Source organism: Pseudomonas sp. NPDC089569 (assembly GCF_050280625.1).
GTDB lineage: Bacteria > Pseudomonadota > Gammaproteobacteria > Pseudomonadales > Pseudomonadaceae > Aquipseudomonas.
This window is the reverse complement of record NZ_JBNNVQ010000007.1, coordinates 1-57,671: the sequence shown is the minus strand read 5'-3', so window position 1 is coordinate 57,671 and position 57,671 is coordinate 1. Positions and strand designations below refer to the sequence as shown.

The window sequence follows — 57,671 nt, the reverse complement described above, 5'->3', positions numbered from 1 at the left end:
AGAAATGGCTCCGGCGGATTTCGGTTCGGCCCATCGCCGGCGAGCAAGAAGTCGATAAGCTCATGTCGCTTACCCGCCAACCAGTCGGCCAAAAGCGTTCCCGCTCCAGTACCGCGAGTTATGCCCAAACCATTGCAACCCAGTGCGCCATAGACGTTGCGACCTAGCTCTCCGAAGTGACCAGAGTGGTTGCGAGTCATGCACATGGCACCGCCCCAGGTGTAGTCGAACTTCACACCCGGCAACATGGGAAAACGGTTTTCGAATGAGCGGCGTTGAGTAGCCTCAGCACGCGCGAGCAGACTCGCGTCGATCTTGCCGTTCGGATTGAAGCTGAAGCTGTTGCGCACCAGCAAGCGCTGATCTGGAGTACGCCGCAGCGTGCTCCCAAATGGGTCAGCAGGGATCACACCCCAGACGGGTTTTCCACCTAGCCTGGCTTGCTCCTCTGCGCTGAGCGGTCGAGTAATGCTGGCATAGGTGAAGACGGGCAGCAGGCGCCCTTTGAGGAAGCCAAACTGTGTAGCAAAGGCGTTATTGCTGAGGATAAGTTTGTCGACAGCGACGGTGCCGTTTGCGTGAGTCAACACAATCGGATTGTCGTAGTCGACAGCAGTGACCGCGCAATTTTCAAACAGAGATACGTTGGTCGGCAGGCTCTCGGCCAAACCCTTAACCAGACTAGCGGGCTGGATCAGCATCGTCCCAGGAGTAAACAGCGCCCTCCGGTAGAAGGAAGTTCCCAAGTGTGAGGGAAGTTCCTCAGACTCAATGATTTCATAAGGCTGGTCGAGTTTATCCAGACCGCTCTTGTAAGCCTCAAGTACTCGCAGACCTTTCTCTTCTATTGCCGCCTGGTATTTGCCGGCGAGTTTTATCTGGCAATCGAAGCCATGCTTGGCGACCAGAGAAGTGATGATGTTCTGAGCGAAGAGATTTAGCTTCAAATTCATTTTCGCGGTCGCAGGATCACCAATGTAATCCGGCGCACCGATGTCATGGGGTAAGTCGATGGCAAACCCCGAATTGCGACCTGACGCGCCAAAACCCACTTCCTGAGCCTCTAACAAAACGATCTCATCGTCAGGAAAGTTCAGCGCCAGCTGGCGTGCCACTGCAAGTCCGGTAAGCCCTGCGCCGACGACTCCCCACCGTGCGCGGACGTGTCCTTGGCGAGCAACACGAGCAATTCGGGGCGGGCTGAGATGGAACCAGCCACAGCCATTATCGTCAGCAGGGGTCTCTTTTATTTTCATGTTTTTCGGCTCTCACAACTGTGCGCCGATTCTGGTATGCACTGCTCTCTTGCGCCTATAACGATACGGACGATTGACAGCAGGTTTTCCCCTCAACACCCACAACGCCCCTTCAAGCTTCCATTTCTCACTGCCCAATCCCGAAATCGAGGCTCTGAGTCAGCGGCCCGTTGAAGCAACTCACTCAGAACGTCCTATGACTTGTCCCCCCCGTTATATGGCTGAGCAATGTGCGGGTGAGATAGTTGAATGATCGCAAGTCATGTCCATCACGAGCCTCGTATACAAGTGAAAATGACTTGCCAGCCATCGAGTCGCCATTTCCTGAAAAGGCGGCAGCGAAAGGAGGTACTCATGCAGAACCTTGGAATACTGGGTGTTGGCGACATAACAGAAAAAACCGTTCGTGGTTTGCGACGTAGCGGGTTCGACAAAAGCATCCTTCTATCCCCGCGCAATCACGAACGCGCGGCGCAACTGGCTGCTGATTGCGACTGCCAAGTCATGGCCAACAACCAGAAGGTAGTGGACAGTGCGGACTGGTTGATCATCGGTGTGCGCCCCGGCGACTTACCGGGGCTGGCAGCCGAGTTGGTCATCCCGGCAGGAAAGACGATCGTTTCACTCGCTGCCGGCGTCAGTCTCGACGCACTACAACGCCACTTCCCGACTGCCCGCTGTATTCGCGCAATGCTTTCTGGTGCGGCGCAATTCAACCAATCAACGGTGGTGATCTGCCCACCTGATAGTACTTGCGAACAGTTACTCCTCGCCCTTGGAAAAATCGTGGTTTTCCAGGATGAACCGGACTTTGAGCTTGCCACCGTTGCCGCCTGCATGAACGGCTGGTTCTACTTTTTTCTGTATGACCTGCAGCAATGGCTAGTGGAAAAAGGGCTGCCTTCAGACAGTGCGCGTGGTCTTGTGCTGGGCAACATGCAGGACTGCATCGCCACCGCTCGGCACCATCCAGCAATTGATCTCAAAACCCTAGGACAGGCAATTGCCACGCCGGGCACCTACACAGCCGATGGACTCGAAATGCTCAACCACTTACAAGCGAACGCTCATTGGGGCGCCGCTTGTGAAATCGTGCTGGAAGCATTGATGACGAACTCAATTTCACCAAGCAATTTCTGATAACCGACGATTCACACCCTTCGCCGAGATTGCAAATCGGTCGAAGCGAAGGGTTGCGCGTCACCAAACCGTTTGAGGTAACAAGCAAGATGACCAAGGCCGCCGATCTAGTTGTGCAATGCCTGGAAAATGAGGGTGTCGAGTATGTGTTCGGCATTCCTGGTGAGGAGAATCTCGACCTGCTCGAATCCCTGCGAAAATCGCATATCAAGCTGGTGCTGACTCGCCATGAACAATCAGCAGGCTTCATGGCCGCGACCTATGGTCGTCTCACAGGTAAAACGGGGGTTAGCCTTTCTACCCTTGGCCCGGGTGCAACCAATCTGGTTACTGCAGGAGCCTACGCTTACCTCGGCGGGATGCCGATGCTGATGATCACCGGTCAGAAGCCCATCAAGAAATCCAAACAGGGCAGGTTCCAGATCCTGGACGTGGTTGGCATGATGCAGCCGCTAACCAAGTACACCCACCAGCTTGCTTCGGCGGACAATATTCCATCGCGCGTGCGTGAGGCCTTCCGACTGGCCGAGGAGGAAAAGCCCGGAGCCGTGCATCTGGAGCTGCCGGAGGACATCGCCGCCGAGCAAACCGATAGCCTGCCAATCCCGCGTAGCGTGTCACGTCGACCGCTGGCTGAACACAAGTCTATTGAGGCAGCAGTCAAGAAATTGCAGAACGCCCGCAGTCCAATCCTGGTGATTGGCGCCGGCGCCAATCGCAAGATGACCGCCAAGGTTCTGAAGCAGTTGATCGACAAGACCGGCATCCCATTTGTCACCACTCAGATGGGCAAAGGCGTCGTCGACGAGCGCCATCCTCGCTTTCTGGGCAACGCTGCACTGTCGTCTGGTGACTTTGTTCACCGCGCGGTGGAAGCGGCAGACTTGATCGTGAACATCGGCCACGACGTCATCGAGAAACCACCATTTTTTATGGTTCGCGGCGGGACTGAGGTAATCCACGTGAACTTCCGCTCAGCCGAAGTTGACTCGGTGTACTTCCCGCAGATCGAAGTGATTGGTGATATCGCCAACGCTGTCTGGCAGATCGGTGAGGCTCTGAGCGATACCTCGCACTGGGATTTCACTCGCCTGATGACCATCCGCGAAGCCAACGAGGCGCAAGTTGTCGAAGGGAGTGACGACGCGCGATTCCCGGTCTATCCGCAGCGCCTGGTTGCAGACGTGCGTAAAGCGATGCCTTCAAACGGGATCGTCGCGCTGGATAACGGTATCTACAAGATTTGGTTCGCACGGAACTATAAGGCACACATGCCTAACACAGTTCTTCTGGACAACGCTCTGGCCACCATGGGCGCAGGCCTGCCCTCTGCAATGGCAGCTCACCTCGTTCACCCTGACCGGCCAGTTCTTTCGGTATGCGGCGACGGCGGCTTCATGATGAACAGCCAGGAACTGGAAACTGCCGTGCGCCTGAAGATGAACCTGACCATCGTGATCTTGCGCGATGACGGTTACGGGATGATTCGCTGGAAGCAGGCCAACATGGGATTCACTGACTACGGCCTGGACTACGGCAACCCTGACTTCGTCCAGTACGCACAATCCTACGGTGCCAACGGCCACCGAGTCGAAAGCACAGAAAGCTTCCTGCCCTTGCTGGAACGCTGCCTGAGTACGCCGGGCGTACACCTCATTGATTGTCCGGTGGACTACTCCGAGAACGACCAAATCTTGAACACCGAGCTCCGAAGCCGCAGCTCAAAAGTTTAAAGAAACCAACACCGCAACCCTGCACCGCAATGCGGTGCAGCTTTCGCACCATCCTGAAATGCACAGGAGCTCCCATGCAACTTAAAGACACTTCGCTGTTCCGCCAACAGGCCTACATAGACGGTGTTTGGCTGGACGCCGATAGCGGCCAAACGCTCAAGGTCAACAACCCGGCCACCAATGAAATCATCGGCACTGTGCCGAAAATGGGCGCAGCTGAAACTCGGCGCGCAATTGAGGCAGCTGACAAGGCACTTCCTGCATGGCGTGCATTGACCGCCAAAGAGCGCGCGAGCAAGTTGCGCCGGTGGTATGAGTTGATGCTTGAAAACCAGGACGACCTCGCACGCTTGATGACGATTGAACAGGGCAAGCCCCTGACGGAGTCCAAAGGTGAAATCGTCTACGCTGCCGCCTTCTTCGAATGGTTCGCCGAAGAAGCCAAGCGCGTCTACGGCGATGTCATCCCTGGGCATCAGCCTGACAAACGACTGCTGGTTATCAAGCAGCCGATTGGCGTCACAGCGGCCATCACTCCCTGGAATTTCCCATGCGCCATGATTACTCGCAAGGCCGGGCCTGCATTGGCCGCCGGTTGCACCATGGTGCTCAAACCAGCCTCACAGACTCCCTACTCCGCCTTGGCGCTCGCTGAGCTTGCAGAACGTGCGGGTATTCCAAAGGGCGTGTTCAGCGTCGTGACAGGCAGCGCCGGAGACGTCGGCGGCGAACTGACCAGCAATCCGATTGTTCGCAAACTCAGCTTCACCGGTTCTACCGATATCGGTCGCCAACTGATGGCCGAATGCGCCAAGGACATCAAGAAAGTATCTTTGGAGCTGGGCGGCAATGCCCCCTTCATCGTCTTTGATGATGCCGATCTAGATGCAGCGGTCGAAGGCGCATTGATTTCCAAGTACCGCAACAATGGCCAGACCTGCGTCTGCGCTAATCGCCTGTATGTTCAGGACGGTGTGTACGACGCCTTTGTCGAAAAGCTCAAGACAGCAGTAAATCGACTGAGCATCGGCAACGGCTTGGAACAAGGTATTACCACCGGGCCGCTGATCGACACGAAGGCGGTTGCCAAAGTCGAAGAACATATCGCGGATGCAGTGAGCAAGGGCGCCAGGGTCATTGCCGGGGGCAAGCCGCACACCTTGGGTGGTTCCTTCTTCGAACCGACCATCCTGATCGACGTTCCTCGAAACGCTCTGGTTTCCAAGGACGAAACTTTCGGCCCGTTGGCACCTGTGTTTCGTTTCAAGGATGAGGCAGAGGTCATTGAACTCTCCAACGACACGGAGTTCGGCCTCGCCTCCTACTTCTACGCCAAAGACATGAGCCGCGTTTTCCGCGTGGCTGAAGCTTTGGAATACGGCATGGTCGGGGTCAACACCGGCCTGATCTCGAACGAGCTTGCCCCGTTCGGAGGCGTCAAAGCTTCTGGACTAGGCCGCGAAGGCTCCAAATACGGCATCGAGGACTATCTGGAAATCAAATACCTCTGCCTGGCCATCCAGTAATAAGCAACACCCCATCGATATGATGGATTTTGCTGATGGCGGTAGCACCGCCATCAGCGTTTTGTTCGTTTAAAAGACTGCCGCCTGTATTAGCGCCAAGCAAATCATGATCTTCCGCTCGCAGCCCATCTCAGAAGGCCAATCACTGCCGCCTCTAAACCGACGATTCCAAGCCAAGGCTTCAGCAGTTCCAGACCTGCAAATCGCCTGAAAAAGAATCTCCTATAAGTAGTCAGGCCTGTTATATGGCTGCCAAAGGAACGATGAGATAGTGCTGACCAAGGAGTAGTGCGCTTCTGTTTATCGCACATAAATGGATGAGGCGACGGGTACTGCTTGCGAGCTGGCGGTAAGGCTAGCAAGCACTTTGCCCGGGCCGACTGCTCAGTAAACTCTATGCAGGTGAATCACCCTCACGTGCAACAACGATGACACCTTTATAACAATTCTAAAAACTCAGTCGCTTGGCGGTAGTACGTATTGTCCGGCGTTGGCCGGCAAACAAGCTAAGTACTGATGGAGGCACGATGTCCAGCAATCAAAAAATCTCACTAGAAGACGCTCCGCTGAACGCTTTTCACAAGAAACTAGCGGTTTACTCTTCTGGTGCTCCCTTCCTCGACGGCTACATCCTGAGCATAATCGGCGTCGTCATGGTTCAGCTCAGTCAAGCACTGCAACTGACCACGCTGCAAGAAGGCTTAGTCGCAGCAGCTTCGTTGATAGGCATGTTCTTCGGCGGCTTTGTCGGTGGTCTCTTCACTGACCGCTTAGGCCGCAAGACGCTGTACGTACTCGTACTTGTAGTCCTTGCTCTGTTCTCTCTTTGCCAATTCTGGGTCGCGTCGGCTTGGTCGCTGATCGTGCTGCGCCTGATGCTCGGCGTTGCAATCGGTGCCGACCATCCACTGGCCACATCACTGCTCGCAGAGTTCCTACCAAAGAAACAACGAGGGTCGATCCTGGCAGCACTGGTGATGATGTGGTTCGTGGGTGCCGCAGTCGCCTACGTTGCTGGTGAGGTCATTCTTCGAATGGCTGGCCCTGAAGCGTGGCGTTGGGCGTTGGCCAGTGCCGCAGCCCCTGCCTTTTTGTTCCTGGTGATGCGTGCTGGTACCCCGGAGTCTGCTCGGTGGCTCTTGAGCAAAGGCCGAGTCAAAGAAGCCGATCAGGTAATTAAAAAAGTCTACGGCAACCAGTGGTCTGTTCAAAACCTGCCTGAGAAAACAACAGAGCAAAATGTCTCGGTGTGGTCGCTGTTCCACTCCAATTATGGACGACGCATTTTCTTCGTCAGCATCTTCTGGACGTGCTCGATCATCCCGCAATTCGCGATCTACGCCTTTGCTCCCAAAATTCTGAGCACCATGGGCCTGACCGGCGAACTGGCAGCCTGGGGTGCAGTCGCAATCACTGTGATGTTCGTCTTTGGTTGTCTACTCGGTGTGAAGCTGATCAATCCACTGGGTCGTCGCAACATGTTGATGCATAGCTTCCTGTGGTCGGGTCTAGCTCTCCTGCTGCTCGGTGTGTATCCGGACGGCGCAAGCGTTGTAACGCTGGCTCTTTTCGGCAGCTACGCTTTGTTCATTGGGGGCGCTCAAGTGCTCCAGTATGTCTACCCTAACGAGCTTTTCCCGACTTCGGTTCGTGGTTCCGCTGTTGGCTTGGCCACCTCCCTCTCGCGAATTGGCGCTGCCGTCGGTACCTACCTTGTTCCGCTTTCCCTGGACAGCATTGGGATCGGCAACACCATGTACGTGGCTTTCGGTATCTCCATGGTAGGGCTGTTCTTCACTTGGCTGATGGCTCCGGAAACGCGCTCTCTGGATCTGCATCAGGCAAGTTCGGTTCGCTGCTGAACCCATCCAATCGGTAGTAGGCTCGCGCTCCGCGAGCCTACTGCTTTGTGAGCCAAGCTTCTTCACGGGCCAACCCCGTATTACGACAGGTAAAGAAAATGGCATTCAAAAGAACAATTCATGCTGTAGACACCCACGCCGGCACCCCGATGCGTGTCATCACCGGTGGCGTTCCGCACATTCCAGGCAATAGCGTCTACGAGAAGATGAAATGGCTTGAGAAAAACGATGATCAGCTGCGCAAGTTGATGCTGCGAGAGCCGCGTGGTTATCCAGCGCATTGCTGCAACATCATCGTGCCGCCGAACCACCCGGAAGCCGATGCTGGCTACATCATCATGGAGCAGATCGAATATCCCGTGATGTCGGGAGGCAATACCATCTCTGTGGTAACCGTTCTTCTCGAAATGGGCATGCTGCCCATGAAAGAACCTGTCACCGAGTTGACTCTTGAAGCACCTGCCGGATTGATCCGTATCAAAGCGGAGTGCAAGGATGGCAAGGTAAAAGGCGTGACTTTCCAGAACGTGCCAGCCTTCGCCGCTCACCTTGACGCAGTTATTGACGTGCCTTTCCTGGGCAAGGTCAGAGTAGACGTGGGCTGGGGCGGTATGTTCTATGTCATCGCAGACGTTCGCCAGTTCAAAGATCTACAGCTGATCCCACAGCACGGCGCAGAAATCGCACGTATTTCCTCCATGATTCGCCAAGCTGCCATCGAACAGTTGCCTGTTGCGCACCCGGACTACCCTGGCGTCGGCATTACCATTTCGCAGCTGTCGGGCCCGTCCGACGATCCGAATGCCGATTGGAAAAATACCGTGACAATGGCCTCTGGAGAGTTCTCTTGGGACGATGAGACAACCTGGACTGGCGCCTTGGATCGCTGCCCATGCGGCACGGGCACCTGCGCGAAGATGGCCACGCTCCACGCCAAGGGTGAGCTTTCACTGAATCAAGACTTCCGCCATCAAAGCATTATTGGAAACATCTACACGGGCCGTCTTATCGAGGAAACTCGTATTGGCGACCACAAGGCAGTAGTCCCTACCATTACTGGCAAGAGCTGGATCTACGGTCTGAACACCCTTGTTCTCGATCACGACGATCCATTCACAGAAGGTTTCACCATCGGTGACATCTGGGCGTGATCTAACCAGGGCACCTTCGAAGGAAGGTGCCCTTCTGTGATTCTGTTTTATACGCAGCATGCAATTGCAGCAGACGGTTCGCTTTACGCATCGGTGGCCACATCGCCAATTTCACGGCTGGCCAGATAGCTAAGGAAACTCTGAAGAAGACTTCCTGTTTCTAGTGAAATACGCCGATCCCGTTGCCCGAGTTTCCTGATGAAACAGATGACCTTCGCAGACGCCGAGCCTCCCTATGGATCTCGCTCCTGAAACTGTCGCGAGGCTGAATATGCTGGGTAGTTTCCCCTTCCAAAATTCGCAACGCCGCTATGGTTTCCGCCGTTCCAACAACTATAAATACCTGCGGGAGAAGTCATGAATATCAAACAGAAGCTGACATGGGCGTTCGCGGCAATCGCCTGCCTCCCCGTTATCCTGGTGGCGGTGCTTGTCGTGTTGAATCTGCGAAACGCAGCACATGCCAACTTCCTGGATAGCAGCGGCCGTGAAATTCGCCAGATTGACAATGGCATGAAGCAATTCTTCGACGGCATCAGTCAGAACGTCGAATACTTCGCCACGGATCCGCGAGTCGCCACGGCCAAAGGTTTGAAGAGTTATGTCGGCACTGACGCCGCACAAACGCCGTCTCCTGAGATCAATCAACAGCTTTTGGAGATCTTCGACAGGTTCGCCAAGAGCCATCCGACTACTGCTTATCTTTCCGTGGGTACGAATGACGGCGGCTACGCCAGTTGGCCTGACGACCCGAAAATGGCCAACTATGATCCACGCGCGCGTCCATGGTACAAGGCCGCCATGGCCGCACCTGGCACTACCCTGCGCACAGATGCCTACTACTGGGCGCCGGACGATGTGACGCTGATTTGTACCGTGCGCACCATCACTGATGACAATGGCAATCCGGTCGGCGTCGTAGGTCTCGATGTGTCGCTCAACAATCTGACCGAACTGGTCAAAAAGCTCAAGTTGGGTGAAAGCGGCTATCTGATGCTGGTCGAGGCCAACGGCAACGTGCTGGTGGATGCCAGCGATCCCAAGCACAACTTCAAGCCTCTAGCCGACCTTGGGCCTAACTATGCCGACCTGGCCAAAAGCAGCGACGGCGTGACTCAGATCGAGATCGACGGTGTGCCCTACATGGCCAACGTGATCAGTTCCAAGGGACTAGGCTGGCGCTTCATCGGCCTGATCAAACGCGACGAAGTGATGGCCCACGCCTCAAGTCTAACCTGGTTGATCGCAACCATTGCTGCCGCTCTGACTGTGCTCTTCGCCATCGTGGGCGCCAGTTTCGCCAGCGTGATCGTGCGACCGATTCGTGGCGTTGCAAATGGCCTGCAGGAAATCGCCGAGGGTGAAGGTGACCTCACTCGTAAACTCACGGTGCAGGGGAAGGATGAAACCGCCACCCTGGCAATCTGGTTCAATCAGTTCCTTGGAATGATCGCTCAATTGGTGCAGCGTATCGGCAGCGCCTCTTCCGACCTGCAAAACGTGGCGGCGGACACCAGCGAAGTGGCCCAGAACATGAACGAAGCCGCCGGGCGCCAACGTCAGGCAGTGGAACTGGTGAGTACCGCATTCAACGAGATGGTCGCAACGGCCAACGAAGTAGCCCGCTCCTGCAGCCAGGCTGCCTCTAGCGCGGACGCGGGTCACCGCGACGTGTACGACGGACAACAGCATATCGGCGAAGCCACGGGAAGTGTGCTGAGACTGAGCAAGGACTTACAACAATCGACCCAGACCATGCAGGCGCTGGAACAGGACAGCAAGAACATCAACACCATCCTCGATACCATTCGCTCGATTGCCGAACAGACCAACCTGCTGGCCCTCAACGCCGCCATCGAAGCGGCGCGCGCCGGCGATCAGGGTCGCGGGTTTGCCGTGGTGGCCGACGAAGTCCGCGCCCTGGCTCGGCGTACAGCCGACTCCACTGGCGAGATCGATAGCCTGCTCGGCAACCTCGCCCGGCGTACGCAGGAAGTCACCCAGCAGATGCAAGGCAGCCTGCAAGTGTCGCAAACCAGCGTTGAGCGCATCCAACAAGCCCGCGACAGCTTCGACAAGATCCGAACCTCGGTGGACTCGATTCGCGACCAGAACACTCAGATCGCTACAGCCGCAGAGGAACAGCATCAGGTGGCCGAAAACATCAACCTGCACATCGTGCAGATCCATTCCGATGCGCAGTTGGTCGAGGAGTTTGCTCACTCGGCGCAGACCGGTTCGGGGCGTTTGACGGATATCTCCGGACAGCTCAAAGGCTTGGTTGGACGCTTCAAGTTCTAGTTCTGTATTGCTAGAGAGAGCCAGGGATGGCTCGAGGTTTAAAATTGAAGGATTACCAAGTACTGCTAACAGTGCCTTCGACGTCAGGAAGCTTGTCGCAAGAAAGTTTGCTTCGCACGCCCTAAGCCGCGCACCATCACCATTGAACAGAAGATCAAACTTCTGCTTCGCGTAGAATCTTGATCGCTTTCTCACTAATGCCGATGCACTGAAGCCTGGGCTGCAGACGGGCGCCTGAGATGATGGCTCACCCTTCCTTCCTCGCAATAATTTCGAACAGCCAATTACGAAAAGCATTCATCTTCGGCAAGCTCGCGCATTGATGGCGATAAACAACATAGTAGGCCAGTGCCGACTCAAATTTTATCTGCGGAAACAACCTGACCAAGCGCCCAGCGGTGACATCATCACGAGCCATAACACTCCTTGCCAATGCGACACCCTGTCCGTCAATCGCAGCTTGCAGAACTGCAGCCGAGTTGTTGATCTTCATGCCACGCGAAGTGAGCAAGCCAGTCAGACCAGCGCTTTGCCCCCATGTCGCCCAAGAGGGAAAGTCAGAATGACTGTCCATCGACAAGTCATGGATTAGGGTTTCCCGGGTGAGGTCCTCCGGCTTCCGTAACCGCGTTGCGTCAATCAGGAGATTGGGTGAGCAGACCGGATAGACCTCTTCCTCCATCAACTTTTCCGCTACCAGCCCCGGCCAGCTACCCGCCCCGTAGCGCACGCCGATGTCGATCCTGTGGGCGACGAAGTCGACCGCCCGCAGGTTGGTGTCCAGGCGTACGTCCATCTCCGGCCAGGCCGCATGAAAGCTCTCGATACGGGGCAACAACCACTTCGCGGCGAACGCGGGGCTAACCGTTACCGTCAGCACCCCGCCGCTCGCCTCCTCCTTCAGCTTTTCCATTCCCAACGTGAGCCTGTCAAAGCCGGCCCGAATGTCGGGCAGTGCATGTTCGGCAGCCTCGGTTGCAACCAATCTTGATCGGCCAGTGGATGCACGATGAAAGAGCGGCGTACCCAGCCAATCTTCCAGGGAACGCACCATTTGGCCCACGGCGGCAGGCGTGACATTGAGCTCGGCTGCGGCAGCGGAAAAGCTTTGATGGCGGGCGCTGGCTTCAAAGGCGCGCAAAGCATTGAGATGGATAGGTAGCTTCATAACGATAAACTTTTTCTTTCCATAATTGACATTTTATATGGTTTGTCGATGCAGCCAAACACGGCGAATAATCGGCCTCAATGTAGAAACAGTGTCATATGCAAGCCTGGAAATCAAAGCCTGGCTTGATTGAAAAACTTTCCCGCTCGGTCTGAACCAGGCTGAGTGCTCCAGTGACTCTGACACACCTGCATTAACCATCCCTTGATAAATCATAGGCTGCGAAAAGGTCCGATATGAGCAATCGATTCGAAGGTAAAAAACTGTTGGTCGTCGGTGGCACCAGTGGCATGGGCCTGGAGTCCGCCCGTTTGGTATTGGCCGAAGGTGGCAGTGCGGTCATCGTCGGTAATCGCCCTGAAAAGACCGAGGAGGCTCGCAAAGCGCTTTCAAACCTGGGACAGGTCACCGCGCTGATCGCCGATCTGACCAGCGAAGTAGGTCTGGCCAATCTGATCAAGACTCTCGATGAGCAACACGCGGACATCGACCTGCTGGTTAACGCTGCCGGCGTGTTCTTTCCCAAGCCGTTCCTGGAACACCAGGGTGCTGATTACGACCAATACATGAAGCTGAACAAAGCGTTCTTTTTCATCACTCAGAAGGTCGCGGCAAACATGGTTGCTCAAGATCGCCCGGGGGCCATCGTCAACATCGGTTCGATGTGGGCCAGGCAAGCAATCGCTGCAACGCCCTCCTCGGCCTACTCAATGGCCAAAGCCGGCTTGCACTCACTGACCCAGCACCTGGCGATGGAACTCGCGCCCAAGCACATCCGCGTAAATGCCGTTTCGCCAGCGGTCGTGGCGACACCGATCTACGAAGGTTTCATCCCGAAAGACGAAGTGCATGGTGCCTTGCAGGGCTTCAATGACTTCCATCCGATCGGTCGCGTTGGCACACCTCTGGAAGTCGCGCAAGTCGTTGCCTTCCTGCTGTCGGACAAGGCCGCCTGGGTCACCGGCGCGATCTGGGATGTCGACGGCGGCGTGATGGCCGGCCGCAACTGATACAGGGCGCAAGCCATTTTTTGTACCGAGATCCGACCCCCGTTGGATGTTTCACCTGACTAACCTGGAGATACGAAAATGGTTTATCTGCAAATCACATTGAAGATCGCCGAAGCCAATCGTTCTGCTGCGGCAGGCGTCTACGAGAAGTACAAGGCTGCGTTCCTGAACACTGCCTCGGGTGCGAAATCGAAAACACTGCTCGTGCGCAACGAAGATGTCCAAGTCCTGCACGGCTTCGACAACGTTCAAAACGCCAGCGCCTATCTTCAGAGCAATCTTTTTACCGAGGACGTGGTCAGCGGCCTGCAGCCCTTGTTGGACGCAGCCCCTGAAGTCCGCATTTACCAAGTTGCCTGACCCCTTCTGCCGGGCACCAAACGGAGCCCGGCAACTCATTCTGTAAGGTAATCTCCCATGATGAACGACTGGAATGCCTATCGCACCGCCTTGCTGGAGCGTATCGGCGATGTCGCCAGGAAAAGCCCGGATATCGTCCGGGGTCTGAACACCATTGATGGTGCTGCCGCAAAAACCGGACACCTGGAACCGAAGATTCACGAGCTGATCGCGCTGGCTGTAGCCGTGACCACGCGCTGCGACGGTTGTATTACCGTACATACGAAAAAGGCTGTTGAGTTGGGTGCCTCCAAGGAAGAAATCACCGAAGCGTTAGGTGTTGCAATCGCCCTGAACGCGGGCGCTGCACTTGTCTACTCGGCTCGTGTGCTCGACGCGCACGCTCAACTCTCCGACGCTTGAGTTACAGAAGGGGACGACAATGGCCCCCTTCATCAACTTCTGGAGTGACGTTTATGTATGTCAACGCAGACTTTTCCCAGCCGGTCGTCATCGGACCAGACGACTACCAATGGGTGCCTTCACCGCAAAGCGGCGTCGAACGCGTCATGCTGGATCGGCTCGGTGGCGAAAAAGCCCGCGCGACCAGCATTGTACGCTATGCCCCGAAGTCCATTTTTCCGCAGCATTCGCACCCCGGAGGTGAGGAGATCTACGTGCTGTCCGGAACGTTCTCGGAAGGTGATCGGCACTATTCTGCCGGATCGTATCTGCGTAACCCGCCCGGGTCGTTTCACCAACCCTCCAGCCACGAAGGCGCGGTCATCTTCGTCAAGCTCTGGCAAATGAAGCCCGACGAAAAACAGCGAGTCCATATCAATACTCAAGTCCCATCAAACTGGCAGCAGCACGGAGGCCGAGACATTTGCCCGCTGTTTTCCGACGGCATCGAGACGGTCATTCTGCAACGCATGCAACCCGGAGAATCACTGTTTACCGCGAGCGTCAGCAGTGCTGAATGGTTGTTGATATCAGGGCAGTTGAAAACCCCGGATCAGTCATTCGAGCCCGGCACCTGGATGCGCTTGCCAGCGGGTTTCTATCTCGACATCACCGCCGGTAGCCAAGGTGCGGTGGTTTATCTCAAGACCGGACATCTGCCGGATATGCCCGAAGAGGCCTGATCAATGCAAAAAGCGCAAATCGCGATCATCGGAGCTGGCCTGAGTGGACTGTTTGCAGCCTATATGCTGCAAAAAAGAGGCGTAATGGACTATGTAATTCTCGAAGCGCGGGATGCTCCGGGCGGACGCATCGTATCTGCTCCACTTCTTTGCGAAACCCCGGATACGAGCTGCGAGCAATCGAACATCACGGACCGCTTCGACCTTGGCCCCTCGTGGTTCTGGCCCGGTTACCAACGACAGCTGGACCAACTCGTCGAGGAACTGGGCCTGCGCCGATTCGAGCAATACGAGACAGGTGAAATGCTGGTCGAACGGTCAGCCGACTCGGCTGTAATGCGCATGCGCGGTTACGTGAACTCGCCGCCGTCCATGCGCCTTGTGGGCGGGATGGGCGCACTAACCGATTCCCTGTATGCCCATCTGGACCCGAAGCGAGTCCTGACCGGGCAAGTTGTGCGATATGTGTGCCGCAAAGCGCAGAGCGTGGAAGTGCAAAGCACCGACTCTAAAGGCCAGGTCAGTACATGGAGCGTTGAGAAGGTTTTCCTGGCAATGCCACCGCGCCTGGTGCACGCCTCCATCGAATTCTCCCCCGCCCTGCCATCAAAGTTGTCGCAAAGCTGGAAAGCGACCGCAACCTGGATGGCGCCCCACGCCAAATATTTCGCCATCTTCGATAAACCTTTCTGGCGCGAGCAGGGGCTGTCTGGCGAGGGCCGCAGCAGCGTTGGTCCTTTGGTGGAAATCCACGACGCCACGACTGCACATGGTAGCGCTGCACTGTTTGGTTTCGTGGGTATACCGGCGACGCTTCGCAGAGCGCTGCCTGAAAGCGATCTACGAGCACTTTGCCGTGCTCAACTGGTCCGGATGTTCGGTTCCCAGGCCCGCAGGCCGAAAGCCGAATTGTTGAAGGATTGGGCAGCGCAGCCATTCACCGCCATTGAGGCCGACCTGAAGGGCGCGAATCATCATGCAGCGGCACCTGCGGCCACGGCAGACAGCGGACCGTGGAGAGACTGTCTCATCGGAATAGCAAGTGAATGGTCCCCGGAGTTTCCAGGATATGTTGCAGGCGCGATTGATGCCGTCAGTCGCGGGATGCGGTTGTTCAGTACCTCTGCGTAAGTGTCACAACTGAGCTGCCTGGCTGGCGACCTGTGTATCCTGCAAGGCGTTATGGGTGGCTGCGGTCACCTCCAACTTTCCCGTCCCGGCCCCCACGCCGAACAACTTCTTCGTTGAAAGAAATCAGACCTGAAACTTCCCCAGCAACAGCGTGAGGTCGGACACTTGCCGCTGCAACTCAGAACATGCTTGCACAGTCGTGCGCATCTGTTTTGCACCTGACTGGTTGAGCAGGTCGATTTCGCTGATGTCCTGGTTAATTGTTTCTACCACAGCACTCTGTTCCTCGGTCGCCGCTGCAACCGATTGGTTCATCCCATCCATCTGCTCGATACCGTCGGTGACTCCGGTCAGACGATGGCCTACCTGGCACGCGACTTCGACGCTCTGGCCACTCTGTCGCTGGCTCTCCTGCATGGAGCCCACCACCATCGCGGATTCTGCCTGAAGCTCTTCGATCAGTTGCTGAACCTCAAGCGCCGATTGCTGGGTCCGATGGGCAAGGTTACGCACTTCATCGGCAACAACCGCAAAGCCCCGGCCCGCCTCCCCTGCCCTGGCTGCCTCGATAGCAGCATTGAGGGCTAACAGATTTGTCTGCTGGGAGATGCTGCTGATTACCTCGAGTATCTGGCCGATATCCTCGGTCTTCCCGTTGAGCTGGCTGATGTGTGAGCTGGATGTTTGTATCAATGAAGAGAGTTGCGTCATCGTGTCGATATTGCGTTCAACCACCTCGCGGCCCTCATGTGCCTGTATCAGTGCGGTACTGGCACGTTGCGAGGCCATCGCGGCATTGCCCGCGATCTCCAGCGCTGCCGCGCCAAGCTGATTGATCGCGGCGGCTACATTGCCCGTGCGACTCGCCTGGACCTGTGTGTTGTCGAGAGTGATCGTGGTCGATGAAATCACCTGCCTGGCGACTTGGTCGACTTTTCCCATAGCCTTGTTCACTTCGCGAATCGAGTCGTGAATGCGCTCGACGAAGCCGTTGAACGCCTTGGCCAACAGTCCAAATTCATCCTTGCTATTGACGGGCAGACGCCGGGTCAGATCGCCGTGTCCCTGGGCGATGTCTTCCATCGCGTTTGTCAGCGCATGCAGCGGGCGCAATAACAAACGAATCAGCATCCCCATCAAGATCAATAAACCACTGACTGCGACGGAGGTTGCCGTCAGTGCGGACGATCTGAAGTCTTGCTGAACAGCGAATGCTTTGTTCTTGTCCAGAGAGATGCCCAGATACCAGTTCACACCCGGTAAGCCCTGTACTGGCATGAACGTGACAATCCGCTCACCTTCCTGACTCTGCACCTGGCTGAGTTTTCCGCCCTCAAGCGGGGGCATCCCGGCAGCGAAAAGATTCTGTGCCGGCTGCATCATGAATTGGCGATCCGGATGTACCAAAACCTTGCCATCGCCACTGACCAGAAATGCATACCCCATCCCATCGAAGTTGAGGGCATCGATCAGCGTCACCAGCCCCTGCAGTTCGAGATCAGCGCCCACCACACCAACGCCGGTAACCGGCGTGGCGATGGTCATGGTCAGTTGGTTGGTGTTGGCGTCCAGATAAGGTTCAGTCAGTTGACTGCCAGCTGCCTGTCGCGCCTGCTGAAACCAGGGGCGGGAACGCGGGTCGTAATCTTTCGGCATTGGCGTTTCAGGAAACACATGGAAACTGCCCTGGTCTGTGCCGAGATACACGAAGGCCAGGGACTCTTTCAAAGTCTGCTGCCGTAGCCACTGCTCGCGCCCCTTTTCATCAGCATGGGCCAATACCTCAGCCAGACTTTCCAGCAGCAGACGCCTGCCACCCAACCAGTTGCGGATGTTATCCGCCGTGACTTCCGCGATACCGCGCAAATTGCGTTGCAGGTCCCTACTGATCGCGTTGCTCTGCTGGTAATCGTTGTACAGGGCGAACAGCCCGAAGGTTGACACTACCAGCAATGAAGCCGCCAACAGGATCTTGTGGCTGAATCCGAGTCGCTTGATCACTTCAAGTCCACCTTATGTCCAGTTCCGTCTACAGACTCTTGGTCAGACCAAGGATCACAAAACCCACGAGCGCAATACCTGCAGCCGTCAAGCAATAGGGAAGTTGGGTTTTGATGTGGTCCATGAGGTTGTTACCCGTTGCAGTCGCTGTGACGATTCCGGTGTCGCTGATCGGCGAGGTGGTATCACCGAATATCGCGCCCGAGATAGCGGCGCCGATCACCAGGTAAGGGTCCGCACCGGACGACACGGCCAGCTGGATGCCGATGGGAATCATGATGGAGAAGGTCCCCCACGAAGTACCGGTGGACAGGGATATCAGCGCAGCGACCAGAAATACGAAAGCAGCCACGAGGCTTACGGGCATCAGTACGCTGAAATGTTGTGCCAGGAACTGGCCAATCTGCAGTTGGCTGGACAGGTCACCGATCAGGAATGCCAGGGTGAGCACAACCACCAACGGCAACATGGCCTGGTAGCCTTCGACCAGGCGGTTGAAATAGGTTTCGATGTTCATGACCCGCTTGATCAGCACGTAATGCACAAAGCCGACGCACTGTCCGAAGAGTACGGCCCAGAGAATGGCGGTCGAGGCTGATCCATTGCCAATCTCGCCGCCACCGGTGATGTACAGTCCGACCGGCACAAACAGGAAAATCGACAGCAGCGGTACCAGCAGGTTGGAAACACTGGCGCTTGAGATCTGTTCCTCCTCGCCCAGGGCAGTAAGCGGCACGGCGCCTTCTCTGAGTTCCGTGCCGGTTGCCGCGCGCTGTTTGGCACGGCGCATGCCCGGAAAAGAGAAACGGGTGAAGATGCTCACCAGCACCATGGCAATGCTGGCCCAGGCGAACAGGTTGTAGACAATGGAGTGAGCAAGGATATTGAACGGATTGCCCTGGATACTGCCGTTTTCCACCTGGACGGCGATAATGCCCAGCATCATTGCACCCCAGCCATTGAATATCGCTGATGACCATGCGCTGATGCCGACATTCTTGAGCACATAGGCTACCTGCTCACGTGCTACGCCATGGCGGCGTACCAGTTCAGAAGTGGCCGCACCCGAGGTGAGCATCGCCAGGTAGCTGTCGATGAACACCACTGACGCCAATGCACCGGCCAGTAACTGGATACTGATCGGCCCCTTGACGATACGCAGGCGTCCGGAAATCTGGTTGACTAAACCCTTCATGCCGCCAGTGAGCCTTGCGAGGTGAATCACACCGCTGATCATTACGGTGAAGATCAAGGTCCGCACGACTCCGTCGGACTTGAACACATCGACCACACCTTGCACTGCACTTTGCAATCCATGGCCTACGTGGAAATTTGAAAGGACCATGAACCCCGCTACACAGCCCACCACCAATGACAAAATCACCTGACGGGTAAAGATCGCCAGGCATATCGTTACCGCCGGGGACAGCAGCCCCCAGACACCCACTTCGTGCATCGCAAAGACCTCGAGTTTTGTTTTTATTCGAAAAGTGCTGTTGCAGCGATCGGTCGATCGCTTGCGCGCCTGGTTATCAGGCGTAAATGTCAGGTATCAGCGCTCCGGTATGAAAGGAGGTATCCGGCAAGACCGAGCACCGGCCCGGGGACGAGCAGCCATAGCGCATCGATGCCCACGCGCTCGAACAGCCAGGTGGTGCCGGCAATTGACACAACCGTGATCGCGAAACCGATGCTGTTCTGAATGGCCAGCGCACTGCCTACTGCGTCACGCGGACAGGCCTTGGCCGCGAGTGCGGAAAATTGCGGAGAATCGGCAACAACGGACGCCCCCCAAACAGCCAGTAAAAAAAGCAGCGCCCATGCCGGCAATACTCCAGCGACCAGCACGAAGAGCAGCCCGCAAAGGCCGGACAAGCCCAGCGAACCGAGGGCCACGCGCGCACTGCCCAGACGCTGCGAAAGCAGACCGCCAACCAGAGAGCCCAAAGCGCCAATGGCCATCACGCCGAATGACAACCCTGCGACACCCGCTGTGGGGTAAGCAGAAGCCAGGGACGTGCGACTGATGATTAGCGGGACAACGGTCCAGAACGCGTAGAGCTCCCACATATGGCCAAAATAGCCGAGCGCTGCCGCCCGGAAGCGGCTGATCCTGAAGGCGTCGAGGATGGGTCCGACCCGCTTGGTCGGGACGCTGACATTTCCATTGCGTGCGTGCGGACCATCACCGAGCATGCCGATCAGCAGGGCCCCCGCCAACGCAAGAGCCGAAGAGGCAGTGATGATCACCTGCCAGGGCAAATTGGCACCCACGAGCCTGAGGGCATGGGGCAACGCGGTACCCAGGGTCAGCATCGCCACCAGTTGCGCCAGCGCCAGCCCCGTGCGTTCAGGCGCCCAGCCGACAATCAACTTCATCCCCATGGGATAGATCCCCGCGAGCGTGACGCCGACACAAAAGCGCAGCACGGCACCGCTGACTAGCCCATCAGCCAGCCAGGCGAAGCCCAGATTGAACAGACCGCCAGCGATCGCGCTATAGACAAACAGCGTACTGGCGCGAAAGCGGTCAGCTGCGCCGCTGAGCGACAAGCTCAAGGTTCCCAGAATGAAACCCAACTGCACGGCATTGGTCAGCCAGCCGATATCGGCGGTGGAGGCATGCCAGGTGGTCATCAACGAGTCGGCGGCGCCGTTCGCGCTGAACCACAACGAGGTGCCGAACAATTGCGCGATGGCAATGATCGCCACTGGGCTCATCAGACGCAGAAGTAAACCTCGTAAACCTGCCGGGCTGGCAGTCAGGGCAAGACGCATTTCAGATATCCCCTTCCTGGCATTGCATGAAGGTGCAGGCGAGCCGGCCGACCTGTCGCCAAGTCAGCCAGTCTCGATAGGCACCGGAGGAATTTTCTGAATGTCAGCCTGCGGCGAGGCCGGTCAGCCAGCGAGTGTCGCGTGGCGAGGGACGACGGTGCAGTCTGCGGTCGAGCAGTGCCCTGGCCTTTTCCGCCTCGCCGGCACGCATCAGCGACACTAACAAAGTGTCCTGGACGATTTCACGCTGGGCACCGCTGCCGCCGATGCGTACCACTTCGTGAGCGACAGGTTCGAGAATCCGCGCACAATCCGCATAGTTGCCATTGGCAAAGGCCTGCAGTGCGTGGCAAACCGCAGGAACAACAGACCCCGCGCGCAGACTGCCATCGCTGACCAGAGTGCTCAACGCATTCGCTCGTTGTTCGAGTGCGAGCTGGTCCCCGGTAGCGGCAGCCAGCATGGCCATGTGAACGTCCGCGAAGGGGAAGCCCGGCTGTTGGAAGTAGTCGGCAGCGTAACGCGCAGCCTCATTCCACAGGCCCGCTGGTACTTCATGACCGTAAGCCTGCATACGCCACAGGAAGGAGGCGCTGTCACTGATGACGTTGATCGGCACGCCCATGGAAACTGGCGGCGCTACCTGCCCGGCGTAGATGCCCAGTGCCGTTTCCAGATCACCGCGTTCCAGCGCCACCAGCGCGCCGTGCCAGGCGATGTGGCCGTGCAATGTGCCGCTGCGATCATAACCCGGCAACCAGTCCTTGATGATTTCAGCCGCCTCGTCGTTGGCGCCGGCTTCATAGAGCACATGGGCCACCGCATGGACCGCGTTGACGTTATTGCGCCGCAGCTCCAGCGAGCGCTGAGTCATTGCTCGGCCGAGCTCAACGTTGCCGTTTTCGCCGTGGGCCCAACCTCGATAGTTGAGGAACCACCAGTCATCCTCGGGGAAGTGACGAGCGTGGCGTTCGCACAATTCGACACGTGCCTGGTCATGGTCGGCCATGCCGGAAAACGCGAACAGGCCAAACGCCCCCAGCGGCATCGACAGGATCACGATATCCAGCGGCCAGCGATCGGTATGCTCAAGTGCGCCGGCCAGCGCCATGGCCGCTTGCCCGTTGATTGCCAGGGACAGCACTTGCACGTGGCTGCGCTCACGCTCGGTGCCATTGATCTGCACCAGCTCCATGGCCTTGGCAATCTTGGCCTTCGCCTGAGTCGCCTCGGCACGTACAGCATGGAAGCGGGCACGCGCAGCAAGTGGTAGAGCAAAGTCCGGGTCGGCGGCTATCGCTTCATCGAGGGTTTGCGCGACACCCGGCCAGAGCGAGAGCAGCAGATCCACACCCGTCCGGTAGCGCTCGGCGGCAACTTCGGAAGAGGTCGAAAGGGGTAGGCTGTAACGGTCAAGACAGGCCATGTTGCGGGCAACTCCTATGTAGTTCCAAGCAGAAATGGTACGAGGTGACCGCTTTATAAAGATGCCCAGTGCGCGGTCGGGTGGGCCACCTCGTACTCACATTAGAACCCAATCAGTCTTGGCCAACTCTCGACTATCAGTCATATGATGTAGAGCACAAGCCATCCACCCGAACAACATGAATAAAGCGGCGACACGCATGAAATCGGCTCCGGTTGCCAGGCCTGATGTTTTGTCATCATGCACTTCAAAACCACTGTTTGCTCGGATCGTCAGATGAACTGGGACATCATCGAAGCGCCTCACGGCATTGCTTCGCCTCAACCGTTGAAAGTCCGTGCCCAATCCATTCCGGCTCGGCACAGCTTTCCCGAACATGCCCATGACTGGCACCAAATGGTCTATGCGATATCCGGTGTACTGACGGTCAACACCCAGACGGGTTCTTTCGTGATCTCGCCAGAACAAGCGGCCTGGCTACCCACCGGACTGAGTCACAAGGTCGGTTCGATGTACGGCGCCGAGTTTCGCAGCCTGTGGATCAGCGACCGAATCCCCTCGGGCTTGCCAGCGGATCAAGCGACGCTGTTTGGTGTTTCCCCCCTGCTCAAGGCGCTCATCATCGAAGCGACGCGTATCGAAGATGAACAGGAAGAAGCCGGATACGCAAGCCGCATCACTCAATTGATTCTGGACCAGTTGCGTCGTGCCACGCCCATTTCTACCGCCTTGCCCTGGCCGCGAAGCCAGGGCCTCATGAGGTTGTGCGAAACGCTGTACGCCGACCCGGCGGATACGACAGAGATGGAAACCTGGGCGAAAACGCTGGGCATGTCGGAGCGAACACTGGCCCGTCGTTTCCTCAATGAGACCGGATTCAGCCTGCGTACCTGGCGCAGACGCCTGCGATTGTTCCGCGCGATTGAACTCCTCGGAGGTGGGCTGGATGTCACCCGCACTGCGCTGGAACTGGGCTACGGTTCGACCTCGGCGTTCATTTATGCATTCCGCCAGGAATTGGGCAGCAGCCCGCAGGCCTATATGCGCGGTGATACTTCGAGCGCCCCGGGCAACTGAAAAGGAAAAAGTTTTTCTTTGTCGACTGCAAATCAATCCTGCGTTGCCGCCACCTTTCGAGGGGCAAACAATGTAGGAAGTGCGCGCTTCAAAACCTGCGGAACCCCAATGAAAACTTTCAGAATCGATTCGAACGTGGCGCGCCTGGCAATCGCCCAGGCGCTGGCCGGTGCCAACTCGACTGTGGTCTACGCCACCGGAGCAATCATCGGCAACATGCTTGCCCCCCACCCTTCCCTCGCAACCTTGCCCATCTCGGTGTTCGTCATCGGCATGGCGCTGGCTACTTTGCCCATTGGCTACGTCGGCCGCCGTTTCGGACGCCGCGTCGCGTTCCTGATCGGCAATACCTGCGGTGTCATTGTCAGTTTACTTGCCGCCTATGCACTATGGACGACTTCATTTGTGCTGTTCTGCATTGCCATGCTGTTTGGCGGTGCCTACGCCGCTGTTGTGTTGACCTTTCGTTTTGCCGCTGCCGAATGCGTCGATGAGCAAAACCGCGCAAGAGCGCTGTCCATGGTGCTGGCCGGTGGCGTGGCCGCCGGTGTTTTGGGGCCGCAACTGGTGAACGCTACCATGGACGTTTCGACCCACACCTTTGCCATCACCTACATCGCAGCCGCAGGATTTGCGCTGCTTTCAGCGTGGGTGTTGATGGGCGTGCGCTTCATCCAGCCGGCACCGGCGTCCATATCACAGCAACCGCGTCCGGTTGGCGCGGTGCTTCGTCAGCCGCGCTTCATCGTCGCGATGCTGTGTGGCGTGGTCAGCTACATGATGATGAATTTCATGATGACGTCTGCACCGCTGGCCATGGATCTGTGCGGCATCACCAGGGTGAACTCCAATTTCGGTATAGAAATGCACGTGATCGCCATGTATGCACCGAGCTTCTTCACTGGGCGGCTGATCAATAGATTCGGCGCGCCCTTCATCATCCAGTGCGGATTGATCCTGATCGGTGCTGCAGCGCTGGCGGGTATGGCCGGCGTGAGTGTCAGTCATTTCTGGCTGGCACTGGTACTGCTAGGTATCGGCTGGAACTTCGGCTTCCTCGGTGCCTCCGCTTTGGTCCTGACCTGTCACGCCCGCAAAGATGGTCCGCGGATCCAGGCCATCAATGACTTCGTGGTGTTTGGCACCATGGTGGTTGGTTCCTTCCTGTCAGGCGGCCTGCTCGACAGTTTTGGCTGGTCGACTGTTTCCGGAATGATTTTGCCGCCGGTCCTGATCGCCATGGCCGGCTTGTTCTGGCTGCAAAGCCGGCAACGGGATATGACCTGCGAGCCTCGGACCTGACTCTCGAAGTGAAGCGTTCGTCCCGGTAGCCCGGGGCGAATTCAGAAAATCAACACCTTATCCGCTTGCATTGTCCAGTCAGCCAGCTCTCCCGGTGCGGCACGCCGCACCCCGTCAACCAGCTCGGCGTCCTTCATCCCACGCGCATCCATGCCGTCACCACACAGTGCCACTTCACCCTTGCGCAGGACCTTTGCCAGGACCAGTTCGAGGTTGTAGTGCCCGGTCGGCACCCTCTGCCCTGCCCTGGCACAACCCACTGCATCGGACTGAAGAAAAACACGGACCTGCGCGTGTTTCTGTGCCGACAACGAGCCGGCCAAACGCAATGCATTGAAGGCACGCTCAGACCCGTAACAGCCATCGTTGATGATGAATAGAAATGCGCCCACAGCGACTCCTCATACGCCATAAACATAAAAAAGAGGAGAGGGTCTGGCCCACCTCCTCAAAGGTCCCGCAAGAGATTCAGGACTTTCAGTGACGCAGAATCTGACTCAGGAACGTCTTCGATCGCTCGGACTGCGGGTTGCTGAAGAACGCAGTCGGTTCGTTCTGTTCGACGATTTGCCCTTGGTCCATGAAGATCACGCGGTTCGCTACCGCCTGGGCAAAGCCCATTTCATGGGTAACACAAAGCATGGTCATCCCCTCCTCGGCCAGCTGGATCATGGTATCGAGGACTTCCTTGATCATTTCCGGGTCCAGCGCCGAGGTCGGCTCGTCGAACAACATGACCCGTGGATTCATGCACAGCGCCCGGGCGATTGCCACGCGTTGCTGCTGGCCGCCGGACAGCTGGCCGGGAAACTTGTGCGCATGCTCGGGAATCCTGACCTTGGTCAGGTAATGCATTGCCATTTCCTCAGCCTGTCGCCGAGGTACCTGACGCACCCAGATCGGCGCCAGGGTGCAGTTCTCCAGGATGGTCAAATGCGGGAACAGGTTGAAGTGCTGGAACACCATGCCGACTTCCTGACGGACTTCATCGATCTTGCGCAGATCGCTGGTCAGTTCGGTGCCGTCAACGACAATCCGGCCTTGCTGGAACTCCTCCAATCGGTTGATGCAACGGATCATCGTCGATTTCCCCGACCCGGAAGGACCGCAGATGACGATTCGTTCACCCCGGGTAACGGTCAGGTTGATATCGCGCAGCGCGTGGTAATTTCCATACCACTTGTTGACGCCAGTGATCTGTATCGCGACTTCCTGGACAGGCGCCGGGGAGACGTTTGAATGCTCGCTTTTCATTGTTTTTGACTCCTAGCGGTGATCGGTTTTGAGCCTGCGCTCCAGGTGGATCGAGTAACGCGACATGCCAAAGCAGAAGAGGAAGAACACGCCGCCGATGAACAGGAACAGCTCCCAGTAGATGCCCTGCCACTCGGTGCTCGCGCGAATCGCGGTGGACAGCGCAATGGGATCGAGCAGGCCGATGAACACCACCAGCGTGGTGTCCTTGAACAGGCCGATAAAGGTGCTGACGATCATCGGGATCGAAATTTTCAGGGCCTGGGGCATGATGACCAGGCGCTGCGCCTTCCAGTAGTTCAGACCCAAGGCTTGTGCCGCCTCCGTCTGGCCACTGGGCAACGCCGCCAGCCCGCCCCTGATCACCTCGGCCATGTAGGCGGTGGAGAAGATCGTCACCATGATGATCACGCGCAGGATCAGGTCGAACGACGTGCCGGGCGGCAAGAAGTAGTTGAGCAGCAGCGAGGCGGTGAACAACAGGGTAATCAGCGGCACACCACGAACGAATTCGATGAAGGTCACGCTCATCAACCGGATCAGTGGCATCGACGAACGTCGGCCCAAGGCAAGCAGAATGCCTAGTGGCAGGGACATGGCGATACCACTCACGCCGACCACAAAGGACAGCAGGAACCCACCCAGGTCACGGGATGCCACTGGTTCTAGCACCAACGGGAGCACACCCTGAAGATGCGTAGCTATCGGCTCCACAGCTCGCACCCACCAGAGTATCGAGACACCCACCGCACCGATCAGAGCGAGACCGGTTCCAAAGCGCCGCCCCAGGGAAAACACCCATGCAGCCATTGCCAGTCCGGCATAGACCATGCCCGGCGTCCACAGCGAACCACCCCAGATCAGCCAGAACGCCAGACCGGGATAGACAGCGCTGAACCAGAGCATTTTTGCCGGCATGCGTTTGAACAGGATCGGCCCAAGCGCGACGAACAGCAGCATGAAGGCAGCCAGCGGGCGCCAATAAGACACTGGTGGATAGAAGCCGAACACCAACTGTGGCCAGCGCTCGCGAATCACGCCCCAACAGGCGCCCGGCTCGCCGGCCAGCATGCGCCGACATTCACCCAGGGAATCAGCCTGCCACACCGAATTCGCCAGCCAAGGGAACACAGCCTGTACCAGCGCTGCGATCGTCAGGAGTGCAGCAACCGTGAGCAGACTGCTCCACCAGCCGTTGAACAACTTCGAGCGCATCCAATGAACTATGCCCCCCTGCCCTGCAGGCGGCTCGGCCTGCGCAAGCAATTGCTTGCGGGTCCAGGCGATGGATTGTTGTGTCATGTCAGCGCCCCTGCAATTTCACGCGGTTGTTGTACAGATTCATCAGGCCGGAGATCACCAGGCTGATAGTCAGGTAGATGATCATCATCAGCAGGATGCCCTCCAGCTCCCTACCGGTCTGGTTGATCGTGATCCCGCCCAGTGTCGAGCGCAGGTCCATGTAACCGACTGCCAGGCCGAGCGAGGTGTGCTTGGTGATGTCCAGGTATTGCGAGGTCAGCGGCGGCACGATCACCCGCAGCGCCTGGGGCAGGATGACCAGACGCATGGTGCGACCCGGACGCAGGCCCAAGGCATGTGCCGCCTCGGTTTGCCCCCGGCTGATGGACTGGATGCCACTGCGCACGATCTCCGCGATGAAGGCGCCGGTGTAAATGCTCAGCCCGATCCACATCGCAATCAGTGCGTTGCCGAGTTGCAAGCCTCCCTGGAAGTTGAAGCCGCGCAGCTGCGGATACCCCAGGTGAAAGCCGAGGACATACAACAAAGCCAGCATCGGCAATATCAGCACTGCAAGTCGCTTCCACCAGAGCACAGGGCGCTTGCCGGTGCGGCCTTGTACGCTATCGGCATGGCGACGCAGCAGGCAATCGAGCAACAGGCAGACAATCAACAGACCAATGATTGCCAACGTGTTGAGACCAGGCTGCACTACACCCAGATTCAGTACGCCCATATCGTGGGAAAACAGCGGCTCGGGAACGTAAATACCTCGGTTCGTGACGGCAATCGCCGTTTCGCTGATCCCCGCGCTTCGATAACTGCTCGGCGTCGGCATCGCTTGCGCCATCACTGCACCGATGATCAGGATGCACAACAGTGCAGGCACGTTACGGAACAGCTCGATGTACCAGCCCATCAGGCGCGAGACGATCCAGTTATCCGACAGGCGCAGTACGCCGGCCAGGACACCGATCACTGTCGCTGTCACGCAGGCCAGCACAGCCAGGATCAAAGTATTGAGCAAACCGACCAACGCCGCCCGGCCGTGTGTCATCTGACTGTCGTAGGCAATGGGTTGCTGATTGATGTCGTAGCCGGCGGCACTCCACAGGAAGCTGAAGGAAAAGTCTTTGCCCAGTACCGCGAGGTTGCGCACGGTGTTGTCCAGCAGCCAAGCCACGGCGAGCATCAGGCACATTAGGGCGATGATCTGGATGGTGTAGGAACGGTAACGTTTGTCATGCAACAGCATGCCCAGCGAGAAGGACGTCTGTTCGTCATTCTTGCGGGTCATCGTGAGGGTGGACATCGCGAATCTCTCCCAAAGGGTTGGGCAGACTACGGGCTCTTGATAGCCGTCAGCCTGCCCTTTGCGGCAAGGGTCGAACGACGCGCCGGAGGGCGCGTTGACTCAGCGGAACGGCTCGGCGTACAGCAAACCGCCCTGATTCCACTGGGCGTTCAGGCCTCGTTCAAGGCCGATGGGCGTGAGCTTGCCCAAGGAGTTGTCGAAGATCTCGCCATAGTTGCCGCCAGCGGCGATCGCGCGGCTGGCCCACTTGTCATCCAGCCCCAGCTGTTGGCCGAAGTTGCCCTCCTTGCCCAGCAGCCGGTTGACCTCGGGGTTGCCCGAGCTGCTGGCCATTTGCGCAAGATTGCCGGAGGTCACGCCCAGCTCTTCGGCAGCGATCAGGGCATTGAGTGTCCAGTGGACCACATCCGCCCACTGGTCATCACCCTGGCGAACCATTGGCCCCAAGGGTTCCTTGGAGATGAGTTCGCCTAGGACCATATGTTCATCCGGAGTTGCGAAGCTGGCCTTGGAGGCCGCGAGCCCGGAGACATCATTGGTGAACACGTCACAGGCGCCGGCCAGGTACTTCTGTTCGCCTTCGGCGGTGGAGTCGATCGGCACCGGTTCGTACTTCATGCCGTGGTTACGCGAGTACTCCGCCAGATTCAGTTCATGGGTGGATCCGGTCTGCACGCAGATCGAGGCGCCGTCCAGATCCTTGACCGATTTCGCTCCGAGCGACTTGCGCACCAGGAAGCCCTGGCCATCGTAGTAGTTGATACCGGCGAAGGTCAGCTTCAGATCCACGTCGCGGGTGAAAGTCCAGGAGCTGTTGCGGATCAGCAGGTCGACTTCGCCCGAGGCCAAGGCGGTAAAGCGAGTCTGGCCAGTAGTGGGTACAAAGTTGACCGCGTTGGCGTTACCCAATACTGCGGCTGCGACGGACCTGCACAATGCAACGTCCAGACCTTGCCAGGCGCCCTTTGCGTCTGGGGCAGACAACCCGGTGTTGCCGGTCGACACGCCGCAGTTGAGTTTTCCACGAGCTTGCACATCTTTCAGCGTACCGGCGCTGGCGAAGCCGGACACCAGGGCAGCAGCAAGACAGACCAGCGGAACGAGGGGGGACTTTCTCATCATGTTCACCTTTGTTGTTGTGATGTTTTCAAGGCGGCAGTACAGGGCACAGGTGCAGCAAAGGGCTCACGTTCGTCGCGCGAGCGCCTGTTGTCATGGGTAAGTCGGGTGGAGCTGCTCAGCGTTGCTGCACAGCTCGGGTGATGCGCTGGATCGCTTCGTCGATCGTCACGCGGCTGCAACCCAGGTTGGCCCGCATGAAGCCGCGGCCTTCCTGGCCAAACTTCTGGCCCTTGTCGAGCCAGACGCGTGCCTGGGTCAGCATGAATCTGTCGAGCGCTTCGGCGTCCATACCCAGGCCGCGACAGTCCATCCAGGCCAGGTACAGCGAATCCGTCGGCACCACCTTGATCTGTGGCGTCGCCGCGTGGATGGCTTCGGCAAAGTGAGCCTGGTTGCCGCGCACGTAGCCGAGCATCTGCTCCAGCCATGGCTCGCCGTGGGTATAGGCCGCCTCGGCCGCCACCATGCCGAGGGCATTGACGTAGCGATAAAGGTTGCGATCGTACTGACGGACCAGCTCTTCGCGGATCCGCTTGTTGGGGATGAAGATGTTCGCGGTCTGCAGCCCGGGCATGTTGAAGGTCTTGCTCGGTGCCGTGCAGGTGATGCTGTTCTGGGCGAACTGTTCGCCCAGCGAAGCGAACGGAATGTGCTTCTTGCGCGGATTGAGGATGATGTCCTGATGAATTTCATCAGAGAGCACCAGTACATTGTGGCGGGCACAGATCTCGCCCATTGCTCGCAGTTCTGCCTCCGACCACACATTGCCCGTCGGGTTATGCGGATGGCTCAAAATGAACAAACGAGTGTGCGGCTCAATCGCGGCTTCGAACTTGCGTTCGTCGAAGTGATAACGCTCGCCGTCGAAATCCAGTGGTGCCAGGGCCAAGCGCCGGCCATTGATTTGCGCATCATCGTGAAAGTGTACGTACACCGGCGGCTGGATCAGCACCGAATCGCCCGGCTTGGTAAACGCCTGGATGGCCGTCTTCATGGTGGTGATGATGCCGGAGGCCTGCATCAGCCAGTCCCGGGACACGTCCCAGCCGAAGCGTCGCCCTTGCCAACCGATCACCGCATCCACATAGGACTTGCGCGGACCGCCAGCGTAGCCAAATACGCCAAACTGCACGGCCTCGCTCAGTGCGTCGATGACTGCTTGGGGCGAACGGAAATCCATGTCCGCCACCCACATTGGAAGTGGATCAGAGGCACATTCTTGGGGTGTCAGGAAGTTGTGGCCATAGTCCCACTTCATGGAATTGGTGTGCCTGCGGTCGATGACTTCATCGAAGAGACAGGTGGCTTCGTTGCTGAGTTGCGATGTGAGTACCTGGGTATTCATCGTTCTTGGTATCCAGTCTGTTCACGAAAGATGAAGGCTCTCTTGCCTTGCAGTATTAGTAACAACATCGGATCATGAACAGAAATGGTATTACTTCATCAATCCATGAACTGGGTACATGAATGATCGACTTCCAGCACCTTTCGATCCTGCGTGAGGTTTCACGCACCGGCAGCGTTACGGCTGCCGCCGAGCGGCTGAACACCAGCCAGTCCGCCCTCTCCCACGCCATTGCCAAATTCGAGGAACGACATGGCATCAAAGTCTGGATGAAGGACGGTCGCAGCCTGCGTTTTACCCAGGCAGGCAGCTACCTGCTAAGCCTTGCCGAGCGGCTGCTGCCACAGGTGGAGCATGCTCAACGGGTGCTCTCGGATTTCGCTGATGGGCGGCGTGGTGCATTGCGCGCCGGCATGGAGTGTCATCCGTGCCAGAAGTGGCTGATGGGCGTCACAGGCCCTTATCTGCGGCGCTGGCCGGACGTCGACTTCGAGGTGTGCACAGCCTTTCGCTTCGATGGCGTGGCCGCGCTTACGGGCTTCGAGATCGACCTGCTGATAACCCCGGACCCGATCGATCAACCCGAACTGTTATTCACCCCGGTATTCGATTACGAACTGGTGCTAGTGCTGCACGAAGATCACGCGCTTGCGACAAAGCCGTGGGCTGATCCCCACGACCTGATCCAGGAAACACTGATCACCGTGCCAGTCAGCCTGGAGCGGCTGGACATCTACAGCCGATTCCTGGTGCCCGCCAATTGCCGTCCGCATCACCGGGTTACGGCGGAAACCACCGAACTGATGCTGCAACTGACGGCGGCCGGACGCGGGATCAGTGTGCTGCCGGAATGGCTGCTACATGAGGAAGGTCTGGGCCTGCCCTTGAAGGCCCTGCGCATCGGACCACATGGTCTGCACAAGAGCATTCACCTGGGCGTACGCAAGGCCGAAGCGCAGATCGACTACATTGCTGGCTTCCTCGACATCGCCCGTGAGCGGCAACCGGTGTAGGACGGGCGGTTATTCGTTGCCCATAGTCAGCACCATCCGAAACTTAACGGCACCAGACCTCACGCGCTGATAAGCCTCCCATGCGCTTGCCAGCGGCAAAGTCTCGATTTGCGCACGAACGTCCGTCATCAGGCTGAAATCTAGGGTTTTCTCCGACTCAAAGGGTGTCCCGGTAATGCTGCCCTGAACACTACGCTCACCACCCACCAGTGTGCCGGGCATGATACTCAGCGGCTGTCGGCCGACACCGACCACCAGCAAGCGTCCCTGAGGGGCGAGCGCCGGCATCAGTGCAGAGACCGCGTCGCTGTCGGTGATGGTGGTAAGAATGGCATCGGCACCACCCATATTCCGCAGTCGTGAAACTGCATCTTCAACCTGGGTGTCGATGTAGTGATGAGCACCTAGTTGCAGCGCGTGCTCGGCGATATCAGCACCCCGCCCGACTGCCACAACCCTGAACCCCATCCTGCGGGCATATTGCAGTGCCAAATGCCCCAGCCCGCCGATCCCCTGGATCGCCACCAGATCGCCCGCCAGAGCCCCAGACTTGCGCATGGCATTGAAGGTCGCAATGCCCGCGCATAACAACGGAGCGGCCTCCACGGAGCCAAGTGCGTCGGGAATCGCCACTAGCCCAGTTGCCCGTGCGAGCATCATTTGCGCGTAGCCGCCGTCCCGCGAACTGCCAGTCACAGGCTGGTCTTTACATAGATTGAAATACCCACGTCGACATTGTTCACACTCCTGACAATGACCACCCAAACGGCCGATACCAACGCGCTGCCCTACATGCCACGCCTTGGGAATGCCCGCACCGAGTTTCATCAGTCGCCCAACAACTTCATGGCCCGGCACCCTGGGCAATTGCACATCTGACTCCAATCCGTCGATCACACCCGCATCGGCGCCGCAGATGCCACAGGCGTGAACTTCGATCAGTACCTCACCGAGACCCGGTTCCGGAACTTCCCGCTCAACCAGTTCAAGCACACCTGGCCGACTGACCTGCATTGCCTTGTACGTATTACGAGTCATAACGAAGTCACCTGCGATTGATGAACTGTCTTTACTGTTCGCGGAAGCGTCACTCTGATACTGCCCTTGTAGGATTTCTCATGTCCCCATGGGCACTTAAGAACTGCCTCCGAGTTACAGAAGCAGTTCTTAATTCAGTGTCAGGAGGCTAGATCCAGCCCTCGCTGAGTGCAAAGCATTAAATTTTGTGCACGTAGACAGATTTCTTGCGTTGACTGAAACGTTGTCATGTGAACGGAGCTTTCGAAGTTCCAGCGCAATTATGACGAGCGGTGATTGCTTGCAACTGCCTGCCCAACGCCAGTGGTCCGATGCGGCGACGGATGGGGCTAGCCCTGCCACAGACGGTTAAGGCCGCTGCGCAGATCGCGTTTGAGATCGTCCATATCCTCCAGGCCGATTTGCAGGCGCAACGCCATGCCATTCGGCGCCCAGCGGGTGGCCGTGCGATAGTCAGCGCAATTGAACGGAATGATCAGACTTTCAAAGCCGCCCCAGGAATAGCCCATGCCGAAGATCGACAGGTTATCCAGCATCGCCGCGAGGTTTTGCTTCGTATAACCCGGCTTGAGAATCACCGAAAACAAACCCGTGGACCCGGTAAAGTCGCGTTTCCAGATCTCGTGGCCAGGGCAGCTCTCGAAGGCCGGGTGCAATACGGTTTCGACTTCCGGCTGCATGGCCATCCAGCGCGCCATCTCCAGTCCACGGTGCTGCGCTTCCTTCAAGCGCAGGTGCAGTGTGCGCAACCCGCGCAGGGCCAGGAAACAGTCCTCCGCGCCCGGCAGCATCGCCATCGAATCGTAGGTCTTGCGCAGCTCCGGCCAGGTGGCTTCGTTCGCCGTCACCAGTCCCATCAGCAGGTCCGAATGCCCACCCAGGTACTTGGTGCCGGCCTCCACCGCCAGATCGCAACCATGATCGTGGGCGCGGAAGAACATCGGCGTGGCCCAGGTATTGTCGATGATGGTCTTGATATTGCGCTGCCGTGCCACACGAGTAATTGCCGGCACATCCTGCACTTCCAAAGTCTGCGAGCCGGGCGACTCAAGGAAGATGGTCGAGGTGTTGGGCCGCAGCAGGTCGACGATGCCGTCGCCGATCAGCGGGTCGTAATAGCTGATCTCTACTCCGAACTTGTGCACCAGGTGGTCGCACAGTACGCGGGTGGGCCGGTAGACGGTGTCCGGCATCAACAGGTGGTCGCCGCTCTTGAGCGTGGTGAACAGCGCCAGGGCCAGTGCACCCAGACCCGACGGCGAAATGACCGTGCCGGCGGCACCGGAAATCTCGCTCCAGGCAGTTTCCAGGCTTTCAATGGTCGGGGTGCCCAGGGTGCCGTAGGCAAAACGTGCCCGGGAATGCTCGAGGTCTTCCATCGTCTTGAAGACTACGGTCGAACCGCGATACACCGGCATGTTGACGAAGCCTAACTGCAGGTCATGGTCGCGCCCCAGCCGGGTCAACCGGGTGGCCATCGAGAATTCGTGCGAGGTATCTTTCATGTCTTGCTCATTCATCGATGCGCCCGCCTGTTCCGTGGCACAGGCAAGCGCCGTTAACGGAAGGTTGGCTTACTCGAAAAACTTGAAGAACGGCGACGCCATCAGCAGTACGCCGTATAGCGCGACGTAGTACACGGCCTTGCCGCGCAAGTTGCGCAAGGCTTCGACTTTCCATACCAGGTAGCACGGTACCAGGCAGGTAGTAATACCGAAGATCGGCCCCACCAACTGGAGGATCAGCATGGTCGAGAAGTTGCCCAGCACCCACAGCCAGAGGAATACGACAATCGCCAACGTCAGCACCAGGCCGAGCTTGCGCTGGTTGATGGCGCACTGCTCGGCGCGGCGGCTCAGCAGGTTCATGACAATTCCCTTGAGGGCTTCATGGAAGCCCAGGTAGATACCGAAGAACGCGCTCATGATGGCGAAGACATTAAGCATCACCGACATGATCTTCACCCACGCCCCCGGCATCACCTTGGCGGCGATCGCCAGGGCCGAGATGTTCTGCGCCAGGGCCTGCTCGGCATCGGCCTTGCTCACCGAGAAGGCGAACGAGAATGCGAAGAACAGCACCGCGACCACAAGAATGATGTAGGCGATCCGATTGACCCGTACGCTGCGGTAGGCCGCCACGTAGCGGTCGCTCTCGAGCTTGCGGTAAGCGATGTTCATCGGGTTGAGGATTTGCACGTACAGGATAGAGAACAGTGCGAACGGCAAGGTGAGGAACACATCGCGCAGAAACGTTGCGAAATCGCCCAGCGGCATGACATTGCTGAAATCCCAGTAAGGCACCATGACCACCGCTAGCAAGACGATGATGCCGAACTTGACCATGATCATCGGTCCGGCCACCTTGAACAGCAGACGCTCACCCTGGGCCGAGATCAACACCAGCAGGGCGATCACCAACAGCCCGTACCAGCCTTGCTTGGCCAGCGACTGCTCGGTCAGGCCGAAGGTCTGGAAGTAAGAGGCGCTGTCGTAGGTGATTGAACTGGCATAGGTGAGGATGCCACCCAGCAGCATCACGAAATATATGCTGCCCAGCGCCACCCCCCAGTTCTTGCCCAGATAATGGCTGATCGCTCCGGCATAGTCTTCGCACTGTTCGGATTGAATCAGGGTGCGCAGGAACAGGTTCTGCAAGTGGTAGACCGCCGGGTACGACAACAGCACCGCCGTGAGAAACGCATACAACCCCTTGAGCCCTATCTGCACCGGCATGAATACGATGCCTGAGCCGATTGCCATCCCCACACAGAGGACAACCCAGCCGAAGTCGTAACCAGTAAATGGGATTCTTGCGGACGAGCGAATGCCGTCACCGAGAACGAGGCTCGACGTTTTCATGATTACACCTTTGATTGTTGGACTTATTGGCAGGTTTGAAACGTGTTGCTGTTGGACGCGCTGGCCCGGACCCTGTGGCAACGCGCTTATTGGCACGAGCGCCAAGGCGCTCTGGTTATCCGCTCAGAGCGTCATGACCATTTCATGCCAAGCCATTCCACCGTGGTCCGATGGCGAAGGCCGCAAGTACTGGTAGCCCATCTTGCGGTACAGCTCTACATGCTGTTCCTTGCACATCAAGTGGATGGTCTGCTTATCCAGAGCCTTCATCTGTTGAATGAACTTGTTCATCAACAGCTTCGAATAGCCCTTGCCCTGGTAGTCTGGGTCCACCACCACCGACATGATCACGACGTTAGGGGCCACCGGGTCATGGCCGACCAGTTCCTTGAACGCTTCGTCGGACATCACCACCTCGTGGGCGCAACCACTGTTGATGAAGCCAACGACCTTGCCCTCCACTTCGAGAATCAGAAAGCCTTCCGGATACTGCTCAATACGGGTGCGGATCTTTTCCAGAGTGGCGGCTTCGTCACCTTCATACGCACCGATTTCAATCTCGTAACAACGTTCAGCGTCATCGGGGACAGGCTGGTGAAAACGTGGGGTGTTCATGGATATGCTCCTGAATGTGAACGAACAACAACGGCATGGTAAATGAACCGATAGCTGTATACGCTGCATTCTTTTCAGCACAAGATGCAGCTTATGCACTCAGAATTGCGCAATCTCGATCTGAACCTGTTACTGGTATTCGATGCCATCTATCGACACCAGAGCGTGGTGCTGGCCGCGGACGAACTCTCCCTGAGCCCCTCGGCCTGTAGCCATGCCCTGACACGCCTGCGCCAAGCGCTCTCCGATGATCTGTTCGTGCGCTACGGCAGTTCGATGCATCCGAGCCTCCTGGCCGAACAGATTGCCGACGATGTGTCGGCGGCCCTGAGCATCCTCGGTACACGCCTGAGCGCGCGTCGGCATTTCAAACCCGCCGAAAGTAACGAAACGTTCATTCTCGCCGCCACCGACTTCACCGCGTTCGCCATCCTGCCGTTACTGATGCGGCAACTGAGCAAACAGGCGCCGCACATCAAGGTGCAAGTGGTCTATTCGGCGCACCGGGACGCCCTGGACGATCTGGCCGCCGGGCGAGTGCATTTCTCGCTCGGGTTCACCAACCATGCCGAGGAACATTTCGAGGGGGTCGAGGCCATCAACTGCTTTGCCGATGACTACGTGGTGCTGGCCAGTGCCAGCCATCCGCGTCTGTGCGATACATTGAGCATCGAGCAGTATCTGGCGGAGCGCCATGTAGTGGTGCTGCCCTGGTCGGATTCGGACAGTGTCATCGACAATGCCCTGCGACAGCAGGGTATGCAGCGCAATGTCTGTGTGCAGTTGCCCAGCATGATGGCTGCCCCATTCATTGTCGGGCACTCGGAATACCTGGCCACCTTGCCCCGGCGCGCGGCGCATCACTTCATGGACACCGCATCACTTCGAGTGCTTGAAGCCCCTTTCCCCTCCCCGACCTATTACCTCAAGGCTTTCTTTCATCCGCGCTATGCCGCTGGCGCAAGCCATCGCTGGTTGAGGGAGCAAATTGAGTGGACATTCGCCAAGCAGGCTGCCAAGCCATGAATCCGCGGCAGATCAACTCGATGATCCTGAATCGGCACGGGCGCCAAATCGAAGGTGCGTGCAACAAGGAGGTGAATCGCCCCCGGTTTTGTCGACAGTGAGTGGCCGCTCTCTGCCAATCATGACAGGCGGAAACCGGCCAAAAGCGGACGGTTTAAACGTCTACAAGCCGTTCTGTGCCGCGTCGTTTTTAGTCGTAGAGCTGGTCGAAGTCCAAGCATTTCTACTGATATCTAAGTCGCTCACCTGCGGCCAAAACGAAACCGAGCGGAAAATCGTAATTGCAGGGTTCGTCTTCGGGTGGTGACCGACCTATTTGATAGAACCTAACTGTCCAAAGGGTAACTGACGCAGGGCATGCAAAATAACGCCTCGGCACCATTCGCACTGATCATGTTTCGACCATTCACCGGTGTAGCCGCAGACGTGGCTGGTGTTTGACCAATTGTTGAGTGTTATTGACGAGTTGTTTACACAATGACGGAGCGGTCCAACTTTAAGTTAACGCCAGGGACTGTCCACCAGACTGGACGTTCGTGAGCACGCTGCGCAATCACTCAAATTATCGAGCGTATGGTCCCGCCTTCCATGCGCATCGCCATGCCATTGAGCGCAGGTGACGCGGCCAGGTGCAACACGCTGTTGGCCACTTCCTCGGGTTCAATCAAGCGACGGATCAGTGATGTCGGCTCGGTATCATCGAAGTAATCCTGAACCACTTGCTGCGTACTGACGCCTTTTTGCTCGGCGATTTCCCGATGATATCGCTTCACAGCATCGGTAGAGGTGGGGCCTGGCAATATTGAGTTGACCCTCACAGCCGTGCCTTTGGTCAGCTCTGCCAACGCTCTGGAAACACCCAGCAGGCAGGTTTTCATCGCGCCGTAGTGAACCATCCAGGGCTGTGGCTTGACCGCCGACTCACTGCTGATGAACACGATGGAACCCTGACCGCGATCAAGCATCGCTTTCATCACCAGCCGAGTCATGCGCACGCCACTCATGACATTGACGTTGAAATAGTGAAACCACTGAGCATCATCGGTTTCAAAAAAGTCGCGCACCTCAAAGATGCCGACGTTGTTGATCAGAAAGTCGATGGGACCGGCCTCGATGGCAAGGACCACCAGACGCTCGGCCGCGCCTTCCTCGGTCAAATCGGCGACCATCCCCCATGCGTGATCCCCCAATTCCGCGACCGCCTCTGCAACCTCCTTTTCATGAAGTCCGCTGATGACTACGCGAGCGCCCTCCAAAATGAAGCGCTGAGCAATGGCCTTGCCGATGCCCGTTGCGCCGCCGGTGATCAGCGCGGTTTTTCCAGCCAGTTGGTAATCCATGGGAGCTGCCTTCTATTGTCGTTATGCGCACCATCATGCCCCAGCCCCTAGACGAGAATAATCAAAGGTTGCTGAAAACTGATTTCACGAACGACTGAAAGAATCACGGCTATCCAGCCACTAACTGCGGCGCCAGCTTATCCAGCAGGAAGTCGATAAATACGCGTACACGCTGGGGCAGTTGCTGCCCTGGGCCTATGAAAACGGCATGAATCGCTTCGGTTTCACCGCAATCGTAGTCCTCCAGAATCGGCACCAGGCGCCCTGCTTCCAGATCTTCATGGATATGAAAATTCGCCAGCCGGGCTATTCCCAACCCCGCCAGCGCCGAACGACGCATGCTTTCGCCATCGCTCAGGAGCACATTGCCCTTTGGCTCGATCTCGATGCGTTGGCCATCTAACCCACGAAACGCCCAGGCCTGAGAATGCCGATGAAAACCGAAGCCCAGTCGATTGTGCCGTTGCAACTCTTCGAGATTTTCCGGCCGTCCGAAACGCGCGATGTAACCCGGTGAAGCCACCGTAATCATGCGGCTCTCACCCAAGCGCCGCTGAACAAGGCTCGATTCCTTCATCGGACCGGTACGGATAGCGATGTCAGCACGTCTTTCCATCAAATCGACGACTGTGTCGGTCAGCTCCACATTGAGCGTGATGTCCGGATAGGCCAGGAAAAACTCGGGTAACAATGGCAGCAGGCAATGCAGGCCAAAAGGCAGATTGGCGTTGACCTGGATCAGTCCGCTGGGTTTGCTGACGTTACCGATATCGCGCTCGGCAGAGTCGATCAGTTCGAGAATGCGCAGGCATTCGCTGTTGAATCGCTCGCCCTCTGCAGTGAGTTCCAGGCGTCGTGTTGAACGATGCAACAGCCGCGCCCCCAGGCGGACTTCCATGCGACTGATCAATTTGCTGACGGCCGATGGCGACATGTCCAGTTGCCGTGCAGCCTCGGAAAAAGTCCCGGCATTGACAACCCGAGTGAAGACTTCCATTTCACCGGATCGATTGATGTCTTTAATATTGATCACGAACTAAATTCACAGATGATTGTCTTTAAAACAGTCTAGCTCATAAATAGTGCCGATCGTATGGTGAGGTGTTCCTGAAACTGGAATATCTGTCCTTTACCGAAATGAAGGACAGAAATCACACACGATACGAGGACAAGACATTGAAAATTTTCGTTACTGGCGTGACCGGCTACATCGGCGGCTCCGTGGCCAAGTACCTGGTCGATGCAGGCCATGAAGTCAGCGGTCTGGTGCGTAACCCGGAACAACGCAGCGCGTTGCAGGCACTGGGTATTACGCCTGTGCTGGGCACGCTGGATGATGCGTTCATTCTCGGCGAGCAGGCGCGTCTGGCCGATGTGGTGGTCAACGCCGCAAACTCGGACCACCTGGCCTCAGTGCAAACCTTTATCCGGGCCTTGAGTGGCAGTGGAAAGGTACTGTTGCACACATCGGGCTCAAGCGTCGTCGGTGACGATGCCCGCGGCGCTTACGAGCGCGCCGACATCTTCACCGATGAGACTCCATTCACGCCGATGGACATCCGCAAGGATCGGGTCGAGATCAACCAGATCGTGCGGCGCGCCGGCGTCGAACAGGGGATTCGCAGTATCGTGTTCTGTCCGACCATGATTTATGGGGAGTCCCTGGGCCTGCCGTCGAAAAGCGATCAACTGCCCAAGCTGTTTGCCCAATCTCGCAAGTACGGTGCTGGCGCTTATATGGGCGCCGGGGTGCATCGCTGGTCCAACGTTCACATTGTGGATCTGGCGGAGCTCTATCGACTGGCCATCGAGAAAGCCCCATCTGCATCAATCTTCTTCGCCGAAAACGGCGAAGCATCGTTCCTTGAAATCGCCACGTCCATCAGCAAGGCGCTGGGTTTCAAAGGCGATACTCAAAGCTGGCCAGCGGATGAAGCCATCGCTGAACTGGGGGATTGGGCTCGATTCGCCATTGGCTCCAATAGTCGCGTTCGCGCGGTAAACGCCCGCGTTCTGCTGGGCTGGAAACCTCGGCGCGAATCAATTCTGCAATGGATCGAAACCAGCGACGTTCAGTGGTAACACTCCTTTCCCCTGAAATCCGGCCCTAAAAAACGTGCGACGAGGACGTTCTTCAATGAACGCCCTCGCCGCACGCCAGGCCAGGTAACCTAAAAAGAACCTTTGTTAACCCAAGACTTCGAACGCCACGCTTTCGATGCCGGCGGCATCCAGACGGTAGTGTTTGTATAGGTGGGTTGGGGGCGCGATCAGACTGTACTCGTCATAGATGCCATGACGCCGCACTTTGACAGCAACACCCGATTCAGCGATGACTTCACAGACCGCCCCGCCCAACCCGCCAATGATGTTGTGTTCTTCCACGGTAAGGATGGCTCGGCTGTTGCGCGCTGCCGTCAGCACCGCCTCTCGGTCCAGGGGCTTGATGGTGGTCATGTCGATCACTCCCACTGAACGTCCGGCGGCATTCAAGGCACGGGCCGCCTCGAGTGCCGGGTGCACCGTGGAGCCCGTTGCGATGATGGTCAGTTCGTCCCCGGTCGAATGTACCGTGGCTTTACCGAAAACGAACTCAGGAACGGTTTCATACACCACCGGATCGCGGCCGCGCTGGATACGGAAATAGATCGGTTGCGGATAGTTCGCCGAAGCGAGAATCGCAGCCTTCAGCTGATTGCCGTCGGCCGGAGCTACCACCGTAAGGTCGGCAATCGAACGCATGATCGCCAGGTCCTCGGTGGCATGGTGAGACGTGCCATAGAAGCCTAGGGAAATACCGGCGTGGTGCCCGATCAGACGTACCGGCAGCGCCGAATAGGCGACATCCATACGAATCTGTTCGCAGCACAGCAAAGGAAGGAACGAGGCAAACGTCGCGACGAAAGGCTTCATGCCCACCGCCGCCATTCCGGCAGCGGCGGACACCATGTTCTGCTCGGAAATGCCGAATTGCACAAAGCGCTCAGGATGCAACCCAGCGAATTTCGACAGGCCGTTTGAGTACTGCAAATCCGCGGTGCCGGCCACCACGGGCTCGCCCTGCTCGACCAGCTCGATCAAAGCATCCGACAAGGCATTCAGGCTGGGAATCTGGCTGTTCAGTTCCCGGTACTGCCAGGAGTTTTTGGACAGAGGTGCGGTATTCATGGCTTAGATCACCTTGCTTTTGATTTCGTCGATAGCGCGCTGCGCGTCTTCAGGATCGAGATATCCCAAATGCCAGCCCGGCTCGGTTTCCATGTAAGACACGCCTTTGCCCTTGACGGTATTGGCGATGATGCACACCGGTTGCGTGCGCGAGGTGTCGGCCTTGAGGCGACGCAACAGGCATGTGACGGCGGCCAGGTCGTGACCATCTACGACATGGGTTTCCCAACCGAATGCGATCCATTTGTCCGCCAACGGCTCGACGCCGATGACATCGTCGACGTTGCCGTCGAGCTGATAGCCATTGCGGTCGATGATCGCCACCAGGTTTTGGGTTTTATGGTGGGCCGCCGATAACGCTGCCTCCCAGACCTGACCTTCCTGCATTTCTCCATCGCCGAGCATGACGTAGGTGGTGAACGACTTACCGAGCATCCGTCCGGCCAGTGCCATGCCCAACCCGCCGGACAATGCGTGGCCGATGGAGCCGGAGGAAAAGTCCACGCCAGGGACTTTGCGCATGTCCGGATGGTCGCCCAGCGGGTTACCCAGGCGTGTGTAGTTATCCAGAATCTCTTTCTCGAAGAACCCCCACTCCACCAGGACCGGGAACAACCCGACCGCCGCATGTCCCTTGCCCATCATGAAGCGGTCGCGGTCGGGCCATTTCGGTTCGGCAAACCGCAGGTCCATCACGTCGTAATACAGCGCGGCGAACAGCTCGGCCGCCGAGAACACCGAGGTGTAGTGCCCGACTTTGGCGATCTCGATCAGCCGGATCGTTTCCAGGCGAATGAACTGTGCCTTTTCCCGCAAGCGGGCCAACTCCTGGTCGGTCAGTTCGAAGTCGTGCTCAACGCTTTCGCGCAGGTCCTGCCTTGTCAAATCGTTCATATATCCTGTCCAGGCGCATTACCAAAGTTTCGGCCACATCCGGGATGCGGCCGTAAAAGCCCAGCGCAATCGCGATCAGACGATCACTGCGCTTTCAATCGAGGGGTCATGTAATCGTTGAGACGCGGCATCACCTGTTGCGCAGTCAGCTCCATCGAGCGTCGCCACAGGTCCTGGTCATCCCATTCATGGAAGGTGGTCATCAGGGTGCCGAACGGCCCGGTCTGCTCGCTGAACGCGACCAGTTGTTCGGTGACGGAGTTGACGTCGCCGTAGATCACCATTTCCTTGATGCAGTGATCCACCGTCACTTCCTCGTCCGTCATGTCGGGACGAGTCTTGAATATCTTGGTGTAATGGTTGGTGGCCAGGTTATCGATCATGTAATCGAAATAGCGACGCAACGTGCAGCTCTGCTGAGCCAGGTAATCCTCGGCCTGGGCCTGGGAGTCGGCGACGAATACTGAACGGGCCACGCGCCAGTTGTTGGCGTCAGCCTTGAGCCCGACACTCTCAGCCCCCTGACAGTAAGCCTGCCAATGAGAGGCAACGGTCGCCGTCGGGTTGAAGTTGGCAGACATCAAGTCCCAGTCCATGGCGCCGGCGAGTTTTGCCGTCCCGGAAAACGGACTCATGGCTGTCGTCGCTACCCGTGGAAAAGGCTTCTGGAAGGGCTTGGGCATATAGCCGATTTCCAGCTCATGGTGCACCGAATCCTTGAGACTGACCTGACAATGCCCTGCCGAGAAATCATAGGGTGCGTCCGAACTCCAGATCGCCCGGATCATCTCGTAGCAGTCGACCATCATCTGCCCGCGATCCTTGCCGTTACTGCCGTAGACCTCGAAGTCGGACGCCAGCCCGCCCGGGCCGATGCCCATGATGAAACGTCCTTTCGACATATGGTCGAACATGGCCGCATCCGCGGCGATTCGCGCCGGAAAATGGTGCGGGAGATTCAATACGCCGGTGCACAGTTTCATGCGTCGGGTCAGCGGAATCAGCGTAGACAGAAATTGCAGTGCGTTGGTGATTGGCTCGGTGCGCTGCGATGTGTGCTCGCCGACCCAGAGTTCGTCGAAACCGACGCTGTCGGCATGTACGGCACAGGCAATATCCTGATCGTACATCTCGTGATAATCCCAGCCCTTGTGATGAAGGGGCTGCATGAACATAGCGAGTTTCATGTCGTTCTCCTGCTGTTTTCAGTGACTGGCGTGCTGCGAATATTTCTGCACAACACACCGTTTTCATGTCGCGCACTCGTTTCGCAGGCGTGCCAATGCCGGCGCTGCAAGTCGCAACGTGCAAGGTATGGATAGAGTTTTAGGAGCCGCTTGCGCGGCCCGTCATCAAGCGGTGGCCAAAGTCATGATGCTGTCAGGGGCAATCTGCGGCCGATGCAGGATGCCTTGGGAGCAGCCGCGCGCCATGACCATCACCCGATGGGACAGGCCGATGACTTCTTCCAGGTCGGAGCTGACGATGATCACCGAAACACCGGTTTTGGAAAGATCGATGATCAACTCATAAATCGCCGCCCGTGCGCCCATGTCGATGCCGCGGGTGGGCTCATCCAGAATGATCACTTTCGGATTGCGGGCGATCCATTTGGCGATGACGACTTTCTGCTGGTTGCCGCCGGACAGTTTGTCGAGCATCTGTCCTGCCGAGCCCTTGATCCCCAGCGTCGCGATTCGCTCTCGAGCGAACGCGGCCATCCGCTGGTGGGCCACGATTCCATACGAACTGAGGCTATCGAGGTTGCAGTAAGCCAGGTTCTCAGCGATGGTCTGATTCAGAATCACCCCTTCGGTCTTACGGTCTTCGGGAATCAACACGACCCCGGCATGGATCGCCGCCTGCACGTTGTTGGCCGGCAACGGCCGATCATCCAGAAGCACTTCGCCCTGACTCACCGCACTCAACCCGGCTATCGCCTGAACCAGCTCGGTGCGGCCGGCACCGACGATGCCGGCAATACCAAAAATTTCCCCGGCCCTGACCTCGAACGACACATCGTGGAAGCGACCGGACTTGTCCGATAGCCGATCAACACGCATTACCCCGGCGTCACGGGGCTCAGGCAGTTCCGGGAACAACCGCTCGATCGGTCGCCCGACCATTTGCGACACCAGCACGCTGACATCGGCGCGACCGCTGTCATGACGCGCTATAAGGTGGCCATCACGCATGACCACAACCTTGTCGGCGATCCGGGCAATCTCGTCCATTCGATGACTGATGTAGATGAATGAAACGCCCTCTTTCTTCAGCTCCTCAATCTGCTTGAACAGCAACTCGGTTTCGTCTTTACCCAAGGCGGCCGTAGGCTCGTCAAGGATCAGCAAGCGCGAGTTGAGTGTGAGCGCCCTGGCAATCTCCACTAGTTGCTGGGCTGCGATCTTCAACTGGCGAACCGGAGTTTGTGGAGAGATGTCCAGGCCAAGGCGCCGCAGTTGTTTCTCGGTTTCGCGGTGCATTGTCTGACGGTCGATCATGCCTCTGGAAATCGGCAAATGACCGAGAAAAACGTTTTCCGCCACACTTAAGTCCGGCAGCAAATGAATTTCCTGATGAATCATGTTGATGCCCTGCGCCATGGCGGCTCCCGGACCATTCGGCGCATAGGGCTCGCCGGCCAGGAACATTGATCCTTTGGAAGGAGCCAGCGCTCCGGCAACGATTGAGGAAAAGGTCGACTTGCCTGCGCCGTTTTCCCCCAGCAACGCCACCACTTCTCCATAGCCGATATCGAGACTGATGTCTTCCAGCACCCGAACCGAGTTGAATGACTTGCCGATGTTGCTGGCCCTGAACAACGGTGCCTGAGCGAATTTGATCGCATTCATGACGTGACCTCCTTCACCGCACTCAAGGGTGCTGTTCAAGAAAGGTCGCCACGTTTTCACGCGTGGTGACGAAGGCAGGCAACAGTTGAGTCCTGTTGACGGACTTGCCTTGCTGCAGATCCGCCGCAGTGCGCAAGGCCAGGCGCCCCATTTCCACAGCCTGCTGCGTGATGGTCATATCCATCTTGCCGTCGCGAATGGCTTCCAGGGCCGAAGGCAACCCGTCATAGCCGAAAACCCAGACCTTGTGATCGATATTGGCCACCTTGACAGCCTGCGCGGCCCCCAGCGCCGGTGCATCCGAGCGCCCTATGAACACGTTGATTTTCGGGTTCTTCTGTAGCATGTCCTGCGCCACTTTGAAGCCATTGTCCTGAAGCCAGTCGGTGGGCTTGCGGTCTATGATTTTCATGCCGGGGGCATCGGCCAGAACGGCATCCAGGCCTTTGGCTCTGGCGACTTCCGTCGAGTCACCAAGGGTGCCCTGAAGCAAACCAATCTCAGCCTGACCACCAGTCAGCTTGATCATTTGCCGCGCCAACTCACCGGCTGCAGCCAGGTTATCAGTGGAGATGTAAGCGTCGCACTCGACGTTTTTCGGGAAGTTGTCGATGCAGATCACCGGTATGCCCTTTTGCCGCGCCAGCCGTACCGGCACGGCAGAAGCAGCGCTTCCGGTGGCGGTGTAGAGCAGCACATCGATGCCCTTGCTGAGCATGTCCTGAATCTGGCTGACTTGCCGCGCAGGGTCGGCCTGGGCGTCGGCAACCAGCACATTCTTGATGCCGAGGTTTTTGGCCTGTTCCATCACGCCATCGCGCACCATCAGGTAGAACACCCATTGCAGGCTCGGAATGGACATTCCGACTGTTATCTCATTCGCAGGCTTACTCTGTGCAAACACATTCGTGGACAACAGGCAGCCGAGCAGCGGCAGCCACAGAAAACGCGCTGAAACAGAAGTCAGGTTCATGTTTTTATCCTTGTTGTTTTGGCAGGTAGACGACGGCCGTTCGGATCGACAACCTGAGTTCAGTCAGTCTTGCGTTTGAGCAGGTCAAGCATCACGGCGAAGGCGATGACGGCGCCGATGACTACTTGCTGGACGAAAGGGGAAATCCCGGCCAGATTCAAGCCATTGCGCAGCACGCCGATGATCAACACGCCGATGATGGTGCCGACCACACTGCCCGCCCCGCCCTTGAGGCTGCCGCCGCCGATTACTACCGCGGCGATCACATCCAGCTCATAGCCGACTCCGGCGCCAGCACCAGCGGTGTCCAGGCGCGACGTCATGATGACGCCGCCCAGGGCCGCGCAAATCCCGCAGATGATGTACACGGCGCTTGTATAAGCCTTGACCCGGATGCCGGCGAGTTTGGCTACCTTGCTGCTGCCCCCGATGGCGTAAAGGCTGCGGCCGGGAACCGTTAATTTGAGGACAAACCAGAACACCAGCGCCAGCACCGCGAAGCAGCTCACCGTCAGCGATAGTACGCCGCCATAACGAATGACCGAGAGGTTGCTGAACCACTCCGGGAAGCCACTGACCTGGGCACCATCGGTGACCATGTAGGCAAGGCCGCGAGCGATCGACATCATCGCCAGCGTCGCAATGAACGATGGCAACCCGGCCTTGACCACCAGCAACGCCGTGGTCGAACCGCAAGCCGCACCGACTGCGATGGCACCGAGCATCGCCATCCACATTGGCAATCCGAGTACCTGTTCCAGCCAGCTCATGACCATGATTGCCACGGCCAATACCGCGCCGACGGACAGGTCGATACCACCGATAAGAATGACGAGGGTCATACCCAGCGCCATGATGCCCAGCACCGTGACTTGATCGAGCACATTAAGCAGATTACTCAAAGTCAGGAAACTATCGGTAAAGACGCTCAATACCGCACACAACAACAAAAGACCGACCGTCGGCCCTGCGACATTGGATTCAAGTCCAACCCACTTCGGTATCGAGCCAATCCGGTTTGACTTGACCAGCATCTGATTATTCATACCTACATCCACTTGTTATTTAATTGTTATAAGACCGAGCCGCATGACTAACCGATTAATGACCCAACGCGCGATAACGCCCTCCCATGTACAACAACGGCGCTTCAGCCGGCTGGGTAATTACATAAATGACATTGCCGATAATCACGGTGTGCGTACCGTGTTCAATCTCCTGTACGACTTCACAAAAGATCGCAGCCTGAGCATCGGCCAAGTAACGAATACCATGTACACCGGTACGCCAGTCGCCCTCCACAAAACGCCGTTCGCGCAGGTCCGGCTGACTGAAAATCTTGCATATCGATTCGTGCTGGCTTTGCAACATATTCACGCAGAACAGCCCAGAACGCTTGATGATCGGCGAAGTGCTGGCCGCGCGATTTATGCAGATCAGCGCCGATGCCGGGTCCATCGCCACCGAGGAAAAAGCGGTCGCAGCCATGCCGTGGGGATGGCCTTCATCATCGAGCGTGGTGATCAGGGTTACAGAAGAGGCAAAACGCCCCATTGCTGTTTTGAATTGACCGGCCAGGTCGATCGAAGGGGCTGCCTCTTGATATTGAACGCGCATGTTTAAACCCTCTTTATGGGTGACTCACAAACTCTGGCATTCATTATTAACAATCCCTTCAACTTTTCTATTCACTTTTAAAAAATTGACTTTTCACTTTCCCTGTAAGGTGAACCCAACAACAAACTCATTTGAATCAGGTTCACAAATCGTCTGAAACCCTTATCCAGAGCCAATTTTAAAGATTTTCCCGCTGGGCTTCGGAGAATTAATTTGTGGTATTAATTGAACAATCGACCGATACTTTCCGAACAATTAAAAGATCGGGATTGCGAGATAAATCATCATGGTCGATCGATTACAGGACATGCGTTTGTTTCGTCTGGTGGTGCAGACAGGCTCACTTTCCACCGCAGGCCGACAGATGGGTTTGTCACCCGCGGCCATGAGCGGGCGCCTCAAGGCCATGGAGGAGTTCTATGGTTTGCGCCTGCTCAAGCGCAACACCAGAAGCTTGAGCCCAACTGCCGAAGGCCAATTGCTGTTTGAAAATGCGCTCAGGATTCTCGAAGAAGTCGATACCCTAGACAGCATAATCAAGAACGGCCACAGCGAGCTGCTCGGCACCATCGGTCTGACCTGCCCTACCGACCTGGGTCGACAATGGGTCAGTCAGTTGGTCGATGCCTTCCTGCGCGACAATCCACACATCAGCATTCGCCTGTTCTTCACTGACCGGATCCTTGATTTCGTGGAATCCGGATCGGACATCGCAATCCGCTTCGGGGACCTTCCGGATAGCTCACTGATCGCACGCTCCCTGGGTGTCGACCGGTCAGTGGTTTGCTGCTCTGCCCAATACCTGCAAAGGCACGGCGCTCCGCTCACCCCGCAGGACCTGCACGAGCACAACTGCCTGGTACAGTTGCGGGCAGACTTCGCGCTTGATCGCTGGAAGTTCATGGAAAACGACGCGCCGACCACGATTCAAGTCAAAGGAAATCGGCTGGCCAATGACGGTTTCACATTACGGCAGTGGGCGGTTCAGGGGCTGGGCATTATCTGGAAGTCAGTCTGGGAAGTGGCGGACGATATCCAGGCGAAACGACTGGTCCCCTTGCTCGAGGATTATCAATGCCCGACCGCAGGCTTTCACCTGCTCACCGAAGGCGGAAAGAAGCTGCCGCCGCGGGTCAAGTCATTCGTTGATTTTGCCGTGCAGTATTTCAAGAGCCTGGACATGCCCGCGCGGCACCTTTTGACTTCCCCCACCAGCGAACTCAAGCGCGCGATGCCATAGCATTCAGTCGAGCGACACCGATTGCAGATCACTCAGTACCGGTCGCAGGTTGGTCAACATATGCTCGTAGGCCTTGCGCATGCCGGCATAAAACCGGTGCCTGGACACGTCCGGCAAGGACACGCATTCGTCCGGTTTTTGCCAGTCGATCGCAGTCTGCTTCATATCCGCGAACACGCCAGCGCCGTGACCGGCGATCAAGGCGACGCCCAGGACTCCGGACTCGGTAACGGGCAGTTTGCGACAAGGTATGCCCAGCACATCGGCTTTGATCTGGCGAAACAGCTGACTGTTGGCTCCCCCGCCCAGACTGATAATCCCCTCCTCGCGGATATCAATGTCCATATCCTTCACGCATTGCACGAAACGTGCGTACTCGTAAGCGATTGACTCCAACATTGCCCGGTATTGGTCGGTACGATCGTGACTCCAATCAAGGCCGACAAATGCCCCGGAAAACACTGCATCGAATGGCACATGCCGTCCCCCTAGATGAGGCAAAAACAGCAGCTTGTTTCGCTCGCTCAACGTGGACCGGCCTTGTGTTTCCAGTTGCTCGCATTCTGCATCGGTGAGACCGAACTTCTTCAGCGTGAGCCCTGAGCCACCGACATAGGCCATCGAGTAATACAACCCTGGGATGCAATGCCTGAACGTCGCCAACGTGTTGTGCCGGGTGTCTGCCACGTAGTGGTCCAGCAAAGTCGCAAACACCGAACCGGTGCCAGCGATGTCGAATAGTTGCCCCGTCTGGAATGCCCCAGTACCGAGCAAGGATGCAGCAATGTCCGCGCACCCCGCAAAAATCGGTGTGCCCGCCAACAGCCCGCTGCTACCGGCCGCTTCGGCGCTGACCGAGCCAATACGATCCCAGGGTTTGACCAACCGCGGTAATCGATTATGTTCCAGTTGAAACTCATCAATCAGTGAACGATTCCAGTCTGAAGTCTGGCTGTCGGCAAAACTGTTGAAGCCAAGGTAGGTGTCGTCCATGAACGCCGCATCGCTGTCCAGAGCCGCCATACGCCCAGCCACGTAAACTGCCGGCATGATGATCTTTCTGATTTTGCGGTACGTATCGGGTTGCTCCTCGCGCCAATACAGCCACTTGGCGGCGTGATTTGCACTTACCGGAGCGCCCGAGCGTTGAACGATCTGTTGCTCGTAAGGCTTGAGCCGTTGCACCTGTTGAACACAACGCATGTCCAGCCACGAGTCGTAGGGCGTTGTCGCCTGCCAGTGATGGCCGACTGTCGAGATTCCGGCCATTTGCCCGCAGATCGAGATGCCGACAATTTCACCCGGATTGATCGTGAAAAGGGTTAGTACATCCCTTATGGCCAACAAGACTGTCACGTACATCTCGTCAGGGCATTGCTCAAACACATGTCGTGCAGGATTCAACAAGCGCGTGGGACGACTTGCTGCCCCCAATTGACGACCTTGTTCGTCAATGACACTGACCCGTGTACTGGAGGTGCCCATGTCCACCCCAACCAGCAGTGCTCGATTCTTCAAGGGTTAGCGCTCACGCATCAAACAAACGGATGAGTACACAATACTGCGTTCAAACCCTCGATGGCAGTGGATGCCCACTCAATTGCGTGTTACTGAATCCTTGGATCTTCCAACGAGTTACGCCCTGAATCCGACTATGGGCGCCGATTAATGAGCCATTCTCGCAAATTAGAACGGCCGCTTTTGGCCGATTTCTGCCTGACGTGAAGGGCAAAAGCCCGTTTCAACTCTCACCACTTTTTTGCTTCGCCAACATCAAAATTCCGCCCAAGACCATTGTCGCACCGAGTATCTGGGAGGTTCCAACCTCCTGCCCCAGCACTACCCATCCCAGCAAAAGTGCGGCAACAGGCTCCATATTCATGGCAGGAGCGTTTCGCGCGATGTCCAGTTTGGGCATGAGAATGAACAGCGCAGAAAACGCGGCTCCATAAAGAAACACCAACAAGAACAAAGCCCCCCATCCGACAACGGTGTGTGGAAATGCCAACCCGCCTGGAACCGCACCAACCCCACCCATGGCAGCCGCCCCTAGAAACACGATGAGCATCGTGTACAGCGAGCGCACTTTGCCGGGCATTCCGGCCAGGCGATTGTTTGTAATCCACAAGGCGCAGGCGAAGGCAACCGCGGCGACAAGGCAGAGCGCTACGCCTTCATACCAGTCCCTGCCCTGCGATCGCGATTCAATGACTATCCGGGGTACATCCAGAACCACCAACAGGCCGAAAATGATCAGTCCCATCAGCCGCAAGGCACGACGAGTCGGCGCCGGGCCACCCAGCATCCATGTAATCATGGCGAGAAACACGGGCGAGAGATTAACGACGAGCAACGCAACTCCGACTGGTATCCGCGCCACCGCCGAGTAGATGCAGTAACTCTGCACGGTCACGCAAAGCCCCGCCAGCACCTGCCAGTGCCGGGTGGCACCAGTCAAACGCAAGGAATCCGGACTCATGATGACCAGGACGATCAGCACCAGTGCGGTAATTCCGGAACGGCACAGGATAGCCACCAACAGACCGGCGCCGTCATCAAAAGCCATCCTGGCGGCAACATGATTGCCCGCAAATGAACACGCCAGCAGCGCCAAAATGAGCAACGACATGGCTCGTGGAAAACAGCTCTGGCGATCCGGCATCGACTAAAAATCCTTATGACAAAAAGACCCGATTGGCACGCAGCAACGGTATGGCTGCGCACGAATCGGGTCAGGGATAAAGTGTCACGCGCCTTAGCGGATGTAGCTTCCGCCATTGACGTCGAGCGTCGCTCCGTTCAGAGATGCCTGGGACGGACGCAGGGTGAAGGCCACGAGCTCGGCGATTTCCGATGGGCTGGCCATGCGTCCAACCGGAATATCGGCTACAGCAGCAGCCTCACCGTGCTGGGCGATGAACTGCTCTGCCATGTCTGTACGCACCCAGCCCGGAGCAATGGCGACAGCGACGATACCTTCGCCCGCGACACTTCTTGCCAGGGACTTGGTCAGGTTGATCAAGGCAGCCTTGCTGGTGCCATAGGGCAAAGCGTCGGCCGCATAACCGCGCTGTGCGGCACGACTGGCCATATTGATGATGCGCCCACCGCCATGGGCACGGAAATGCGTAACTGCTTCACGGCACAAGTCAGCCGCAGAGAAAAAATTGACCTGAAATTCACGCCGCCAAGCCGCTCGCCATTGAGCAGATGGGGACTCCAGCGGTATCTCGGTACGAATACCTGCGTTATTGATCAAGGCATGGATACGGCCTCCAGATAATTCCAGAGCGGCTCGCCACAAGCTTTCCGGTCCAGCCTCATCACTCAGATCGCCCTGAACGATCCAGCCTTTTCCACCGACGCGATCGAGTAGCTGCTGGGCACCCTGTGCATCACGGCTGTAATGGATCAACGCCTTTGCACCCTCGGCCACCAGCTGCTCGACGATCGCAGCGCCGATGCCACCGGAGCCGCCGGTTACCAGGACAGTCTGCCCGTCGAGGGGACGTGGGGAATCACTCATGTGTGCTCACCTTCCATTTTTCTTGAGGATGAAGATGTGCCGTGTGCACTGATGATCCACACGGCACTCCGAGATGCGGGCGCTATTTCGCTTTCGTATTGGCCTCGTTTGAAGCCTTGTCGACGAGTTTCTGGATGTCACCAGTCTCGCGACGCTGAGTCAGATAAATGTTCAGCACTTGAAGATCGGCCGGGGTAATGTCCCTCCGCGCGCCGAACGACACGCCCTGCTTGGCCAGTGCAGGCTTGGGCAGAATCTCACGGGTCCAGTCGGGGTTGGCCAAGGCGAACAGGTGGTTGGTGTCGCTGGCGTCGACCAGCACGTCGGCCCGCTTGGACATGACCGCCAACCGCGCTTCGTCCATGCCTGGAAGGCGCATGATCTTGCCTTTGCTGACCACGGACGAAATGGCCTTGTCCTGGGCCGTCCCCGACATCACAGCAAAGGTTATGTCGGGTTTATCGAGAGCAGAGATGTCGTCTTTGACGTCTCCGAGCTTAGGGTTGTCCTTGTTCACCAGCAGAGATACCTGATAGTCGGTGGCCGGCACAGTGAACGCAACCGCCAACGCACGCTCAGGCGTCTGGTTGAGCGCCATGGCCAGATCCCACTTGTTGCTCTGCAGCCCTGCTACCAGGTTGTCCCAAGTGGTATCAACGAACTCCACCTTGACCTTCAGCACCTTCTCGCCGAAGTCCTGGCACAAATCGACGAAATAGCCACTGTAGGCACTGGTCTTGGCATCGCGCATCACGTAGGGCGCCGCCACCGCAGCACCACAGCGCAATACCCCTGCTTTTTGCACATCCTGCCATAACGAAGTTTCCGCTGCCTGCGCTGCGGACTGCGCGAGCAACGCACCGGACAAGCCGGCACACACTACGAGGGCCCGGAGGGAAGAAGAGATTGAACGAACCATTGTAGACCTCACTGATATTCATTGTTTTTGGCAGAAAGGTACGGCATCACACTGCATGCGACATTGTGTGCATGACTGCATTCAAAATAAAAATTATGATGACCGCTGTCAATAGCGTTCTCTGGTTGCTGCAAGCTCTTCTGAATTTTTTCAGACGCGCAATCAACCCGCTAATCCACTGACTGGCAATTCGAATAATTACGAAAGAAAAACAAAATATAAACGTAAGAAAAAATGGATTTAACTCACCAAAGTTTTGACTTCAAACTGTGCGTATCAATGATCCAGGCCCTTTTGGATTCAGGCAGAAGGAGATCGAGATGAGCCTCAAAGACGATTTGGCACTTTTAATACGCCAGGAAGAAACCCTTCAATTTTCACGTTTTGATGAGGAGACCGCATGGCAACTTGGCTCCTATCTCTACAACCAGGCGACTGCCAATACCTGGCCACTCGTGATTGACGTGAGACGATTCGACCGTCCGTTGTTTTTCGCCGCTCGACCCGGGATAACCTCCGACAACCACGACTGGGTAAAACGCAAGACAAACACCGTCCAGCGCTTTCTGCGCAGTTCCTACCGGATCAGGTACCAACTGGCCCTCGAAAACCAGGACATAACCCAGCGCTACTTCCTCTCGCCCGCCGAGTACGCCAGCGTGGGAGGCGGTTTTCCAATCATCGTGCGTGATACAGGCGTAATCGGGTCCGTCACGGTCTCCGGTCTTCCTGATCGACAAGATCATCAGATCATCGTCGATGCGCTCTGCGAACTGCTCGGCCATGACCCTGATCCATTGGCGCTTTGCGCCGATTGTCTGCTCTAGCCACAAACTCGCGCTCCAACCACCCATACCCTCTGCGTCCCGCCACCTTGCATGCGCCGCAGCTTTTTTCCGTTTACGGATTAGAACGCTCCAAAAACAATTAATGAGTCTATCCATGTCCAACACTTCACTTGCACCCGGCTTGAAACAGCGTCACGTCACCATGTTGTCGATAGCTGGCGTAATCGGCGCCGGCCTGTTTGTCTTTTCCGGGCATGCGATTGCCAAGGCTGGGCCCGCTGTTCTTTTGGCTTACATTTTCACGGGCGCACTGGTTGTGCTGGTGATGCGAATGCTGGGTGAAATGGCGGTGGCGTCCCCTGACACGGGATCGTTTTCCACTTATGCGGACAGGGCAATCGGGTCTTGGGCCGGTTTCAGTATTGGTTGGCTTTACTGGTGGTTCTGGGTGCTGGCGATTCCACTGGAGGCGATAGCCGCAGCGAATATCATCAACGCCTGGATACCGGGCGTGGATACCTGGGTCATTGCCTCGACGGTTATTCTGGTCCTGACCTGCTCCAACTTTTTCAGCGTTGCCCGTTACGGCGAATTCGAGTTCTGGTTCGGGCTGTTGAAAATCATCGCCATCATCACCTTCATCGCACTTTGCGGCGCAGCCCTGATGGGACTTCTGCCCGACCGCGAGGTCAGTGGCCTGGGTAACCTTCTCGCCGAGCATGGCGGTTTCGCGCCCAACGGCCTGAGCGCCATCATTGGTGCAATGCTCACCACGATGTTCAGCTTCATCGGCGCGGAAGTGGTCACCATCGCCGCCGCCGAGTCGAAGAACCCCGCCCGGCAGATCGCCCGCGCGACGAATTCGGTGGTGTGGCGTATTTGCGTCTTCTACCTGCTTTCCATCCTGATGATTTTGTCCATCGTTCCTTGGGACGATCCTCGCCTGCCAGAGGTGGGATCGTTCCAGCGCGCGCTGGAGATCATGCACATACCCAATGCCAAACTGGTCATCGACATCGTCGTATTGCTGGCAGTCGCCAGTTGCATGAACTCCCAGGTCTACACCGGTTCTCGGATGCTCTATTCGCTGGCACAGCGTGGTGATGCTCCACGCTTCCTCAAGCGCGTCAGTCTGGCGAAAGTGCCGCGTGCCGCTGTGGTATGCACCACTGTTCTGGGCGTCGTGGCGACTTTCATCAACTACTTTGCGCCCGAGAACGTGTTCAAGTTTCTGCTCTCGACTTCGGGCGCAGTTGCGCTACTGGTCTATCTGGTTATCGCCGTCTCTCAACTGTGCTTGCGCAAAAAGATGCTGGCTGCCGGCGAGTCTCTGCATTTCCGGATGTGGCTGTTCCCATGGCTGACCTGGGCAGTGATCTTGTTCATTAGCGGCGCATTGATCAGCATGTTTTTCATTCCGGCTTATCGTTCCGAAATTACGGCCACCGGGTTGCTGGCCGTCATCATCATCTGTCTTGGCCTGATGAACTCGCGTAAAGAGTTGCACCTTGGCACTCAGCATTCGAAGCCACGGGCCCCACTGCCTGAATGACTTTCAAGAAACCTGATGATTCATGTGTATCCGCAACAATACCGGAGAGTCAAACGTGGTTGAGTACGTAGTTTCCCTCGATAAGCTCGGCAAACACGACGTTGAGCATGTGGGGGGCAAGAACGCATCCCTGGGCGAGATGATCAGCAACCTCGCTGGTGCCGGTGTATCGGTGCCCGGTAGCTTCGCCACGACCGCTCAGGCATATCGTGACTTCCTCGAACTGAGCGGCCTCAACAAGCAGATTCACGACGCCCTCGATGCCCTGGATGTCGACGACGTCAACGCCCTGGCCAAGACCGGTGCCCAGATCCGTCAATGGATCATGGAAGCCGAATTCCCTGAAAAGCTGAACACCGAGATCCGTACCGCGTTTGCCGCGCTGTCGGCCGGCAACCCTGACGTGGCCGTGGCCGTGCGCTCTTCCGCTACCGCCGAAGATCTGCCGGATGCTTCCTTCGCCGGCCAGCAGGAAACCTTCCTGAACATCCGTGGCGTTGAAAACGTCATTCGCGCCGCCAAAGAGGTGTTCGCTTCGCTGTTCAACGATCGCGCGATTTCCTACCGCGTGCACCAGGGCTTTGACCACAAGCTGGTCGCCCTGTCGGCCGGCGTGCAGCGCATGGTCCGTTCCGAAACCGGCACCGCCGGCGTGATGTTCACCCTCGATACCGAATCGGGCTTCCGTGACGTGGTATTCATCACCGGCGCCTACGGCCTGGGTGAAACCGTCGTGCAAGGTGCGGTGAACCCGGACGAGTTCTACGTCCACAAGAACACCCTGGCCGCCGGTCGTCCGGCCATCCTGCGCCGCAACCTGGGCAGCAAGGCCATCAAGATGATCTACGGCGACGAAGCCAAGGCCGGTCGTTCGGTCAAGACCGTCGATGTCGACAAGGCCGATCGCGCGCGTTTCTGCCTGACCGACGCCGAAGTCAGCGAATTGGCCAAGCAGGCGATGATCATCGAGAAGCACTACCAGTGCCCGATGGACATCGAATGGGCCAAGGACGGTGACGACGGCAAGCTGTACATCGTGCAGGCCCGTCCGGAAACCGTGAAGAGCCGCACCCAGGCCAACGTCATGGAACGTTACCTGCTGAAAGAAACCGGCACCGTGCTGGTGGAAGGCCGCGCCATTGGCCAGCGCATCGGCGCCGGCAAGGTCCGCATCATCAAGGACGTGTCCGAGATGGACAAGGTCCAGGTCGGCGACGTCCTGGTTTCCGACATGACCGACCCGGACTGGGAACCGGTCATGAAGCGCGCCAGCGCCATCGTCACCAACCGTGGCGGTCGCACCTGCCACGCGGCGATCATCGCCCGTGAGCTGGGTATTCCGGCCGTGGTCGGTTGCGGCAACGCCACCGAGCTGCTCAAGGAAGGCCAGGGCGTGACCGTTTCCTGCGCCGAAGGCGACACCGGCTACATCTTCGAAGGCGAACTGGGCTTCGACATCAAGAAGAACTCCGTCGACGCGATGCCGGAGCTGCCGTTCAAGATCATGATGAACGTCGGCAACCCGGACCGCGCCTTTGATCTCCGAGCTTGGCCAGCTCATCGCGGACCACTTCGATCAGGCCGAGGTTGGAATTGCGGCTGACGGTATCGATCGAGACCAAACG

Annotated in this window: 48 protein-coding genes and 1 pseudogene (1 of these 49 running past the window's edge); 20 read left to right on the top strand and 29 right to left on the bottom strand. The window is 57.4% G+C overall.

Features of this window, described 5'->3' with window-relative positions:
* Positions 1-1,256, bottom strand: partial view of an NAD(P)/FAD-dependent oxidoreductase gene (locus ACQKP2_RS05430; protein ID WP_427574987.1) — the 5' portion only. The gene continues 61 nt to the left of window position 1, outside the view; only the first 1,256 of its 1,317 coding nucleotides appear in the window; it begins with the start codon at positions 1,254-1,256; its stop codon lies beyond the left edge, outside the window.
* 354 nt (positions 1,257-1,610) lie between these two features.
* On the opposite strand from ACQKP2_RS05430, the gene ACQKP2_RS05425 reads away from it, so the two are divergent.
* The 6 genes from ACQKP2_RS05425 (at position 1,611) to ACQKP2_RS05400 (ending at position 10,969) form a co-directional block, all read left to right on the top strand.
* A complete protein-coding gene (locus ACQKP2_RS05425) occupies positions 1,611-2,396 on the top strand; it encodes a pyrroline-5-carboxylate reductase family protein (protein ID WP_427574986.1) in 786 nt (261 codons plus the stop codon).
* An 89-nt stretch (positions 2,397-2,485) separates the two neighbouring features.
* Positions 2,486-4,129, top strand: a complete 1,644-nt coding sequence (locus ACQKP2_RS05420) for an acetolactate synthase large subunit (RefSeq protein ID WP_427574984.1) — start codon at positions 2,486-2,488, stop codon at positions 4,127-4,129.
* Between the two features lie 74 nt (positions 4,130-4,203).
* Complete coding sequence (gene gabD, locus ACQKP2_RS05415; protein WP_427574982.1) at positions 4,204-5,655, top strand: NADP-dependent succinate-semialdehyde dehydrogenase; 1,452 nt, start codon at positions 4,204-4,206, stop codon at positions 5,653-5,655.
* A 527-nt stretch (positions 5,656-6,182) separates the two neighbouring features.
* Positions 6,183-7,517, top strand: coding sequence for an MFS transporter (locus ACQKP2_RS05410; RefSeq protein ID WP_427574980.1), 1,335 nt, complete (start codon positions 6,183-6,185; stop codon positions 7,515-7,517).
* A gap of 98 nt (positions 7,518-7,615) precedes the next feature.
* Complete coding sequence (locus ACQKP2_RS05405) at positions 7,616-8,668, top strand: proline racemase family protein (RefSeq protein ID WP_427574978.1); 1,053 nt, start codon at positions 7,616-7,618, stop codon at positions 8,666-8,668.
* A gap of 357 nt (positions 8,669-9,025) precedes the next feature.
* Positions 9,026-10,969, top strand: a complete 1,944-nt coding sequence (locus tag ACQKP2_RS05400) for a methyl-accepting chemotaxis protein (protein WP_427574977.1) — start codon at positions 9,026-9,028, stop codon at positions 10,967-10,969.
* A 247-nt stretch (positions 10,970-11,216) separates the two neighbouring features.
* Here the strand turns inward: ACQKP2_RS05400 and gcvA are convergent, their stop codons facing one another.
* Complete coding sequence (gcvA, locus tag ACQKP2_RS05395) at positions 11,217-12,137, bottom strand: transcriptional regulator GcvA (RefSeq protein ID WP_427574975.1); 921 nt, start codon at positions 12,135-12,137, stop codon at positions 11,217-11,219.
* 236 nt (positions 12,138-12,373) lie between these two features.
* Between gcvA and ACQKP2_RS05390 the strand changes: the two genes are divergently transcribed.
* From ACQKP2_RS05390 to ACQKP2_RS05370, 5 genes are all read left to right on the top strand, one after another.
* Entirely contained in the window at positions 12,374-13,147 is a 774-nt protein-coding gene (locus tag ACQKP2_RS05390) for an SDR family NAD(P)-dependent oxidoreductase (protein ID WP_427574974.1), read from the top strand.
* 78 nt (positions 13,148-13,225) lie between these two features.
* Entirely contained in the window at positions 13,226-13,507 is a 282-nt protein-coding gene (locus tag ACQKP2_RS05385) for a hypothetical protein (protein ID WP_427574973.1), read from the top strand.
* Positions 13,508-13,567: 60 nt separating this feature from the next.
* Positions 13,568-13,909 carry a carboxymuconolactone decarboxylase family protein gene (locus ACQKP2_RS05380; protein ID WP_427575119.1) on the top strand — a complete coding sequence of 114 codons (342 nt, stop codon included), beginning with the start codon at positions 13,568-13,570 and terminating at the stop codon, positions 13,907-13,909.
* Positions 13,910-13,962: 53 nt separating this feature from the next.
* Positions 13,963-14,631, top strand: a complete 669-nt coding sequence (locus tag ACQKP2_RS05375; RefSeq protein WP_427574971.1) for a cupin domain-containing protein — start codon at positions 13,963-13,965, stop codon at positions 14,629-14,631.
* Between the two features lie 3 nt (positions 14,632-14,634).
* On the top strand, positions 14,635-15,762 hold the full coding sequence (locus ACQKP2_RS05370; protein WP_427574969.1) for a flavin monoamine oxidase family protein: 1,128 nt from the start codon (positions 14,635-14,637) through the stop codon (positions 15,760-15,762).
* A gap of 123 nt (positions 15,763-15,885) precedes the next feature.
* On the opposite strand, the gene ACQKP2_RS05365 is transcribed toward ACQKP2_RS05370, so the two are convergent.
* From ACQKP2_RS05365 to ACQKP2_RS05350, 4 genes are all read right to left on the bottom strand, one after another.
* Positions 15,886-17,763, bottom strand: coding sequence for a methyl-accepting chemotaxis protein (locus ACQKP2_RS05365; protein ID WP_427574968.1), 1,878 nt, complete (start codon positions 17,761-17,763; stop codon positions 15,886-15,888).
* Between the two features lie 28 nt (positions 17,764-17,791).
* Entirely contained in the window at positions 17,792-19,219 is a 1,428-nt protein-coding gene (locus ACQKP2_RS05360; RefSeq protein WP_427574966.1) for a Na+/H+ antiporter NhaC family protein, read from the bottom strand.
* A gap of 89 nt (positions 19,220-19,308) precedes the next feature.
* Complete coding sequence (locus ACQKP2_RS05355; protein ID WP_427574964.1) at positions 19,309-20,541, bottom strand: MFS transporter; 1,233 nt, start codon at positions 20,539-20,541, stop codon at positions 19,309-19,311.
* 103 nt (positions 20,542-20,644) lie between these two features.
* Positions 20,645-21,967 carry a tetratricopeptide repeat protein gene (locus ACQKP2_RS05350; protein ID WP_427574963.1) on the bottom strand — a complete coding sequence of 441 codons (1,323 nt, stop codon included), beginning with the start codon at positions 21,965-21,967 and terminating at the stop codon, positions 20,645-20,647.
* A 240-nt stretch (positions 21,968-22,207) separates the two neighbouring features.
* On the opposite strand from ACQKP2_RS05350, the gene ACQKP2_RS05345 reads away from it, so the two are divergent.
* Entirely contained in the window at positions 22,208-23,044 is an 837-nt protein-coding gene (locus ACQKP2_RS05345; RefSeq protein WP_427574961.1) for an AraC family transcriptional regulator, read from the top strand.
* Positions 23,045-23,152: 108 nt separating this feature from the next.
* Positions 23,153-24,346, top strand: a complete 1,194-nt coding sequence (locus ACQKP2_RS05340; RefSeq protein ID WP_427574960.1) for an MFS transporter — start codon at positions 23,153-23,155, stop codon at positions 24,344-24,346.
* A 41-nt stretch (positions 24,347-24,387) separates the two neighbouring features.
* Here the strand turns inward: ACQKP2_RS05340 and ACQKP2_RS05335 are convergent, their stop codons facing one another.
* From ACQKP2_RS05335 to ACQKP2_RS05310, 6 genes are all read right to left on the bottom strand, one after another.
* Positions 24,388-24,738 (bottom strand): DsrE/DsrF/TusD sulfur relay family protein, encoded by a 351-nt coding sequence (locus tag ACQKP2_RS05335; RefSeq protein ID WP_427574958.1) that lies wholly within the window; start codon positions 24,736-24,738, stop codon positions 24,388-24,390.
* A gap of 85 nt (positions 24,739-24,823) precedes the next feature.
* Entirely contained in the window at positions 24,824-25,600 is a 777-nt protein-coding gene (locus ACQKP2_RS05330; protein ID WP_427574956.1) for an amino acid ABC transporter ATP-binding protein, read from the bottom strand.
* Positions 25,601-25,612: 12 nt separating this feature from the next.
* Positions 25,613-26,902 carry an ABC transporter permease subunit gene (locus ACQKP2_RS05325; RefSeq protein ID WP_427574955.1) on the bottom strand — a complete coding sequence of 430 codons (1,290 nt, stop codon included), beginning with the start codon at positions 26,900-26,902 and terminating at the stop codon, positions 25,613-25,615.
* A 1-nt stretch (position 26,903) separates the two neighbouring features.
* Complete coding sequence (locus tag ACQKP2_RS05320) at positions 26,904-28,154, bottom strand: amino acid ABC transporter permease (RefSeq protein WP_427574954.1); 1,251 nt, start codon at positions 28,152-28,154, stop codon at positions 26,904-26,906.
* A gap of 102 nt (positions 28,155-28,256) precedes the next feature.
* Positions 28,257-29,276: an amino acid ABC transporter substrate-binding protein gene (locus tag ACQKP2_RS05315; protein ID WP_427574952.1), complete on the bottom strand. Its 1,020-nt coding sequence runs from the start codon at positions 29,274-29,276 to the stop codon at positions 28,257-28,259.
* A 118-nt stretch (positions 29,277-29,394) separates the two neighbouring features.
* A complete protein-coding gene (locus ACQKP2_RS05310) occupies positions 29,395-30,624 on the bottom strand; it encodes a MalY/PatB family protein (RefSeq protein ID WP_427574951.1) in 1,230 nt (409 codons plus the stop codon).
* A gap of 122 nt (positions 30,625-30,746) precedes the next feature.
* Between ACQKP2_RS05310 and ACQKP2_RS05305 the strand changes: the two genes are divergently transcribed.
* Positions 30,747-31,637, top strand: coding sequence for a LysR family transcriptional regulator (locus tag ACQKP2_RS05305; protein WP_427574949.1), 891 nt, complete (start codon positions 30,747-30,749; stop codon positions 31,635-31,637).
* A gap of 9 nt (positions 31,638-31,646) precedes the next feature.
* On the opposite strand, the gene ACQKP2_RS05300 is transcribed toward ACQKP2_RS05305, so the two are convergent.
* From ACQKP2_RS05300 to ACQKP2_RS05285, 4 genes are all read right to left on the bottom strand, one after another.
* On the bottom strand, positions 31,647-32,675 hold the full coding sequence (locus ACQKP2_RS05300) for an alcohol dehydrogenase (protein ID WP_427574948.1): 1,029 nt from the start codon (positions 32,673-32,675) through the stop codon (positions 31,647-31,649).
* A 329-nt stretch (positions 32,676-33,004) separates the two neighbouring features.
* Complete coding sequence (gene metC, locus ACQKP2_RS05295) at positions 33,005-34,180, bottom strand: cystathionine beta-lyase (protein WP_427574946.1); 1,176 nt, start codon at positions 34,178-34,180, stop codon at positions 33,005-33,007.
* 69 nt (positions 34,181-34,249) lie between these two features.
* The gene (locus ACQKP2_RS05290; protein ID WP_427574945.1) at positions 34,250-35,536 is read right to left on the bottom strand and encodes a hypothetical protein; all 1,287 of its coding nucleotides are present in this window, start codon (positions 35,534-35,536) and stop codon (positions 34,250-34,252) included.
* Positions 35,537-35,659: 123 nt separating this feature from the next.
* Positions 35,660-36,151: a GNAT family N-acetyltransferase gene (locus ACQKP2_RS05285; RefSeq protein ID WP_427574944.1), complete on the bottom strand. Its 492-nt coding sequence runs from the start codon at positions 36,149-36,151 to the stop codon at positions 35,660-35,662.
* Positions 36,152-36,244: 93 nt separating this feature from the next.
* Here ACQKP2_RS05285 and ACQKP2_RS05280 point away from each other — a divergent pair, with 93 nt between their 5' ends.
* Positions 36,245-37,177, top strand: coding sequence for a LysR family transcriptional regulator (locus tag ACQKP2_RS05280; protein ID WP_427574942.1), 933 nt, complete (start codon positions 36,245-36,247; stop codon positions 37,175-37,177).
* Between the two features lie 557 nt (positions 37,178-37,734).
* Here the strand turns inward: ACQKP2_RS05280 and ACQKP2_RS05275 are convergent.
* Positions 37,735-38,517, bottom strand: coding sequence for an SDR family NAD(P)-dependent oxidoreductase (locus tag ACQKP2_RS05275; RefSeq protein WP_427574940.1), 783 nt, complete (start codon positions 38,515-38,517; stop codon positions 37,735-37,737).
* Positions 38,518-38,626: 109 nt separating this feature from the next.
* Entirely contained in the window at positions 38,627-39,550 is a 924-nt protein-coding gene (locus ACQKP2_RS05270; protein WP_427574939.1) for a LysR family transcriptional regulator, read from the bottom strand.
* 143 nt (positions 39,551-39,693) lie between these two features.
* Between ACQKP2_RS05270 and ACQKP2_RS05265 the strand changes: the two genes are divergently transcribed.
* Positions 39,694-40,599: an NAD-dependent epimerase/dehydratase family protein gene (locus ACQKP2_RS05265; RefSeq protein ID WP_427574937.1), complete on the top strand. Its 906-nt coding sequence runs from the start codon at positions 39,694-39,696 to the stop codon at positions 40,597-40,599.
* Between the two features lie 105 nt (positions 40,600-40,704).
* Here ACQKP2_RS05265 and ACQKP2_RS05260 read toward each other — a convergent pair whose 3' ends face one another.
* The 7 genes from ACQKP2_RS05260 to ACQKP2_RS05230 all read right to left on the bottom strand — a co-directional run bounded on the left by ACQKP2_RS05260 (position 40,705) and on the right by ACQKP2_RS05230 (position 48,021).
* Entirely contained in the window at positions 40,705-41,685 is a 981-nt protein-coding gene (locus ACQKP2_RS05260) for a transketolase family protein (protein ID WP_427574935.1), read from the bottom strand.
* A 3-nt stretch (positions 41,686-41,688) separates the two neighbouring features.
* Positions 41,689-42,579, bottom strand: a complete 891-nt coding sequence (locus tag ACQKP2_RS05255; RefSeq protein ID WP_427574934.1) for a transketolase — start codon at positions 42,577-42,579, stop codon at positions 41,689-41,691.
* Between the two features lie 83 nt (positions 42,580-42,662).
* Positions 42,663-43,766: an LLM class flavin-dependent oxidoreductase gene (locus ACQKP2_RS05250; protein WP_427574932.1), complete on the bottom strand. Its 1,104-nt coding sequence runs from the start codon at positions 43,764-43,766 to the stop codon at positions 42,663-42,665.
* 165 nt (positions 43,767-43,931) lie between these two features.
* Positions 43,932-45,431: a sugar ABC transporter ATP-binding protein gene (locus ACQKP2_RS05245; protein ID WP_427574930.1), complete on the bottom strand. Its 1,500-nt coding sequence runs from the start codon at positions 45,429-45,431 to the stop codon at positions 43,932-43,934.
* A gap of 22 nt (positions 45,432-45,453) precedes the next feature.
* Positions 45,454-46,404 (bottom strand): sugar ABC transporter substrate-binding protein, encoded by a 951-nt coding sequence (locus ACQKP2_RS05240; protein WP_427574928.1) that lies wholly within the window; start codon positions 46,402-46,404, stop codon positions 45,454-45,456.
* Positions 46,405-46,463: 59 nt separating this feature from the next.
* Complete coding sequence (locus tag ACQKP2_RS05235) at positions 46,464-47,450, bottom strand: ABC transporter permease (RefSeq protein WP_427574927.1); 987 nt, start codon at positions 47,448-47,450, stop codon at positions 46,464-46,466.
* Between the two features lie 55 nt (positions 47,451-47,505).
* Positions 47,506-48,021 (bottom strand): flavin reductase family protein, encoded by a 516-nt coding sequence (locus ACQKP2_RS05230; protein WP_427574925.1) that lies wholly within the window; start codon positions 48,019-48,021, stop codon positions 47,506-47,508.
* 286 nt (positions 48,022-48,307) lie between these two features.
* Here ACQKP2_RS05230 and ACQKP2_RS05225 point away from each other — a divergent pair, with 286 nt between their 5' ends.
* Entirely contained in the window at positions 48,308-49,261 is a 954-nt protein-coding gene (locus ACQKP2_RS05225; RefSeq protein WP_427574923.1) for a LysR family transcriptional regulator, read from the top strand.
* A gap of 3 nt (positions 49,262-49,264) precedes the next feature.
* On the opposite strand, the gene ACQKP2_RS05220 is transcribed toward ACQKP2_RS05225, so the two are convergent.
* The 4 genes from ACQKP2_RS05220 to ACQKP2_RS05205 all read right to left on the bottom strand — a co-directional run bounded on the left by ACQKP2_RS05220 (position 49,265) and on the right by ACQKP2_RS05205 (position 53,706).
* On the bottom strand, positions 49,265-50,752 hold the full coding sequence (locus ACQKP2_RS05220; RefSeq protein ID WP_427574921.1) for a xylulokinase: 1,488 nt from the start codon (positions 50,750-50,752) through the stop codon (positions 49,265-49,267).
* A 250-nt stretch (positions 50,753-51,002) separates the two neighbouring features.
* A complete protein-coding gene (locus tag ACQKP2_RS05215) occupies positions 51,003-51,923 on the bottom strand; it encodes an EamA family transporter (protein ID WP_427574920.1) in 921 nt (306 codons plus the stop codon).
* Positions 51,924-52,016: 93 nt separating this feature from the next.
* Positions 52,017-52,787, bottom strand: a complete 771-nt coding sequence (locus ACQKP2_RS05210; RefSeq protein WP_427574918.1) for an SDR family NAD(P)-dependent oxidoreductase — start codon at positions 52,785-52,787, stop codon at positions 52,017-52,019.
* A gap of 82 nt (positions 52,788-52,869) precedes the next feature.
* Positions 52,870-53,706 (bottom strand): transporter substrate-binding domain-containing protein, encoded by an 837-nt coding sequence (locus tag ACQKP2_RS05205; protein ID WP_427574916.1) that lies wholly within the window; start codon positions 53,704-53,706, stop codon positions 52,870-52,872.
* A gap of 320 nt (positions 53,707-54,026) precedes the next feature.
* On the opposite strand from ACQKP2_RS05205, the gene ACQKP2_RS05200 reads away from it, so the two are divergent.
* The 3 genes and pseudogenes from ACQKP2_RS05200 to ppsA form a co-directional block, all read left to right on the top strand.
* Positions 54,027-54,533 carry a heme-degrading domain-containing protein gene (locus tag ACQKP2_RS05200; protein ID WP_427574914.1) on the top strand — a complete coding sequence of 169 codons (507 nt, stop codon included), beginning with the start codon at positions 54,027-54,029 and terminating at the stop codon, positions 54,531-54,533.
* Between the two features lie 115 nt (positions 54,534-54,648).
* Complete coding sequence (gabP, locus tag ACQKP2_RS05195; protein WP_427575117.1) at positions 54,649-56,046, top strand: GABA permease; 1,398 nt, start codon at positions 54,649-54,651, stop codon at positions 56,044-56,046.
* A 55-nt stretch (positions 56,047-56,101) separates the two neighbouring features.
* Positions 56,102-57,601 (top strand): annotated as a pseudogene (gene ppsA, locus ACQKP2_RS05190) (phosphoenolpyruvate synthase); the annotation flags it as partial.
* Positions 57,602-57,671 lie beyond the last annotated feature (70 nt).

What these genes read in the sequence shown, in the direction of transcription:
- ACQKP2_RS05425 (WP_427574986.1), top strand. Translation starts at nt 1,611, where the DNA reads ATGCAGAACCTTGGAATACTGGGTGTTGGCGACATAACAGAAAAAACC.
- ACQKP2_RS05420 (WP_427574984.1), top strand. Translation starts at nt 2,486, where the DNA reads ATGACCAAGGCCGCCGATCTAGTTGTGCAATGCCTGGAAAATGAGGGT.
- gabD (WP_427574982.1), top strand. Translation starts at nt 4,204, where the DNA reads ATGCAACTTAAAGACACTTCGCTGTTCCGCCAACAGGCCTACATAGAC.
- ACQKP2_RS05410 (WP_427574980.1), top strand. Translation starts at nt 6,183, where the DNA reads ATGTCCAGCAATCAAAAAATCTCACTAGAAGACGCTCCGCTGAACGCT.
- ACQKP2_RS05405 (WP_427574978.1), top strand. Translation starts at nt 7,616, where the DNA reads ATGGCATTCAAAAGAACAATTCATGCTGTAGACACCCACGCCGGCACC.
- ACQKP2_RS05400 (WP_427574977.1), top strand. Translation starts at nt 9,026, where the DNA reads ATGAATATCAAACAGAAGCTGACATGGGCGTTCGCGGCAATCGCCTGC.
- gcvA (WP_427574975.1), bottom strand. Translation starts at nt 12,137, where the DNA reads ATGAAGCTACCTATCCATCTCAATGCTTTGCGCGCCTTTGAAGCCAGC.
- ACQKP2_RS05390 (WP_427574974.1), top strand. Translation starts at nt 12,374, where the DNA reads ATGAGCAATCGATTCGAAGGTAAAAAACTGTTGGTCGTCGGTGGCACC.
- ACQKP2_RS05385 (WP_427574973.1), top strand. Translation starts at nt 13,226, where the DNA reads ATGGTTTATCTGCAAATCACATTGAAGATCGCCGAAGCCAATCGTTCT.
- ACQKP2_RS05380 (WP_427575119.1), top strand. Translation starts at nt 13,568, where the DNA reads ATGAACGACTGGAATGCCTATCGCACCGCCTTGCTGGAGCGTATCGGC.
- ACQKP2_RS05375 (WP_427574971.1), top strand. Translation starts at nt 13,963, where the DNA reads ATGTATGTCAACGCAGACTTTTCCCAGCCGGTCGTCATCGGACCAGAC.
- ACQKP2_RS05370 (WP_427574969.1), top strand. Translation starts at nt 14,635, where the DNA reads ATGCAAAAAGCGCAAATCGCGATCATCGGAGCTGGCCTGAGTGGACTG.
- ACQKP2_RS05360 (WP_427574966.1), bottom strand. Translation starts at nt 19,219, where the DNA reads ATGCACGAAGTGGGTGTCTGGGGGCTGCTGTCCCCGGCGGTAACGATA.
- ACQKP2_RS05355 (WP_427574964.1), bottom strand. Translation starts at nt 20,541, where the DNA reads ATGCGTCTTGCCCTGACTGCCAGCCCGGCAGGTTTACGAGGTTTACTT.
- ACQKP2_RS05350 (WP_427574963.1), bottom strand. Translation starts at nt 21,967, where the DNA reads ATGGCCTGTCTTGACCGTTACAGCCTACCCCTTTCGACCTCTTCCGAA.
- ACQKP2_RS05345 (WP_427574961.1), top strand. Translation starts at nt 22,208, where the DNA reads ATGCACTTCAAAACCACTGTTTGCTCGGATCGTCAGATGAACTGGGAC.
- ACQKP2_RS05340 (WP_427574960.1), top strand. Translation starts at nt 23,153, where the DNA reads ATGAAAACTTTCAGAATCGATTCGAACGTGGCGCGCCTGGCAATCGCC.
- ACQKP2_RS05330 (WP_427574956.1), bottom strand. Translation starts at nt 25,600, where the DNA reads ATGAAAAGCGAGCATTCAAACGTCTCCCCGGCGCCTGTCCAGGAAGTC.
- ACQKP2_RS05325 (WP_427574955.1), bottom strand. Translation starts at nt 26,902, where the DNA reads ATGACACAACAATCCATCGCCTGGACCCGCAAGCAATTGCTTGCGCAG.
- ACQKP2_RS05320 (WP_427574954.1), bottom strand. Translation starts at nt 28,154, where the DNA reads ATGTCCACCCTCACGATGACCCGCAAGAATGACGAACAGACGTCCTTC.
- ACQKP2_RS05315 (WP_427574952.1), bottom strand. Translation starts at nt 29,276, where the DNA reads ATGAGAAAGTCCCCCCTCGTTCCGCTGGTCTGTCTTGCTGCTGCCCTG.
- ACQKP2_RS05310 (WP_427574951.1), bottom strand. Translation starts at nt 30,624, where the DNA reads ATGAATACCCAGGTACTCACATCGCAACTCAGCAACGAAGCCACCTGT.
- ACQKP2_RS05305 (WP_427574949.1), top strand. Translation starts at nt 30,747, where the DNA reads ATGATCGACTTCCAGCACCTTTCGATCCTGCGTGAGGTTTCACGCACC.
- ACQKP2_RS05300 (WP_427574948.1), bottom strand. Translation starts at nt 32,675, where the DNA reads ATGACTCGTAATACGTACAAGGCAATGCAGGTCAGTCGGCCAGGTGTG.
- metC (WP_427574946.1), bottom strand. Translation starts at nt 34,180, where the DNA reads ATGAAAGATACCTCGCACGAATTCTCGATGGCCACCCGGTTGACCCGG.
- ACQKP2_RS05290 (WP_427574945.1), bottom strand. Translation starts at nt 35,536, where the DNA reads ATGAAAACGTCGAGCCTCGTTCTCGGTGACGGCATTCGCTCGTCCGCA.
- ACQKP2_RS05285 (WP_427574944.1), bottom strand. Translation starts at nt 36,151, where the DNA reads ATGAACACCCCACGTTTTCACCAGCCTGTCCCCGATGACGCTGAACGT.
- ACQKP2_RS05280 (WP_427574942.1), top strand. Translation starts at nt 36,245, where the DNA reads ATGCACTCAGAATTGCGCAATCTCGATCTGAACCTGTTACTGGTATTC.
- ACQKP2_RS05275 (WP_427574940.1), bottom strand. Translation starts at nt 38,517, where the DNA reads ATGGATTACCAACTGGCTGGAAAAACCGCGCTGATCACCGGCGGCGCA.
- ACQKP2_RS05260 (WP_427574935.1), bottom strand. Translation starts at nt 41,685, where the DNA reads ATGAATACCGCACCTCTGTCCAAAAACTCCTGGCAGTACCGGGAACTG.
- ACQKP2_RS05255 (WP_427574934.1), bottom strand. Translation starts at nt 42,579, where the DNA reads ATGAACGATTTGACAAGGCAGGACCTGCGCGAAAGCGTTGAGCACGAC.
- ACQKP2_RS05250 (WP_427574932.1), bottom strand. Translation starts at nt 43,766, where the DNA reads ATGAAACTCGCTATGTTCATGCAGCCCCTTCATCACAAGGGCTGGGAT.
- ACQKP2_RS05245 (WP_427574930.1), bottom strand. Translation starts at nt 45,431, where the DNA reads ATGAATGCGATCAAATTCGCTCAGGCACCGTTGTTCAGGGCCAGCAAC.
- ACQKP2_RS05240 (WP_427574928.1), bottom strand. Translation starts at nt 46,404, where the DNA reads ATGAACCTGACTTCTGTTTCAGCGCGTTTTCTGTGGCTGCCGCTGCTC.
- ACQKP2_RS05235 (WP_427574927.1), bottom strand. Translation starts at nt 47,450, where the DNA reads ATGAATAATCAGATGCTGGTCAAGTCAAACCGGATTGGCTCGATACCG.
- ACQKP2_RS05230 (WP_427574925.1), bottom strand. Translation starts at nt 48,021, where the DNA reads ATGCGCGTTCAATATCAAGAGGCAGCCCCTTCGATCGACCTGGCCGGT.
- ACQKP2_RS05225 (WP_427574923.1), top strand. Translation starts at nt 48,308, where the DNA reads ATGGTCGATCGATTACAGGACATGCGTTTGTTTCGTCTGGTGGTGCAG.
- ACQKP2_RS05215 (WP_427574920.1), bottom strand. Translation starts at nt 51,923, where the DNA reads ATGCCGGATCGCCAGAGCTGTTTTCCACGAGCCATGTCGTTGCTCATT.
- ACQKP2_RS05210 (WP_427574918.1), bottom strand. Translation starts at nt 52,787, where the DNA reads ATGAGTGATTCCCCACGTCCCCTCGACGGGCAGACTGTCCTGGTAACC.
- ACQKP2_RS05205 (WP_427574916.1), bottom strand. Translation starts at nt 53,706, where the DNA reads ATGGTTCGTTCAATCTCTTCTTCCCTCCGGGCCCTCGTAGTGTGTGCC.
- ACQKP2_RS05200 (WP_427574914.1), top strand. Translation starts at nt 54,027, where the DNA reads ATGAGCCTCAAAGACGATTTGGCACTTTTAATACGCCAGGAAGAAACC.
- gabP (WP_427575117.1), top strand. Translation starts at nt 54,649, where the DNA reads ATGTCCAACACTTCACTTGCACCCGGCTTGAAACAGCGTCACGTCACC.